The organism is Micromonospora sp. AP08, assembly GCF_008085935.1.
Taxonomy (GTDB): domain Bacteria; phylum Actinomycetota; class Actinomycetes; order Mycobacteriales; family Micromonosporaceae; genus Micromonospora; species Micromonospora chersina.
Genome location: NZ_VSEZ01000001.1, coordinates 343,474 through 399,166, shown reverse-complemented (window position 1 = coordinate 399,166; position 55,693 = coordinate 343,474). Strand labels below are relative to the sequence as shown.

Sequence of the window (55,693 nt, the reverse complement as noted above, 5' to 3'; positions counted from 1 at the left end):
ACCGCGAGGGCGAGCGCGCCACCGCTGCCGCCCTCGCCGGTGACCACCGCGACGACCGGCGTGGGCAGCACGCTCAACGCGAGGATGTTCTCCGCGATCGCGGCGGCCTGGCCCTGCTGCTCGGCGTCCACGCCCGGGTCGGCGCCCGGCGTGTCCACCAGGGTCACCACCGGCAGGTGGAGCCGGGCCGCGAGGCGCATCAGCCGCAGCGCCTTGCGGTGCCCGGCCGGGCTGGCCATGCCGAAGTTGCGGGCCACCAGCTCCGCCGTGGTGTGTCCCTTCTGGTGGCCGATCACCATGACGGGCCGGCCGTCCAGCCGGGCCACCCCGCCGACGATCGCCGGGCAGTCCGCGCCGAGCCGGTCGCCGTGCAGCTCCACGAAGCCGTCGAAGGCGGTCTCCAGGTAGTCGAGGGTGGTGGGCCGACCGGGGTGCCGGGCCGTGCGTACCGTCTCCCAGGCGTCGCGGGCCGGGCCGGTCACGGCGGGCGTGGCGGCCGGTCGCGGCGCCGGCTCCTGCCGGGGTACGGGCACCCGGCGGCCGGCCTCGGCGGCGGCGAGCAGCGCGGTCAGCCGGCCGCGCAGCGCGTGCCGGGGCACCACGAGGTCGACCTGGCCGTGCCGGAGCAGGAACTCCGCGGTCTGGAAGCCCTCCGGCAGCGTGGCGCCGGTGACCTGGCGGATCACCCGGGGGCCGGCGAAGCCCAGCCGGGCGCCGCTCTCGGCGAGCACCACGTCGGTGTTGGTGGCGAAGGACGCGGCCACCCCGCCGTACGTCGGGTCGGTGATGACGCTGACCGTGAGCAGTCCCGCCTCGCGCAGCCCGGCGACGGCCTGGCTGACCGTGGCCATCTGCATGAGCGACAGCGCGCCCTCCTGCATCCGCGCCCCGCCGGAGGCGGTGACCAGCACCAGCGGCACGGCGTCGGCCAGCGCCCGCTCGGCGGTCCGGGTGATGAGCTCGCCGACCGCGCAGCCGAGGCTGCCGCCGAGGAAGCGGAAGTCCATCACCGCCAGGGCGACCGGGTGGCCGCCGACCCGGGCGGTCCCGCAGACCACCGCCTCGTCCAGGCCGGTGCCCGTGCGGGCCGCGCCGAGCCGGTGCGGGTAGGGCAGCGCGTCGACGAACCCGATCGGGTCGACCCGTACCGCCTGCTCGGGCAGCGGGGTGAACGAGTCCGGGTCGACCAGCTGGGCCACCCGGTCCGGCGCGTCGAGACGGGCGTGGGACCCGCACTCCGGGCAGACGTCGAGGTTGCGCCGCAGGCGTTTGCGGTAGAGCAGCGAGGCGCACCCGTCGCAGCGGGCCCAGAGCTGCTCGTCCCGGGGCGCGGTGGTGGTCACGACCGCCGCCCGGTCGCGTCGTACGGGTGGGACTGCCGGCCCGGGGCGTCGTACCGGTAGAAGCAGTGGGCCATGGCGTCGCGGGGCGAGCGCCAGGTCGGCAGGTACGGCGAGATGTACGGGCGCAGCCGCTCGCTGACCCGGACGAACTCGGGATGGCCGCGCGCCTCCTCCACCGCGCCCTGAGCCGGCTCCTCGGTCTCCAGGAGATGGACGTAGAGATCGTGCAGCCGGTAGAGCGAGCGGTGCCGGACGCCGACCAGGCCGGGCAGTTCGGTGGCGTCGGACTCGGCGAAGATCTCGGCGACCCGATCCTCGGCGGTGGGCACCACCTTGGCGACGATGAGCGAGCGGTCCATTGCGCAGCCTCCCCTGAGTGCGTCCCGGTGCGTGACGACCGGTCTCGCCGGACGACTGGCGCCACGGTGCCGCCGGCACCGTCAACGCGGCGTCAACCGGACACCATCGGCCCGGGAAGTCCGTGACGCTGCGTTGACGCAAGCTGTGCGCCGGCTATGGGAAGATCAACCGCCCCGAACGGATGGCGACACTTTTTCGCAGTTCACAGGCGGTTCGTCTGACCATTACGGACGGTCAGCAAACCGACGCCTCATTGACGCAGAGTAACAAGTGTTGATATCCTCCGTACCGGTCAGCCCGGTCACAGCGGGCTTTCTCCGCCACGGCGGAGCCGTTCCGACACCGGCGTCGCGGCAGCCGAGCCGGGCACAGAGGACGGTCGGGACGAGGGTTCCGGTGCAGGGGGGTGCGCCCGTGTCCGGTGGATCGAGAATGCCCACGGCGGGAGACCCCGCCCCACGGGTGTCGCTGCACCTGCTCGGCGGGTTCCGGCTGCTCCACGACGACGTCCCGGTGGTGGTCCCCCGGGGCCTGCAACGCGTCATCGCCCTCATCGGGCTGCGCCCCGGCGCCACCCGCAGTCACCTGGCGGGACTGCTCTGGCCGGAGACCCCCGAGGACCGGGCGCTCTCCTCGCTGCGCACCGCGCTGTGGCGACTCCGGCAGGATCCCTGCTGCCCGCTGCGCACCGACGGCGACACCGTCCGCCTCGACCCCACCGTCCACCTCGACGTCGACGAGCTGGTCGCCACCGCGGCCCGCGTACGCGACGGCGAGGTGCCCCGCGGGGCCGCCGGCGCCGGCCGGCACGACCTGCTCCCCGGCTGGTACGACGACTGGGTGCTGCTGGAACGCGAACGGCTGCGCCAGCTCCGGCTGCACATGCTGGAGGAACTCGCGGGCAACCACCTCGCCGCCGACCGGCACGGCGAGGCGCTGGAGGCGGCGCTGGAGGCCATGGCCGCCGAACCGCTGCGCGAGACCCCGCACCGCCTGGTGGTCCGCATCCACCTCGCCGAGGGCAACGCCTTCGAAGCGGTGCACGCCTTCTACGTCTACCGTGACCTGCTGCTGCGCGAACTGCGCCTGGAACCGTCCCCGGCCATGTGCGCCCTGCTCGACGAGACCCTCGCCCCGATCCGGCGGGCCACCCGGCCGGCCCCCCAGCGGCGGCCGGACCGGAGCAACGGCCGCCCGGCCGGCTCCACGCCCCGCGGCCCGACCGCGCCCACCACACCGCACCCCCGCTGACCGTCACCACCGCCATCACTGTCCCCGCGCGGGCCGTGACGGCCACGTGACAGCCGCCTCGGCAGGGTGGGCCGCACGGTGACCGAACTCCTCGCCCGGGGTCGGGGCACCACGAGCGGCGAGAGGGGTCCCGATGAGTCGACTGTTGGTCGTCAGCCGGATCGTGCCGGGCGCGCAGGGCAGGGTGGCACAGATCTTCGCCGAGTCCGACGCCACCGAGCTGCCCCGCCTCACCGGCGTGCGGCACCGGTCGCTGTACTACCTCCACGACCTGTGCGTGCACCTCATGGAGACGGTCGCCGTCGACCCGGACCTGGCCGCCGAGGTCCGCGACAACCCGCTGTACCAGCAGGTCAACGAGCGGCTGTCGGCGCACACCTCGCCGTACCTGCCGACCTGGCGGTCCCCCCGCGACGCCGTGGCGGGTTGCTTCTACAGCTGGGACGCGGTCGACCTGCCCGCGCCCCGGCGGAGCTGCTGAGCGTCACCGCACCGAAGACCGGGGCGTCCCGGACCCTCGAACGGCACCAGGGTCCGGGGCGCCCCTTCGGCGACCCCGCGCGGCACACGCTCGGTCATCTCGCGGCCACCGGCCGGCACCGTCCGGTCCCACCAGCGACGGCAGCCGCCGACCTCTCTGTCGCCCCGCGCGTACGTGTGCGAAGCTGCCCCCTGTTTTCTCGCGATCGTCGTTCACGTACATAGGAGGAGGTTGGCATGCCGTCGAGCTTCGGGCAGTGGCTGGTTCTGATCCTGGCCCTGCTGGTGGGCCTGGGCATCGGGTGGGTGGTGAGCGGCCGCCGGAACGCGGCCGGCACCGGTACGCCCACGGTGGAGGGTGCCGCCGCCCCGGCGCCCGAGGTGACCGCCACGGTCGACCAGGAGCGGCCGGACGCCGTGGTCGACGAGGTACCCGCGCCCGCCGCGGTGACCGAGCAGCCGGCCCCGGTCGAGCAGGACGCCGCCCCGGCCGCCGCCACGCTGGCCGCCCAGGCCACCACCCTGCCGTCCGCCGAGCCGGTGTCCGCCGAGTCCGCGGCCGCCGAGCCGGTGGCCGTCGAGGAGCCGGGCCGGTCCGAGGACGAGCCGGCCCGCCCGGTCGAGCCGGTCGAGGTCGCGGCCGAGCCGGTCGAGGTCGCGGCCGAGCCGGTCGAGGTCGCGGCCGAGCCGGTCGCCGTCGCGCCGGCCGGCGTCGCGGAGACCGAGCCGATCCGGACCGCGCCGGAGCCGGTGGCCGCCGACGCGGAGCCGGCCGCGATCCCGACCGCCGAGACCGAGCCGGCCGCCGAGCCGGTGGCCGTCGAGGCCGAGCCGGTGGCCGTGCCGGCCGAGCCGGCCGCCGAGGCCGAGCCGGCGGCGCCGGTGGCGGTGCCCGCGCCGCGCGCCGCGGTCGAGGACGCCGCTGCGGTCCCCGTCGACGCCCCGGACGACTTCCGGCGGATCCAGGGCATCGGGCCGAAGGTGGCCGCCGCCCTCCAGGCCGCCGGCATCCGCACCTATCAGCAGCTCGCCGAGCTGGACGAGGCGGCGCTGCGGGAGACCGTCAAGGCCGCCGGCCTGCGCTCCGCCCCGGGCCTGGCGACCTGGTCGCAGCAGGCGAAGGTGCTGGCCGGCGCCCGTGCCGACGCGGAGCGGGTGCTCCCGGTCGGCGCCGGCGAGGACGCCTGATCCGACTCGCGGGCCGGTGGTGACCGAGGGTCGCCACCGGCCCGCGCCGTGTCCGGCGGCCGGCGAGCCGGACCGGGTTGGACCGGGCGGCGGGGACCGGTCGCGGCGTGGCGCCCCGGACGGGCGCGAATAAGGGAAACCCGGCACGGGTCCGCGCGGGCGTCGCTACGGTCGGTGCAGGGCCGGACGGCCCGCCGCGCCGATCCCGCCACCGCAGGAGCACCTCGTGCCCACCGCCACGCCGGAGCAGCCCGCCGAGCGGCGACCCCCGGTGCGCGATCCCGAGGCGCCACGCCGGGTGACCCTGCTGGAGCTGTTCTTCGACCTGGTGTACGTGGTCGCGCTCTCGCTCATCTCCCGCGGCCTGGTCACCGAGGTCGACTGGCAACGGGCCCTCCAGTCGCTGATCATGCTGATGGCCATGTGGTGGACCTGGGCGATCACCACCCTGGTCACCGACATGTACGACCCGCAACGTCCCGAGATCAAGCTGCTGATCATCGCGGTCATGTTCGGGGCGCTGCTCATGACCACCGCCATCCCCGATGCGTTCGGCGCCCGCGGGCTGGTCTTCGCCGGGACGTACGTGGCGATCCATCTCGGACGCGGGCTGTTCCTCATGCCGACGGTCCGGCGCCACCGGCAGACCCAGCGCCGGGCGGCCCGCATCTTCATCTGGTTCGCGGTCTCCGCCATCCCCTGGCTCGTCGGCGCCACGGTGAACGGGCACGCCCGCGAGACGCTCTGGCTGCTGGCCCTGGCCATCGACTACCTCGGGTTCCGGCTCGCGTACCCGGTGCCCGGCCTCGGTGTGGTGCCGGACGCCCAGCGCAACGTGACCGCCGAGCACCTGTCGGAGCGTTACCAGCAGTTCTTCATCATCGCGTTGGGCGACGCCATCCTGGTCACCGGCACCGTCTTCAGCCTGCACCACTCCGAGACGGAGAACATCGGCGCCTTCGCCGTCGCGTTCGCCACCACGCTGCTGCTCTGGCGGATCTACGTGCACAAGTCCGGCGAACTGCTGCCGCACGCCATCGCCATGGCGAAGCAGCCGAGCAAGTTCCTGAACTCCGCCCCGTACACCCACCTGCTCATGGTGGCCGGGGTGGTGACCAGCGCGGCGGGCTTCGACCTGGTGCTGCTCGAACCGACCGGGCGCACCCCGCCGGCCTGGCTGGCGATCCTCCTCGGCGGGCCGGCGCTGTTCCTGGTCGGCCGCGCCGCCTTCGAGTACGAGGTGTTCAGCCGGGTGTCGCTCTCCCGCCCCGGCGGCGTCCTGGCGCTGCTCACCATCGCGCCCGGCGCGCTGTTCCTGGCGCCCGTCTACGCCGCGCTCGGGGCGATGCTGGTGCTGGCCGGGGTGGCCGTCGCCGACCACCTGCGCAGCCGGGGCCGGCCGCCCGAGGACCCCTCGCCGCCGCACTGAGCCGTCGCGGCATGGTCGGAATCGGCCGCGCCGCAACCAGGGCGTCGTTTGACCGATCACCCGGTCTGGGTACATGGCCTCCACCTCGAATCCACCACAACCCCAGTGGAGGCAACCCATGCGCGGCACCTCGATAGTCGGCGTCCTGGTCGTCATCTGGCTCGTCATCGGCGCCATCGCCGCCGGCCAGCGCGGTTACTACGGCAACGACGACACCAACTGCGCCGAGGCCGGCACCATCCTCGTCACCATCGTGGCCGGCCCGCTGAACTACATCGGCGCGAACCCCAAGGTGGACTGCCAGCTCCCCGAGCCGTCCAAGTAGGCCGTACCCCCGCACCATCCCGGCCCGCGCCCCGCTCCCCCGCGGCGCGGGCCGTTCCGTGCCCGGCGCGTGCCACGTCACCACCGCTAGGCCGTCCTAGGAGGCTGGGTTCGTCGCCCACCGAGGGTACGGATGGTGCGGCGTTTGCCGGGTCGCGGGGCGGGAAGGGCAGCGGTCCAGCCACGCGGGGACGGGAGACCAGGGCGATGCAGATCGGCTACAAGCTGGCTTCGGAGGCCTTCGGCCCGCAGGAGCTCATCCGACAGGCCGTCCGCGCGGAGCAGGCCGGCTTCGACTTCGTGGAGATGAGCGACCACTACCACCCCTGGCTGGAGGTGCAGGGGCACTCCTGCTTCACCTGGAGCGCGCTCGCGGCCGTCGCCGCGAAGACCAGCACGCTCGGCCTGGCCACCGGGGTCACCTGCCCCTCGGTCCGGTACCACCCGGCCATCATCGCCCAGGCCGCGGCCACCATGGCCCTGATCTCCGACGGCCGGTTCACCCTGGGCGTGGGCGCCGGCGAGCGGCTCAACGAGCACGTGGTGGGGCAGGGCTTCCCGAGCGTCCGCGGCCGGCACGAACGGCTGCGCGAGGCCCTGGAGATCATCCGGCTGCTCTGGCGGGGCGGCTACCAGTCGTACGAGGGCCGGCACCTCCAACTCGAGGACGCCCGGGTCTGGGACCTGCCGGAGACCCCGCCGGTGATCGCCGTGGCCGCCAGCGGGCGGTCCTCCGCGGCGACGGCCGCCGAACTGGGCGACGGGCTCTTCGCCACCGAACCGAAGTCGTCGATCGTCGCGCACTACCGGGAGGCCGGTGGGCAGGGACCGCGCTACGCGGAGGTGCCGCTGGCCTGGGCGCCGGACGAGGAGCAGGCGGTCCAGGCGGCGAAGGAGACCAGCCGGTGGGCGGTCACCGGCTGGAAGGTGATGAGCGAGCTGCCCAACCCGGTGAACTTCGACGCGGCCACGGTCTGGGTCGAGGACCAGCACATCCGGCGGCAGTTCTCGGTCGGGCCGGCCCCCGAGCCGCACCTCGCCAAGGCGCGGGCGTACGTCGAGGCCGGCTACGACCACATCGTGCTCCAGAACGCCGGCCCGGACCCGGACGGCTTCCTGGACTTCTGCGCGGGCGGGTTCCTCGACCGGGTGCGCCAACTCGGCTGACCGGTAGCCGGGCGCAGCCCGGTCCCGGTGGCGGTGTGCGTACCCCTGGATGGTCGGACCGGGACGGGGCCGGCGGCCGGCGGCGGGGCTCAGCCGCCGACATGGATGCCGGGGCGGCGGCCGGAATCCGGCTCGGACTTGCGGATGATCTCCCGGACCACCGGCGGGGTGTCGCCGCGGCCGAGGATCAGGTAGCGCAGCAGGTGCGCGATCGGGTTGCCCTCGGACCACTCGAAGTGGCAGTGCGGGCGGATCCCGGTGGCGTCGCGCAGCGCCAGCAGGATGGCCGCGATGGCGTTGGGCGCGGCCGGGCTGCTGGCGCGCAGGATCCGGTATCCGCCGACCTCCACCCCGTGCACCCGCAGCACCTCGCTGAACCGCGAGGGGTCGCTGATGTCGATCTCCAGGAAGAGCACGTCGGCGGCGCCGGGCACCGGGTTCATGCCGCGCTGCGCGCGTTCCTTGAGCCGGTACTCCTTCAGCGAGCCGCTCTGCCGCTTGTTGGCGATCAGGTGCAGCCGGCCGTCGTGGGCGATCGAGTCGGCGACGAACCGCCGCGCGGCGTCGTCGAACTCGATCCGCTCGGCGCGCAGTTCGGTGGTGCGGGACACCCGGGAGATCAGCGAGACGGCGACGATGCCGGCGATGAACAGGCCGGAGATGGTGATGCCGTCCGGCTTCTCGATGACGTTCTCGGTGAGCGCGTAGAGCAGCACCGCGGTGAGCACGGCGAAGCCGACCGCGGCGAACCGGTGCCGCGCCCGGAACGCGGAGATGGTCACGGCGATCGCGCCGGAGACCATCATGGCCAGGATGCCGGTGGCGTACGCGCCGGCCTGGGCGTTGACGTCGGCCCGGAAGGCGACCGTGATGGCGATGCTGATCGCCGTGTAGACCAGCACCACGGGACGGACCGCCCGTCCCCACTCGGGCGCCATGCCGTAGGTGGGCAGGTAGCGGGGCACGATGTTGATCAGGCCGGCCATCGCCGAGGCGCCGGCGAACCAGAGGATGAGGATGCTGCTGATGTCGTAGACCGTGCCGAACGCCTCGCCCAGGTGCTCGTGGGCCAGGAAGGCCAGCGCCCGGCCGTTGGCCGGCCCGCCGGGCGCGAAGGCGTCCGCCGGGATCAGCACGGTGGTGACGAAGGTGGTGGCGATCAGGTAGACCGACATGATCAGCGCGGCGGTGGCGAGCAGCTTGCGGGTGTTGCGGATCCGCGCCGCCAGCCGCCGCTCGGCGTCGTCGCCGTCCCCCTTGACCAGCGGCATCATGCTCACCCCGGTCTCGAAGCCGGAGAGGCCCAGCACCAGCAGCGGAAACGCGAGCACGCTGGTGGCCAGCACGTCGCCCGCGCCGCCGACCCGGGTCAGCCGGTCGGTCCACCCGCTGAGCGTCCCCGGGTCGGCGGCGACCTCGGCCAGGCCGGCGACCACGATCACCGCGTTCAGCGCGAGGAAGACCCCGACCAGGGGGATGGCGACCTGCACGGCCTCGCTGAAGCCCAGCAGGAACACGCCGCCGAGGACGAGCAGCAGCACCACGGTGACCAGCACGGCCGCCGTGGTGCCGTGCGGGAAGGACTCGGGCAGGATCGGGTTCTCCAGCAGGTGCACGGTCGCGTCGGCGGCGGAGAGCGTGATCGTGATGATCCACGAGGTGGCCACGAAGCCGAGCAGCACCAGCACGAAGACCTTGCCGCGCCAGAACGGCAGCAGCCGTTCCAGCATGGCGACCGAGCCCTGCCCGTGCGGGCTCTCCCGGGCCACCCGCCGGTACATGGGCAGCATCCCGAACAGGGTCAGGGCCACGATCAGCAGGGTCGCGAGCGGGCTCAGCGCGCCGGCCGCCACCGCCGCGATCCCGGGCAGGTAGGACAGGGTCGAGAAGTAGTCGACGCCGGTCAGGCACATCACCTGCCACCAGGGGTGGGCCCGCGCCTGGTGCTCGCGGCTCTCCGGGCCGACCGGCTGCACCCGGTGCTGGAACAGCCAGCGGGTCAGCCGGCTCGCCGGTTCGGACGGCCGGACCGGGCTCTCCACGTACTCCGGCAGGGTCGCGGTCGGGCGGCCACGGTCGCCGTGCTCCGGATCGCGGGCCGCGCGCAGCGCCCGGTCCGCCGCGGTCGCCTGTGCCTGGGGGCGGCGCCCCCGCGTCCGCCGGGGCTGCGCCCCGTCCCGTCCCTCCGCCATCTGCACCCCTTCAGGCCCTGAATCCGACGGTAGGCGGTACCCCGGGCGCGGCCCGGCGGAACCGGGCGAGCGGGAAAAGATCAGGGCGCGCCGGTCAGGGCGTCGCGTAGCGCCTCCGGGTCGGTCACCGTCACCGTGACGGCCGGGTGGCGCGGCCAGGGGCCGGGGGCGAGCGCCGGCACCGGGGTGGCGAGGCGGAGACAGACCCCGGCGGCCACGCTGGTGCCGAAGGTGACCCCGCCGTCGGCCAGGGACAGGTGCGGGCCGACGGCCCGCCACCAGCGGTACGGGCCGCCCAGCTCGACCCCCGCGACGTTGTCCCGGGCGGTGCGCAGCCGCCAGGGGCCGAACCGCACGGTCAGCTCGTCCGGGCCCAGTTCGACGCGGGCGGTCTCCGGCCGCACCCCGAGCAGGGCCAGCGGCAGCCGGAACGCCGGGTCGAACCGGAAGGCGAAGCGGCGGACCGGTCCGGTGTGCGGCATGGCGGGCGGGTACCCGGCACGACCGGACCGACACCCCGTCGTGAGCGCCGGGATGGTGGTCGAGCCCGGGCCCGACGGCGCGCTGCGGCTCACCCCGCTGCCCCGGCCCGGCCCGGGCGGGCCGTTCGCCGCCCTGGTCACCGGGGCGCTCGCCCGGGCCGCGACGGCCGGCGGGGCGGAACGGTTCGGGGTCTGCGCGGCCGACGGGTGTGACGCGCCCTACCTGGACCGGACCCGCGCCGGTCGGCAGCGCTACTGCTGCGAGCCGTGCAACAACCGGGCCGCGGCGGCCGCGTACCGGGGACGGTCCCGGCGCGCCTGACCGGTCCGTCGGCCACCCCCCACGGACGGCGTCCCCGCGTCCACGCCCGGACGGCGGGACGCGGGGACCCCCCGTCCCGGCTACTGGAGGAACGCCCCCAGGGGCGAGAGCAGCAGCCGGCCGAGCAGCGCGGCGTTGTCGTCCAACCGCATCCGCTCACACTCGCGGGCGTCCGGGTCGTGCCGGCAGCGCCAGATCTTCTGCGCGTTGCGCCAGGCCACGTTCCGGGTGTACTCGACCAGTTCGCCCTGGTACCAGTCGTCGATGTCGCCGTTCACCATGTCGATCATCAGCTGCCAGTGGTCCAGGTAGCCGCGGCGCAGCTCCGGGATCCGCTCGGCGAAGATCTTGTTGATCTCCAGGTAGTCGCGGTGCTGGTCGCTGCCGTCGACCGGCTCGGAATCCAGGCTGTCGAAGGTGGTCACCAGCGCGAACGGCAGGTCGTAGTTGATGTGGGCGTTCACCCCGGCGGCGGCCGACGGCAACGGTCGGGCGTCCGGGCCGCGCATCCGCTGGAACAGGCACGACCAGGCCTTCGGGGTGCTCGGGTGGGAGTCGGTCCAGAACCGCATCGCGTCGAAGTAGCGGGCGGCGAACTCCACGTCCAGCCGGGCCAGGAAGGCCGGGTCGGTGAAGCGGTCGTCGTACAGGCCGTCGAGCACCGTCGACGTGATGACCAGGTAGAGCTTGTTGAAGTCGGCCAGCGGGCAGCTCTCCTCCAGCGGAGGCAGCCGGACCAGCAGGTCCTGGAGCTTGGTGAGATGGTCGACGACCGCCGGCACGTCGGCGGGGTGGTCGGCGAGCAGCCCGACGATGTCCTGGTGCACAGGACCCCATACCGGTTCGGTCATCTCTCCTCCACAGTGGTCGGCGCCCCCCACGACGCCACCCGGTGACGCGGGACAGCCTTCCAGCCGGCGTACGCCGGCCGGATCAGTAGAACGACGTATTGCCGACGGACGGCTACTCGGGGCGGTTGCGCAGGAAGATCGCGCTGGCCTGCACCCGGGTGCGGACCTGGAGCTTGTCGAAGATGTGCGACACGTGCACGCCGATGGTCCGCTCGCTGATGAACAGCCGCTGGCCGATCTCCCGGTTGGTCAGCCCCTCGGCCACCGCGGCGAGCACCTCCCGCTCCCGGGCGGTGAGCACCTCCAGCTCGTCCACCGCGAGCGCGGCCGGCGCCGCAGCCCGGGGCCGGGGCGCGGGACGGGCGGCGGCCGGCGCCTCCTCCAGGGGCACCCGGGCCCGCCCGGCCAGGGTGCGGATCTCCTCGCTCAGCGGCACCGCGCCGAGCGCCTGCGCCGTCTCGTGGGCCTGCCGCAACAGCTTGCCGGCGGTGGCCACCCGGCTGCGCCGGGCCAGCAGCGCCTCGGCCTGCCGCAGCCGGGAGTAGGCCGCCGGGTAGGGGTGGTTGCGCCGGTCCCACTCGGTGGCCGCGCGGGCCCACAGCTCCGGGTCGCCCCGGCCGTCGTCCAGCCGGCTCAGCTCGGCGGCGCACAGGGCCAGGAAGGCGTCCGCGACGTAGCGCACCGGGGCGCCCGCCTTCCCGCTCTTGCGGGTCACCCGCTCGACCACCTCGCGCAGCCGGCGGACCGCGTTCGGGTCCACCTCGACCGTGCGGCTGACGGACGCCTCCGCCTCCGCGCGCAGCCCGTGCCACGCCAGGGTGGCCAGCACGATGACGTCGTCGGAGCGGCTCTCGGTCAGGCCGCGCTGCACCGCCTGCCGGGCCAGGTCGTGCCGGCCCTGCCACATGGCCAGCCCGGCCCGCAGGATCAGCATCGGCAGCACGTGCCGGGCCCCGCCGCCGGCCAGCACGGTGGCCACCGCCTCCAGGTCGCGGTCGGAGGCCTCGACGTCGCCGTAGCCGACCGACAGCCGGCACCGGGCGAGCAGCAGCTCGACCGCGTCGGCGCCGGACGGGCGGTGCCGCAGCGCGGCCGCCACGACCTTCTCCGCCTCGGCCCACTGCCCCACCCGGAACAGCCCGTTGGTGGCGATGGCCAGCAGCCGGGTCTCCCAGGTGCGGCCCAGCCCCAGCTCGGCGACCCGCTCGGCGCCCCGGCGGGCGACCACCACACCCTCCTCGAGGATGTTCAGCGGCCCGGTGAGCAGCTCGGCCAGGTGCAGGTACGCGCAGGCCACGTCCTCCGGCCGGCCGGAGCGCTCGGCGGTGTCCAGCGCCCGGCGCATGACGGCCAGCCCGGCGTCCGGATCCTCCAGATAGGCCTCGCTGAACCCCAGCGCGGCGCTGGCCAGCACCACCTCCGAGGCGGCGCCCTCGACCTCGGCGGCGAGCCGGAGCGCCTCCCGCGCCTGGTCGCCGGCCTCGGCGTAGCGGCCCAGGTGCAGCAGCAGCTCGGCCAGGTGTGCGGCGGCGGTGGCCCGTTCCCGCGGCGTGCAGTCGGCCGACGCCAGCACCTGCCGGTACTCGGCCTCGGCCGGCGCCGATCGCCCGGCGGCGGCCAGGTAGCGGGCCCGCCGGATGTGAAGGGCGCAGGTGGGCGGGCCGGCCGGGTCGGCGGCCAACTCCTCCAGCAGGGCCAGGGCGCGGGCGTGCTCGCCGCAGTGGTGCGCCGACTCGGCCGCGTGGGTCAGCAGCTCGGCCCGGTCCACCTCGACCGGTTCGGGTCGGCCGCCGTCGGGCAGCACGGCGGGTGGGGTGTCGGCCAGGCTCAGCGCGGCCGACCAGTGGCGGTGCGCCTCGGCGTAGCCGTGCAACCGCTCGGCCTCCCGGGCGGCGGCCATGGCGGCCGGCAGGGCCCGGGCCGGCTCGCCGGCCAGCCGCCAGTGGTGGGCCAGCCGGGCCTGGTGCAGCTCGGCGGTGGCCGAGGTGAGCGTCTCGGCGTAGCGGCGGTGCAGCGCGGCCCGCTCGGCGGGGAGCAGCTCGTGCGCCAGCACCTCGGCGACCAGGCGGTGCCGCAGCCGGTAGCCGTCGTCGGCGCCGACCAGCAGCCGGTGTGCCACGGCCTCCCGGACCGCCTCGATGAGCTGGTCCTCCGGAAGCCGGACGACCTGGGCCAGCAGCCAGTGCTCGACCGGCTCGACCCCGGCGGCGACCGCGTGCACCACGGCGTGCGCGGGCTGCGGGAGCGCGTCGACCCGGGCCAGGAAGACCTCGCGCAGCGTGTCGGAGAGCCCGTCGTGGCCGTCGCGCAGGTCGCGGGCCAGTTCCTCCACCACGAAGGGGTTGCCGCCGCTGCGCTGCCACAGCTGGTCGGCGGCCTCGGGGGGCAGCGGCGTGCCGACGATCGCGGCGGCCAGCTCGTCGGTGCCGGCCCGGTCCAGCGGCGCCAGGTCCACCACCCGGACCGAGCGCAGCCGGCGCAGCTCGGTGAGCACGCGGCGCAGCGGGTGCGCGCCCTGCAACGACTCGGCGCGGATCGCGGCCAGCACCGACAGCTGGAGGTCGCCGAGGCCGGCGAGCAGGTAGAGCAGGAGCTGGCGGGTGCTCCGGTCCACCCACTGGAGGTCGTCGAGCACGAGCACCAGCGGCCGCCCGGCGGCGACCAGGTGCAGGCCGCGCGAGACCCGTTCCAGCAGCGCGCCCGCGCCGTCCGGACCGGGGGTCTCCTCGTCGAAGACCTGGAGCAGGCCGCGGACGGCCGAGGAGGTGCGTGCCTCGGTCAGGTCGGCGTCGAGGCGGCGCAGCGCCTGGCGGACCGGGTGCAGCGGGGAGGCGTCGCCGATGTCGAGGCAGGCGCCGGTGAGGACCAGTGCTCCCCCGGCCCGCAGCCGCTCGCCCACCTCGGCCAGCAGCCGGGTCTTGCCCACGCCGCTCTCGCCGGTGAGGAACACCGCCGCGGTCTGCCCGGGGGCGACGTCGTCGAGCAGCGCCGACCGGAGCGCCGCCACCGTGTCGGCACGGCCGACGAGCGGCGCGGTGTCCACATCGCTGGCCATGCCACGCAGCCTAGTCACAGGTTCCCGCACCGTTCTACGGGCTCAGTGCCCTTGTGGTACTCCTCGCGTCGACATTGCGACTAATGGTTGCGGGTGGTCGACATACGTCGTCCTACCGATCCCCCGAGGACCCGGTGGTGAAAGTGTCCGGAGGTCGTCAGGGCACCGGACCGGGGAGAGGGTGGGGGCGATGTTGATCACCACGCCCGTGGGGAGTCGGGAAGCCGTGACCGCCGCGCTTTGGCCGGTGCCGGAGGAGCGGCGCACGGTCACCGTGCTCTTCGCCGACATCGTCGGGTCGACCGGGCTGGTCGAGCGGCTCGACCCCGAGGACGTCCGGGCGCTGCAACAGGCGTACTTCGGCACAGTGGCCGCAGTGCTGCGCCGGTGGCACGGCGTGGTGGAGAAGTACGTCGGCGACGCGGTGATGGCGCTGTTCGGGGCGCACGGGTCCGACGGGTTCGACGCGTACCGGGGGGTGCGCGCCGGGCTGGAGATCCAGGCCGCGCTGGACCGGCGGCTGCCGGCCGGCACGCGGCTGCGGGTCCGGGTCGGCGTGGCCACCGGCGAGGTGCTGGTCGACCTGGCCGGCACCCGCGACGGCGGGCACGGCGCGGCCAGCGGCGCGGTCATCACCACGGCGGCCCGGCTCCAGGAGTACGCCCCGCCCGGCGGGGTGGTGGTCTGCGCGGCCACCCGGCGGGCCGTCGCCGGCCTGGTCGAGCAGCGCCCGCTGGCCACCATGGCGGTGGCCGGCAAGGCGCAGCCGCTGGACGTCTGGCGGGTGACCGGAGTGGCCCGCCACCGGCCGGCCCGCCACCACGGCCCGCTGGTCGGCCGCCGCCGCGAACTGGCCACGGCCGGCGAGGAGATCACCCGGGCGGTACGGGAGCGACGTCCACGCTGGATCTCGCTGGTCGGCCCGGCCGGCAGCGGGCGCAGCCGGATGCTGCACGAGCTGGTCCGGGCGGTGTCGACGGTGGACGGCGCCCCGGTGCGGTGGTGCGTGGCGCACTGCCCGCCGTTCCCGGACGGGGAGCTGGCGCCGCTGGCGGACATGGTCCGCGCCGTCGCCGGGGTCCGGGACACCCACCCGCCCGAGACCGTACGCCGGCGGGTGGGCACCGCCCTGGACGGGCTGCTGCCGCCGGCGCGGCGGGGTGCCGCGGCGCACGCGCTGGCCGAGTTCCTGGCCGCGCCGCGCGACGCCGGTGCGGCCGCCCGCGGCGCCGAGGTGTGGCGGGAGGCCCTGCTCGGCCTGGCCGCCGCGCAGCCCGTGGTGGTGGCGGTGGACGACCTGGACCGGGCCGCGCCGGCGCTGAACCGGTTCCTGCACCGGCTCTTCGCCGCCGCGAGCGAGCGGGGGCTGCCGCTCGCGGTGGTGGCGACCCATGGCCCGGGCTGGGCCGACCTGCTGCCCGGCGCGGCCGGCCGCCGGCGCCGGGTGCCGCTGCCCGCGCTGGGCACCGTCGACACGGGACGGTTGCTGCGGCACCTGCTCGACCGGGCCGGCCGGCCCGCCGCGCGGGCCGCGGCGCTGCTCCCGCTGGTGGGCGGCAGCCCGGCCGCCGCGGCGGCGTACGCCGCGACGCCGGACGCCGACGGCGAGCCGGGCGGGGTGCCGGAGCCGGTCCGCCGCCTGGTCGACGCCCGGCTGGACCGGCTGGACGGCGAGCGGCGGGCGGTGCTGATGGCTGCCGCGGCCCGGGGCGCGGAGGTCCCGGCCGCCACGGTGGACCGGATGCTCGGCTGGCCGGCCGGGCGCGCCGAGCCCGCCCTGCGCGCGCTTGTCGACGCCGGCCTGCTACGCCGCACGGCCACCGGCGGCTACGCGGTCGCCGAGCCGGCGGTGGCCCGGGTGGCCGCGCACCGACTGCCGCGCGCGGTCCGGGCGGAGTTCACCCGCCGGCTGGGGGACGCCGGGACGGCCGTGGCGATCCGTCCGGCCGGGGCGGTCACGGACGGCGTCGGGGGCCGGGCAGCCTGCCCGGCGGGGGCGGTACGCCGGTCGGGTGGAGGGGCCCGACCGGCGCCGGTCCCGGCGGCGGCCGGCCGGACGCGGGGCGGACCGGCCGCGGGCACCGACGGGGCCGTCAGTTCGCCGGTCGACGGCGGGGCGGGGCGGGCCGGCGCCGCGGCGGGCCGACCGGTGGGGGTGTCGGGGGGCGCCCCCGCCGGGCGGGCTCGTGACACGGCCCGCACCGGGGGGAACCGGGCCGGACGGCCGGCGCGGGGGCGCCTCGGGCTGTTCCCGGGGCTCGTCGACGCGTTACCGGGCGGCCCGGCGACCGGGTCGGTGGGCCGGGTCGGACCGGTGGGCGGGCGGCCGCCGACCGTCGGGCCGCCGCATCCGCCGCACGGCGGCCGGAAGCGGCTCGACGCCGGGCCCGATTCGGGCCGACCACGCCGGGCCGGCGCGGCCGCCGCCTGAGACGCGACGTCCGGGCCGGAGCGGGCACGGGGCCACTCCGACCCGGACGTCGTCCGGGCCACCGCATCCTGGGCGTCCATGGCCACGAGCGCGGCCGGGAGACGGCGCCGTGGCGAGGTGCGCGGCCGGTCGGTCGGCGGTCAGCGGTCGGCGAGGAACGCCAGGACGCGGTCCCAGGTGAGCGCGGCGGCCGGCGCCTCGTGGTCGGGCGTGCCGGGATCGGTGAAGAGATGCCCGGCACCCGGATAACGGTGCACGGTCAGCTCCGCGCCGGCCGCCGTCATCGCCCGCTGCCAGTCGTCCACCTCGTCCTGCGGCTCGTACTCGTCCGGGTCGGCGAGGTGCAGCTGCACGGGCAGGCCGGGGCGTACCGAGCCGGGGTCGCCGCCGGTGCCGTGCAGCAGGATCAGCGCCGCCGCCTCCGGCCGCTCGGCGAGCAGCGCCCCGGCGACGCCGGCGCCCATCGAGAAGCCGGCCAGCACGGTCTCGGCGGGCAGGTCGGCAGCCGCCGCGCGGGCCCGGTCGAGGACCGTGTCCCGGCCGATCTTGTCCAACAGCGCGAAGCCGGCGTCGACGGTGTCCGCGGCCGGCACCTCGTACAGGTCGGGGGTCGTCACCCGGTGCCCGGCGGCGCGGAGCCGGTCGGCGGCGGCCAGCACGGCGGGCCGCAGCCCGTACACGGAGTGCAGGAGCAGGATGTGTGCCATTGGCTCATCCTGGCGCGCGCCCCACTGGGCAGCGGGAGCGGCGCGCCGGTCAGTCCCGGGCGATCGTGCGGCTGCGGCCGCGGAACTCGGCGACCACCTCGCCGTCCCGCCACACGGTGACGTCGTAGATGCCGCTGCGGCCGTAGCGGACCCGCTCGGCGGCCCGGGCCACCAGCAGGTCGCCCTCGCGGACCGGGCGGAGGAAGCTGATCTCGCCGCCGGCGGCCACAGTGGCGGGGCCGTGGCTGTTGCAGGCCAGCGCGAACGCGGTGTCGGCGAGCAGGAAGACGAAGCCGCCGTGGCCGATGGCGTGGCCGTTGAGCATGGTCGCGGTGACCCGCATCCGGGCCACCGCCGCGCCGTCGCCGGCCGAGACCAGCTCGATGCCGAGCCCCTTGGACGCCACGTCGGCGTCGAACATGTCGTGGGCCGCGGTGCGGCCGTCGTCACCCGCCACGTCAGCGCCCCTGCCGCTGGTCGACGATCCGGCGCATCTTGCCCATCGAGCGCTCCACCCCGTCCGGCTCGATGACCTGCACCGCCACGCTCACCCCGATGGTGTTCTTGACCTGCTCGACCAGGGCCTTCCCGGCCCGCTCGGCCTCGTCGGCGGCCACCCCGGCCCGCCGCTCCACCTTGACGGTGAGGGAGTCCATCCGGCCCTGCCGGTCCAGCACGCACTGGAAGTGCGGCGAGAGCGCGGGCGTACGCAGGATCAGCTCCTCGATCTGGGTCGGGAAGACGTTGACCCCGCGGACGATCATCATGTCGTCGGTCCGGCCGGTGATCTTCTCGATCCGACGCATGGTGCGGGCGGTGCCGGGCAGCAGCCGGGTGAGGTCCCGGGTGCGGTAGCGGACCACCGGCATGGCCTCCTTGGTGAGCGAGGTGAGCACCAGCTCGCCCCGCTCGCCGTCGGGCAGCACCTCGCCGGTCACCGGGTCGATGATCTCCGGGTAGAAGTGGTCCTCCCAGAGGTGCAGGCCGTCCTTGGTCTCCACGCACTCGACGGCCACCCCGGGGCCCATCACCTCGGAGAGGCCGTAGATGTCGACGGCGTGCATGTCGAGGCGCTGCTCCATCTCCCGGCGCATGTCCCCGGTCCACGGCTCGGCGCCGAAGATGCCCACCTGGAGCGAGGTGGACTTCGGGTCGACTCCCTGGCGCTCCATCTCGTCGACGATGGCCAGCATGTAGCTGGGCGTGACCATGATGATCTCCGGCGCGAAGTCGCGGATCAGCATGACCTGCCGCTCGGTCATGCCACCGGAGACCGGGATGACCGTGCAGCCCAACTCCTCGGCGCCGTAGTGCGCGCCGAGCCCGCCGGTGAAGAGCCCGTAGCCGTACGCCACGTGCACGCGGTCGCCGGGACGGCCGCCGGAGGCCCGGATGGAGCGGGCCATGAGCTTCGCCCAGGTGTCCAGGTCGGCGCGGGTGTAGCCGACGACGGTGGGGCGGCCCGTGGTGCCCGACGAGGCGTGCAGCCGGGCGACGCGCTCGCGGGGCACGGCGAACATGCCGAACGGGTAGTTCTCCCGCAGCTCGGCCTTGCCGGTGAACGGGAAGCGGGCCAGGTCGGCCAGGTCGCGCAGGTCGTCGGGGTGCACCCCGGCCGCCTCGAAGGCCCGCCGGTAGTGCGGCACGTTCTCGTACGCGTGCCGCAGCGACCAGCGCAGCCGGTCCAGTTGCAGCGCCCGCAACTCGTCGACGCCGGCCCGCTCGACGGGTTCCAGCTCGTCCGGACGAGGGGCGCGGTCCTGCACGGTGACCTCCTGGGCGACGGGTCCGCCGGCACCGCGTCGCGCCGGGCGGGTGCCGATCACCGTACGCCCGTACGGCCCGTCCTGCCAGGTCAGGGGTTGTCCGGGTCGAGTCCGCGCTCGGGCATCAGCGCGTTCAGTGGGCGGCGGGGAGCCGGTGCAGCGCGTCGACCAGCGGCGCCAGTTCGGGGGTGCGCTCACCCTCGGCGAGCGCGTCGGCGAGCACCCGGTCGTGGGTGGGACGGGCCCGGCCGAGCAGGTCCGAGCCGGCCGGGGTCAGCTCGGTGTAGATGCCGCGCCGGTCGTCCGCGCAGAGGACCCGGGTGAGCAGGCCGCGCTCCTCCAGCCGGGTGACCAGGCGGGTGGTGGCGCTGCCGGAGAGCGCCGCGGCGCGGGCGAGCTGCCGCATCCGCATGTGCCAGCCGTGCTGCCGGGAGAGCGCGTCGAGCACCGTGTACTCGACGACGGAGAGGTCGTGCTCGGCCTGGAGCGCGCGTTCCAGGGCGGTCTCGATCAGGCCGTGCAGCGCGGCGAGCGTACGCCAGCCCTGCGCGCGGATCTCGACCGCGTCGTCGGCGATCCCCATGGCGCCCCCTCCGGTGTGACGTGGACGTCGCCCAGGTTACCACCCTTGCGCCGGTATAAAGCGCGTGCAACTATTTCGTTGTCGGCGCGGGTAGTTGCACGCGCTTTCTGTTTTCCGACACATGGATTGGGTACGGCATGGCACAGCGCACCTCGGCCCTCCCCGGCGGCCTGATCGCCCTGGCGATCGGGGCGTTCGGCATCGGGCTGACCGAGTTCGTGATCATGGGGCTGCTCCCCCAGGTCGCCGCCGACTTCGGGGTCAGCGAGTCGGTCGCCGGCTGGTTGATCTCCGGGTACGCCCTCAGCGTCGCCGTGGGCGGCGTGGCGCTCACCGCCGCCGTCACCCGGCTGCGCCGCAAGCCGGTGCTGCTCGGGCTCATGGTGCTCTTCATCGCCGGCAACCTGCTCTCCGCCCTGGCCGGCGACTACGCGACCATGCTGGCCGGCCGGATCGTCGCGGCGCTGTGCCACGGCGCGTTCTTCGGCATCGGCGCGGTGGTGGCGACCGGCCTGGTCCCGGCGGCCCGGCGGGCGGGCGCGGTCGCCCTCATGTTCACCGGCCTGACCGCCGCCAACGTCCTCGGCGTGCCCTTCGGCACCCTCCTCGGCCAGCACCTCGGCTGGCGGGCCACGTTCTGGGCGATCACCGGCATCGGGCTGGTCGCCCTGGTCGGCCTCGCCCTCCTGGTGCCCGGGCGCGGTCCGGCGAGCGACGCCGCGCCGACCGGCGGCCTGCGTGGCGAACTGCGGGCGTTCACCCACGCCCAGGTCTGGTTCTCGCTGGTGGTCACCGTGCTCGGCTTCGGCGGCATGTTCGGCGCGTTCACCTACATCGCCTACACGCTCACGGAGGTGAGCGGCTTCGCCACCGGGACCGTGCCGTGGCTGCTGGTGCTCTTCGGCGTCGGACTCTTCGCCGGCAACCTGGCCGGCGGCCGGGCCGCGGACGTGTCGCTCTCCCGGACGCTGGTCACCGTCCTCGCGGTGCTCACCCTGGTGCTGGTCGGTTTCGCGCTGACCGCCGGGAGCCCGGTGCTGACCGTGGGCTCGTTGCTGCTGATGGGCGCGTTCGGCTTCGCCACCGTGCCCCCGCTGCAGATGCGGATCATGAAGTACGCCCGCCGGGCGCCGACACTGGCCTCCGGGGCGAACATCGCCGCGTTCAACGTCGGCAACGCGCTCGGTGCCTGGCTCGGCGGGCTCACCATCGACGCCGGCCTCGGCTTCACCGCCCCGATCTGGGCCGGCGCCGGGCTCACCCTGCTCGGCCTCGCGGTGCTGCTGGTGGCCGAGCGGCAGGCCCGCCGTACCCCGGTGGACGCGGCGGCCCGCGAGCTGGCCGACGTGGCGGCCTGACGCGCGGGTGCCGCCGGTCCCGCCGTCAGTGGGCCCGGCCGGACCGGCCGGCGGCGGGCTCGGCCGGGGGCCGCCAGGCCCGGCAGGACCCGGCCGGGCGGCGTTATGCTCGGCGCGGCGGTGGGGCCCGCCGTCCCGGAACGTGCCGGGAGAACCGCGACACGCTCGCCAACGGTCCCTGCCAGTGATGCCCGTCCTGGTGGGAGGCACCGTGACCGGACCGTCCGAGTTCCGCGTCGACCCCGATGTCGACCTGCACGTCCCCGCCGACCGGCGGGAGCTGGCCGCGCACCCGGCGGCCGTGCTCGGCGTCATCGCGGCCGGCGGGGTGCTCGGCGCGCTGGCCCGGGCCGGGCTCCAGGCCGCGTTCCCGCACCCGCCCACCGGTTTCCCGTGGGCCACCTTCGGCATCAACCTCGGCGGCTGCCTGCTGATCGGCGCGCTCATGGCGGTGCTCACCGCCCGCCCGCCCGGCCCGCTGGTCCGGCCGTTCCTCGGCGTCGGCGTGCTCGGCGGCTTCACCACCTTCTCCACCTACGCGGTGGACGCCCAGCGGGCGATCGCCGCCGGGGCGCCCGGCACGGCGCTGGCGTACCTGGCGGCGACCCTCGCCGGGGCGCTGCTGGCGGTCTGGGCCGGGGACGCCGTGGCCGGCCGGCTGCTGGCCCGGGCCGAGGTCGGGGCGGCGCGGTGACCGTCCTGCTGATCGCGCTCGGGGCGGCGCTGGGCGCGCCGCTGCGTTACCTGACCGACCGGGCCGTGCAGGCCCGCCACGACTCCCCCTTCCCCTGGGGCACCCTGACCGTCAACGTCGCCGGGTCGCTGCTGCTCGGCGCGGTGGCCGCGGTGCCCGCCTCCCCCGCGGTGACCGCGCTGGTCGGCACCGGCTTCTGCGGCGCGCTGACCACCTGGTCCACGCTCAGCTACGAGACGCTGTGGCTGCACCGCGAGGGCGCCCGCGGGCACGCCCTGGCCAACGTGCTGGGCAGCCTCGCCGCCGGCCTCGCCGCGGCCACCGTCGGCTACGCCCTGGCCCGCGCCGTCACCGGCTGATCCGCCACGTTCACCCGCGCACCGGGACCGCCGCGGACCCCGGCTCCGGCGTGGCGTCGGCCGCCACCGGCACGAGGTCGGGCGTCGCGGACACCGGGCCGGCCGTCGCGGGCCTGGAGTCGGCGGCGAGGGCCGGAGCGGGGTCGGCGGCGAGCGCGACCACCGGACCGACCACGAAGACCGCCGGTGGCCGGACCTCCTCGCGTTCCGCGAGCGCGCCGACCTCGTCCAGCCGGCACCGGGCCGTCCACTGGTCGGGGTGGCCGGCGTCCCGGACGACCAGCACCGGCGTCTCGGCCGCCCGCCCGTGGGCGAGCAGTTCGGCGGCGATCCGCCCCACCGTGTCCACCGCCATGAGCAGCACCAGCGTGCCCCGGGCCCGGGCCAGCGCGGCCCAGTCCACGAGGGAGTCGGGGTGCCCGGGCGGCAGGTGCCCGGAGACCACGGTGACCTCGTGCGCCACGCCCCGGTGGGTCACCGGCACGCCGGCCAGGGCGGGCGCGGCCACCGCGCTGCTCACCCCGGGTACCAGCACCGTCTCCACGCCGGCCGCCGCGCAGGCGAGGACCTCCTCGTGGCCGCGACCGAAGACGTACGGGTCGCCGCCCTTGAGCCGGACCACCCGTTTGCCGGCGCGGGCGTGCGCCACGAGCGTGTCGTTGATGGTCTCCTGGGCCATCGACGGGCCCCGGGGCACCTTGGCGGCGTCCACCACGAGCACGCCGGGGCGGAGGCCGCGCAGCAGCCCGGCGGGAGCGAGCCGGTCGGCCACCACCACGTCGGCGGCGTCGAGCAGCGCCCTGCCGCGTACCGTGATCAGGTCGTCCGGGCCGGGCCCGCCGCCCACCACGGCGACCTGGCCGGGGCGCAACGCCGGCTCGTGGTGGTGGTCGGCGTGGTGATGATGGTGGTCGTGGCCGTGGGCCGGGTCGTCGGGGTGGTGGTGCGGGGTCTGCGGCCGCCCCACCTTGTCGGCGAACCCGGGCAGCGCCACCCGGTACGCGCAGGTGTCGCAGTTCATCCGGATGTCCCCGCGCAGCGCCTCGGCGTGCCGTTCGAGGACCAGGTCGGCGAGAGCGTCGCAGTCCCCGATCACCTCGGCCACCCGCACGTCCAGGTCGGGACGGCCGGCGGCGAACTCGCGGCTCTGCGCCACGATCCGGTCGGGCAGCACGCCGGCGAAGAGGAAGTAGGGGGCGACCACGATCCGCCGGGCGCCGAGCCGGCGCAGCCGCTCCAGCACGGCCGGCACGGACGGCTCCGCGAGGGAGACGAAGCCGGGTTCCACGCCGGCGTAGCCGCGCCCCTCCCAGAGCAGCCGGGCCACCTTGGTCACCTCGGCGTTGGCGTCCGGGTCGGTGGAGCCCCGCCCGATCAGAGCGACCCAGGTGCCGGCCCGGTCGGCGCCGTCGAGCGCCGCGTCGATGCGCTCCGCCAGCACGTCCTGGAGCAGCGGGTGCGGGCCGAGGGGCCGGCCGTAGGCGTACCGCAGGCCGGGGTGGCGCCGCTTCTCCCGGGCCAGCGCGGCGGGGATGTCACCCTTGCCGTGCCCGGCGGCGGCCAGCACCAGCGGCAGCGCCACCAGGCGGCGGTGGCCCCGGGCGGCGAGGGCGCCGACCGCGTCGGTCAGTGGCGGGCGGGACAGCTCGATGAAGCCGCCCTCGACGTCGGCGACGGCGTTTCGGCGGCGGATCCGCTCGACGAGCGCGGCGAACTGGCCGACGCCGGCGGCGCTGCGGGTGCCGTGCCCGACGATCAGCAGCGGGGTCCGGTCGTTCACTTGTCCTCCAGGTACAGCAGTGCGTTGAGGGCGGCGGCGGCCACCGCGGAGCCGCCCTTCTCCCCCACGTTGGACACGGCGGGCAGGCCGCTGGCCCGCAGCGCCGCCTTGGACTCGGCCGCGCCGACGAAGCCGACCGGCAGGCCGACCACCAGCGCCGGGGCCGCGTCGAGGCCGATCAGCTCGACCAGCGCGGTGGGGGCGCAGCCGACCACCCAGACCGCGCCCGGGCCGACCCGGTCGTACGCGATCCGCACCGCCGCCGCCGAGCGGGTGATGCCGGCGGCGCGGCCCAGGTCGGCGGCGGCCGGCTCGGCGACCGGGCAGACGATCTCCCGTCCGGGCCGGGTGATGCCGGCGGCGACCATCCACACGTCGGTGACGACCGGCGCGCCGGCCCGCAGCGCGGCCAGCCCGGCGGCCAGGGCGGCCTCGTCGCAGACCAGGTCGGTGACGTAGTCGAGGTCGGCGCTGGCGTGCACCACCCGCTCGGTGACCGCCCGGGTCAGCGGCGGCAGGTGCGACAGGTCGACCCGGTCGCGCAGGATGCGGTACGACTCCGCCTCGATCGGGTGCACGGTCCGGGTCATGAGCCGGCCTGCCCGTAGCGGCGGTCGTGTCCCCGCAGCCGCCAGAGCAGCACGGCGCCGCCCCAGGCGAGCGCGAACAGGCCCACCACGGCGTAGCCGAGCTGCTCGAAGTGGTCGGCGATCGAGGCGTACCCGGCCAGGGCCGTGACGCCGAGGCGGTCGGCGAGCAGCCCGGCCAGGTAGACACTGGCGACCAGGCCGCCGACCAGCACGGTCATGCTCGTGGTGGCCAGGTTGTACCAGAGCCGCCGGGCCGGCTGCCGGTACGCCCACGAGTAGGCACGGCTCATCAGCAGGCTGTCGGCGGTGTCCATGGCGGACATCCCGGCGGCGAAGAGCAGCGGCAGGGTGAGCAGCGCCAGCACCGGCAGCCCACCGGCGGCGGCGGTGCTCGCCGAGAGCGCCAGCAGGGTCACCTCGCTCGCCGTCTCCAGGCCCAGCCCGAACAGGAAGCCGACCGGGGCCATGTGCCAGGAGGAGCGGACCAGGGTGCGGGCCCGGGCCCCGAGAATCCGGTGCATGAGGCCCCGGTTGAGCAGCAGGAGGTCCAGCTCCGTCTCGTCCAGCCCGCCGGCGCGCAGCCGCCGCCAGAGCCGGGCCAGCCCGGCCAGCACCGCCGCGTTGAGGGCCGCCACCAGCAGCAGGAAGCCGGTGGCGGTGACCGCCGCGACGGTGGCGCCGACCGCACGGAAGCCGTCCATCCGGGCGCCGGACAGCCGGCTGGAGGCGAGCCCGATCACCAGGGCGAGCAGCAGCACCACGGCGCTGTGCCCGAGCGCGAAGAAGAAGCCGACGCCGACCGGCCGCCGGCCGCGCAGCAGCATGAGCCGGGTGGTGTCGTCGATGGCGGCGATGTGGTCGGCGTCGAAGGCGTGCCGCACCCCCAGCACGTACGCCAGGGTGCCCGCGCCGGCCAGCCCGCCGGCCGCCACCGGCTGGTGGTTCCAGTACAGGTACAGGGTGACGCCGGCGACGTGCAACGCGGCGACCGCGCAGACGATGCCGCCGAGGCGGGCCCGCTCCGCGCGGGTCCAGCGGCCGACGGGCGGGGCGGCGGTCGGGGTCGAGGTCATCGCTTCCCTCCGGGTTCGGGGTCGACGTGGATGGCGTCCACGGGGCAGATCTCCAGGCATTCGAGGCAGCCGGTGCAGCGGTCGGTGACCCGCAGACCGGCAGGGGTGGGGCGGATGGCGTGCACCGGGCAGGTGAGCAGGCAGGCGCCGCAGCCCTGGCAGGGGCCGATGGTCACGACCGCCACCGGTACCCCCGGGGCGTGACCATCCGGCCGGCGACCACCCGGGTCTGCGAGCTGCCGACCACCACGACGCTGTACATGTCGACAAGCGCCGGGTCGAGGGTCGCGAGCGTGGCCAGGTGCACCCGCTGCCCGGGTCGGCTGGCGTTGCGCACCACGCCGACCGGGGTGTCCGGCGGCCGGTGCGCCGCGAAGGTCTCCAGGGCGGCGCCGAGCTGCCAGTCCCGGGTACGGCTGCGCGGGTTGTAGAGCAGCGCCACCAGGTCGCCCTCGGCGGCCGCGGCCACCCGCCGGGCGATCACCTCCCACGGGGTGTGCAGGTCGGACAGGCTCAGGTAGACGTGGTCGTGTCCGAGCGGCGCGCCGAGCAGGGCGGACGCGGCGAGGCCGGCGGTCACCCCGGGCACACCGACCACGTCGATCCGGTCGTCGGCGTACTCCAGGGCGGGGCTCGCCATCGCGTACACCCCGGCGTCGCCGGAACCGACCAGGGCGACGGCGTGGCCGGCGGCGGCCTCGGCGACGGCGGCCCGGGCCCGCGCCTCCTCCGCGCCGAGCCCGCTGGCCAGCACCCGGGTGCCGGGGCGGAGCAGGTCGCGGACCTGGTCGAGGTACTGGTCCAGGCCCACCACCACGGCGGCCCGGCGAAGCTCGGCCACCGCGCGCGGGGTGCGCAGGTCGGCCGCGCCGGGTCCGAGGCCGACCAGTGCGAGCCGGCCGCGCGGGGCCTGCCGGGCCACCGCGACGGTGGCCATCGCCGAGGCGGTCTTCGGCACCAGCAGCGCGCCGCCGTGGCGCAGCGCCGCGGCCTCCGCGACGCTCGGGGTGCCGACCGCGGCGCGGACCACCTCGCTGGGGTGCGGCACGTCGACCGCCGCCAGCTCCGCCGCCGGCCAGGTCTCCAGGGGTACGCCGTACGCGTCGGCGGTCGCCCGGATCCCCGCCTCGTCGGCCTTCAGGTCCACGCTGGCCAGGCAGCGCAGGCTGGCCGGGCTCAGGCCGGCGTCGGCGAGCGCCCGGCGCAGCAGGCCGGTCACCTCGGCGGCGGGCACGCCCCGGCTGGAGCCGATCCCGGCGACCAGGGACGGCGGGCGGAGCACCACGGTCCGCCCGTCGAGCGGCACGACCCGGTCGGTGACCAGGATCCGCCAGCCCTCCGCGCTCTCGTCGTGCTCGGCGGTGGCCGGGTCCGTCGGTGGGGGTGCGATCTCGACGCGGACGTGGTCCGGCAGGGCGGGCAGCGGCCAGGTGGCGTCGGCGACCAGCCGGACCGGCTCGCCGTCGAGGATCGCCCGGGACACCGCGGCCACCGCGCCCTCCACGGGCCAGCCGAGGGTGTCCAGCCCGGGCAGGCCGACCGCGTCGGTGGCGGTGGTGACCACCGGCCGGGCGTCGAGGAGCGCGCCGACCTCGGCGGCGAGGGCGTTGGCGCCGCCGGCGTGCCCGCCGAGCAGGGCCACCGCGTGCCGGGCCGCCTCGTCGACCACCACCACGGCCGGGTCGGTGTGCTTGTCGCCCAGCAGTGGGGCCAGGATGCGGACCACCGCGCCGGTGGCCAGGAACGCGACGACGGCGTCGCACTCCCGCCAGGCCGCCCGCAGCGCGTCGGCGACGCTCTCCGCCTCCACGAGCCGGGCGTGCGGCCAGGCCGCCGCGAGGCGGCGCGCATGTCCCCGCCCGGCGGCGGTCGCCGCCACGAGTCCGACATTCCTGCCGGCTGCGGTGGCGAGGGGGTCCCGGGTCGACGGGTCCGAGGGTGTGGTCACGGCTTCCTCCGGGTGGGCGGTCACGGGAGCTCCCCGGTGAGCAGGACGACCGGGTTGGTGGCGGCCAGGCGCAGGGAGCCGCCGGGCAGGTCGGCGAGGCGGGCGGCGGCGAGCTGGCAGCCGTCGACCGCGTAGCCGGCGGCGCGCAGCAGGTGCACGGCCGGCGCGACCCGGTCGAGGGCGGCCAGGGTGACCACCACGCGGGGCGGGCGGCGGTCGGCCACCGCGGCGAGCACGTCCAGGCCGCCCCCGCCGACGAAGACGGCGTCCGGGTCGGGCAGCCCGGCCAGTGCCGCCGGGGCCGCCCCGGTCACCACCCGGACGTCGACGCCGTGCCGGGCGGCGTTGGCCCGGATCGGCGCGTCCGGGTCGCGTTCGACGGCGAGCACCGCCGCGCCGAGCAGCGCGCACTCGATGCCGACCGAACCGCTGCCGGCGCCGACGTCCCAGACCAGCCGGCCCAGCCGGGGCCGCAACCGGGCCACCGCAAGAGCCCGCACCTCAGCCTTGGTGATCATCGAACCCCGATGGACGTAAGCGGACTCCGGCAGAGCCCAACCCCCGACAGGCGCCGCAGCAGGCTGGTCATCGGCGCGCATCCCGCCGACACCCCCCGCGATCTTGCAGTTGGTGCCCGGGCTGAACGCCCGAACCGGACGCGGACCGGGCCGTAAGTGCAAGATCGGCGCGGCCGGGTCCTCGGGCGGGGCGATCTCCGGGGCGAGGCTGAGCATCACGTGCGGGTCGGACCAGGTCGTTGCGGCGGCCTCGGCGGGAGTGGTCCAGGTGACCCGTTCGTCGGGGGTGCCGAGGTGCTCGGCGACGACCAGGCGGCGGTCCCAGCCGGCCAGGCCGGCGCCCAGTTCGGCCGCGCCCGCGCCGGGGGCGGTGAGCACCGCGACGGCGGGCAGCGCGCGGCAGGCGTTGAGCGCCGGGCGAGGGTCCCGGCCGTGCGCGGTGACCACGGCCGCGCCGTCCCAGGGCAGCCCGGCGCGGGCGAACGCGGCGGCGACGCTGGAGACGGCGGGCAGCACCCGCACCGGCAGGCCGGCCGCCCGGAGCCGGCGGACGATCCCGAAGAAGCCGGGGTCGCCGCTGGCCAGGACCACCGCGGGCGTGCCGGCGGCGACGGCGGCGGCGAGCCGGTCCAGGGCGGGGGCGAGCGGACCGAGCACGACGGTGGCGCAGCCTGGCGGCACCGGCACGGCGGCCAGGTGCCGGGCCGCGCCGACGACCAGCCCGGCGCCGGCCAGCGCCTCCGCGAGCGCGGGGTGCGCCGGCCGGCCGGCCGCGTCGATCCCCGCCACGAGCACGGTCGGGGTCACGCGGCCCACCGCCGGGAGAAGGCGCGCAGCCGGGGCGGGGTCACGCGGACCACCGCCCGGAGGAGGCGACCACCCGGGCGCCCGCGAAGTCCACCATGGCCACGTCGACGGTGACCGCGTGGCCGGCGAAGCGGCGCAGGACCTGCCGCACCCGCCGGCAGAGCAGATCCCCGGCCGGGCCGAGCAGGCCGGCGGCCGCCCACAGCTCGTACGCGTGCCGGCCGGTGTTGGCCGCCGCGACCGCGGCTACCAGGTCCGGGTCGCCGCCGGCCTCGGCGGTGACCGCGCCGAGCAGCGAAAGGTCCACCTTGGACCGGGTGTAGTGGGTCATGAGGATGCCGGCGGCGAGCTTGGCCAGCTTGCCGGCCATGCCGACGAAGACGACCCCGGTCATCCCGTCGCCGACGGCGGCGGTGACCGCCGCGCCGGTGAAGTCCCCGACCTCGACGAAGCACACCTCGGGCAGGTCCGGCAGGAGCGCCCGGGCGGCCCGCTCGGTACGCCCACCCGTGCAGAGCACCACGGTCCGCTCGCCCTGGGCGGCCATCACGTGCACGGCCTGCACCACGCTGGCCCGCCAGGAGGCGGTGGAGAACGGCCGGACGATCCCGGTGGTGCCCAGGATGGAGATGCCGCCGAGGATGCCGAGCCGCCGGTTGGTGGTCTTGCGGGCCATGATCTCGCCGCGGGGCACGCTGATCACCACGCGTACCCCGGTCTCGCCGAGGTCGATCACCTCGGCGACGGCCTGGCCGATCATGCGGCGCGGGGTCTCGTTGATGGCCGGGCCGCCCACCGCCAGGCCGAGCCCCGGCCGGGTGACCGTGCCGACGCCCGGCCCGCCGTCGAGGCGCAGCCCGGGCTCGTCCCGCCAGGTGACGGTGGCGGTCAGCTCGGCGCCGTGGGTGACGTCCGGGTCGTCGCCGGCGTCCTTGACCACCACGGCCTCCGCTCGGCGGGACGGGTCGAGGTCGCAGCGGGCCACCGCGAAGGTGACCCGCCGGCCGGCCGGCAGGCCGATCTCCACCCGGTGCTGCGGCTCGCCCGTGACCAGCGCGGTCAGCGCCGCCTTGGTCGCCGCGGTGGCGCACGCGCCGGTGGTCCAGCCGGTCCGCAGCGCGGTGGGCCGGACCTTGGCCGTACGCGGCAGGTCCGGCTCACGCAGCGGCGGCTCGGCGTACGTCACCGGGCATCCCCGGCGGCGTCTCCCGACCGGTCGGCGCGGGCGCGGCGGAGTGCGGCGCGGGCGGCCGGCTCGGCCCGGCGGTGGGTGTGGAAGTGGCCGGGGTGGTAGAGGTGCGAGCGGGTGCCGGTGGCGGCGAGCGCCGGTCCGACCAGGAACAGCGTGTGCTTCCACAGCTTGTGCGCCTTGACGGTGGCCTCCAGCTCGCCCAGCGTGCACCGGACCACCAGCTCGTCCGGCCAGGTCGCCTGGTAGGCCACCACCACCGGGGTCTCCGGCGGGTAGCCGCCGGCCAGCAGTTCCGCCTGCGCCTGCCCGGAGCGGGCGGCGGAGAGGAACAGCGCCATGGTGGTGCCGTGCCGGGCGAACTCGCGGACGCGCTCGCCGGGCGGCATCGGCGTCTTGCCGCCTTCGAGGCGGGTGAGGATCACCGACTGGGCGACCTCGGGGATGGTCAGTTCCCGGCCGACCAGCGCGGCGACCGCGGTGAACGAGGACACCCCGGGCACCACCTCCACGGCCAGGCCGAGGGCGCGGCACAGGTCGAGCTGCTCCTGCACGGCGCCCCACAGGGCCGGGTCGCCGGAGTGGATCCGGGCCACGGTGAGCCCGTCGGCGGCGGCCCGCTCGTAGAGCGGGCGGACCCCCTCGATGGGCAGCTGGGAGGAGTCGACGATCTCGGCGCCCGGCCGCGCGTGGGCGAGCACGTCGGCGTGCACGAGGCTCGCGGCCCAGATCACCACGTCGGCCTCGGCGATGACCCGGGCGGCGCGCAGGGTGAGCAGGTCGGCGGCGCCGGGGCCGGCCCCGACGAACCAGACCTTGCCGGTGGTGGTCACAGTTTTCCTCCCCGGCCGTCCCGGCGGGCCGGGACCAGCAGCGTCGACAGGTAGGGCAGGTCGGTGGCGGCGTCGTCCACCGGTCCGATGCGCTCGCCGGGCAGGCCGACCGCCCGGCCCAGCACGGCGTCGTCGAGCCGGCCCTGCCGGCGCAGCTCGTCGACCAGGTCGGGGTGGCGGCGCCAGCCCTTGTAGACGACGACGGTGCCGGGGCCGGCGAGCGCGTCGGCGACCGGCGTGAGCCCGGCGGTGGCGGGCAGCAGGGTGAGCGGTTCGCGGCCCTCGCAGAGCGGCACGCCGGCCCGGGCGGCCAGCTCCTGCATGGCGGTGATGCCGGGCACGGTGCGCACCTCGACTTCGGGCCGCCGGGCCCGGACGCCGTCGGCCAGGTAGCCGAAGGTGGAGTAGACGTTGGGGTCGCCGATGGTGGCGAAGGCGACCGACCGGGCGCCCGCGTCGACGGCGGCCACCACCGCCGCCGCCGCGGCGTCCCAGGCGCGCTCCCGGCGGGCGGTCACCCCGCCCCGGTCGTCGAGGGCGAACGGCAGCCGGCGCAGCCGGTCCGTGGGCACGTGCGCCCGCACGGTGGTCTCGGCCCGGCCGGGGGGCGCGTCCGGGTCCGCGGCGTGCCGGTCCAGCACGGGTACGAACACGAGATCGGCCTCGCCCAGCAGCCGCACCGCCTTGAGCGTCAGCAGTTCGGGATCGCCGGGTCCGACCCCGACCCCGGTCAGCACCGCGCCGGGCGGGGTCACCGGCTCGCCGCCTCGACGAGCCGGCGGGCCGCGGCCGGGTGCCCGGCCCAGTGGGTGTGCAGGTAGGACGCGTGCACCCGCCCGGCCACGAAGCCGTGCGCGGCGCCGTCCCAGTGCCAGGCGGGGCGGTCGCCGTGCCCGGGGTCGGTGACGGTGCGGTGGAACTCGTGTCCGCGTACCGGGTCGCCGGCCCGGTGCGCCGGGGAGTCGGCGGCGGCCACCGCGTCGCGGTAGCCGAGGGTGAGCCGGCCGGTCATCCGCGCGGTGTGGGCGAGCCGCCCGCACATGGGCACCCCGTCGAGGGCGCGGCCGAGGTAGAGCAGGCCGGCGCACTCGGCGACCACCGGACCGTCGAAGCCGGCCAGCTCGGCCCGGAGCGCGGTGTTGCCGGCCAGGGCGTCGGCGTGGACCTCGGGGAAGCCACCGCCGATCACCACGGCCCGGGTGCCGGGCGGCAGGGCCTCGTCGCGCAGCGGGTCGAGGGTCACCACCTCCGCGCCGGCCGCGGTGAGCAGTTCGGCGGTCTCCGCGTACGAGAAGGTGAAGGCCGCCCCGCCGGCCACCGCGACGACCGGGCGGGCGGTGCCGGCGGGGCCGCCGACGGCGACGGCCGGGTCCCAGGCCGGTGCGGTCAGCGGCGGTGCGGTGCGGGCCAGCGCCAGCACGGCGTCGAGGTCCACGGTGGACTCCACCAGGTCGGCGAGCGCGGCCACCACGGCGACCGACTCGGGCGCGCGTTCGGCGACCGGCACCAGCCCGAGGTGGCGGGACGGGGCGGCCACCTCGGCCGCCCGGGTCACCGCGCCGAGCACCGGCACGTCCACCTCGGCGAGCGCGTCGCGCAGCAGGGTCTCGTGCCGCGGCGAGCCGACCCGGTTGAGGATCACCCCGCCGATGCGCACCGCCGGGTCGAACGCGCGCATGCCGAGCACCAGCGCGGCGGCGGAGCGGCCCTGCGCCGTGGTGTCGAGGACCAGCAGCACGGGCGCCTCGACGAGGCGGGCGACGTGGGCCGTGGAGGCGTACCCGCCGCGCCCGACCGCGCCGTCGTGCAGCCCCATCACCCCCTCCACCACGGCCACGTCGGCCGGGGTGGGCACGGTGGCGCCGTGCCGCAGCAGCGGAGCGATCCGCTCGGGCCCGACCAGCCAGGGGTCGAGGTTGCGGCCGGGGCGGCCGGCGGCGAGCGCGTGGTAGCCGGGGTCGATGTAGTCGGGGCCGACCTTGTGCGGGCTGACCGTCAGGCCGCGGCGGCGCAGCGCGGCGAGCAGGCCGGTGGCCACGGTGGTCTTGCCGTGCCCGCTGGCCGGGGCGGCGACGACCAGCCGCGGCAGGGCCCAGGGCGTCACCATTCGATGCCCTTCTGGCCCTTCTGGCCGGCGTCCATCGGGTGCTTGACCTTGGTCAGCTCGGCGACCAGGTCGGCGGCCTCGACCAGCCGCGGGTCGGCGTCCCGGCCGGTGATCACCACGTGCTGGAAGCCGGGGCGGTCGCGCAGCGTGGCGACCACCTCGTCGACGTCGATCCAGCCCCACTTCATCGGGTACGTGAACTCGTCGAGCACGTAGAGCCCGTAGCGCTCGGCGGCCAGGTCCCGCTGGATCTGCCGCCACCCCTCCCGGGCGTCCTCGGCGTGGTCGGCGTCGCCGCGGCGCTGGATCCAGGACCAGCCCTCGCCCATCTTGTGCCAGCTCACCGGGGCGCCCTGCCCGGTGCGCTCGTGCACCTCGCCGAGGGCCCGGAAGGCGTTCTCCTCCCCCACACGCCACTTGGCGCTCTTGACGAACTGGAACACGCCGATCGGCAGCCCGGCGGTCCACGCCCGCAGCGCCAGCCCGAAGGCGGCCGTCGACTTCCCCTTCATCTGTCCGGTGTGCACGATGACCAGCGGTCGGTGACGCCGCTGCCGGGTGGTCAACCCGTCGACGGGCACATAGCTCGGCTTTCCCTGCGGCATCAGGCAGCGCTCCTCGTGGTGAGGCCGACGAGCGGGTCACTGGTCACGTCGGCGAGGTGGTGGTGCGGGGCGTGGAGGTGGGTGGCCAGGCGGCGGGCCAGGTTGAGGCGGATCGGGCCGGACTCGCAGTCGACGACGACGCAGGGTGCGCCCGTGGCGGCGAGCACGGCCGCCGCCCGGTCGGCCCGGTCGAGGGGGCGGGGGCCGGCGGTGGCCCGGCCGTCGGTGACCACCAGCACGAGGGGGCGCCGCTTCGGGTCGCGCAGCCGCTCCACGCGGAGCAGGTCGGCCGCCGCCAGCAGTCCCTCGGCGAGCGGCGTACGCCCGCCGGTGGGCAGCTCGGCCAGCCGGGTCGAGGCGGCCAGCACGGACGAGGTGGCCGGGAGGAGGGTCTGTGCGCCCGTACCCCGGAAGGCGACCACGGCCACCTTGTCCCGCCGCTGGTACGCGTCGGTGAGCAGCGCCAGCACCGCGCCCTTCACGGCGGACATCCGCTCCCGGGCGCCCATCGACCCGCTGGCGTCCACCACGAACAGGACGAGGTTGCCCTCACGCCCCTCGCGGACCGCCTCGCGCACGTCGGACGGGCGCAGCCGCAGCGGCCCGCCGGCCCGTCCCCGCACGGCCTGGTGCGGGGCGGCGGCCCGGACCGTGGCCGGCAGGTGCAGCGCCCCGGCGCGGCCGGCCGGCACCCGGGCGCCGGTGGTGCGGCCCCGCCCGGTCCGGGCCCGGGAGCGCCGGCCGGGCACGCCCTCGCCGATGCCGGGCGCGGTGAGCAGCCGGGCCCGCAGCCCCCGGTCGGGAACGGCGACGGTCCCGGGCCGTCCCTCGGCACTGCCCGGGTCCCCCGGTCGCCCGCCGGCGCCGGGCAGGCGGTCGTCGCTGGACTCGTCGCCCATCTCGTCGCCGGTCTGGCCGTTGGCCGGCCAGCGACCGTCCCGGCCGGTCCCGCGTCCGTGGTCCGGTGACCCGGGGCGCCCCGCGTCGTCGGACGTCCCGGAGCGGTCCCGGCCGTCGGCGCCGCCCTTCCCGCGGGCCGACCGATCGGGACCGTCGGGGTCCACCCCGCCGCCGCCCGGCCCGCCCGCCGAGCCCTCGGGACCGTCGCCCGCCCCGGCCCCGCCGCAGCCTCCACCGGGTCCACCGCCCGGCCCGGGACCGCCGTCCGGGCCGGGAGTGCCGTCGGGCCCACCGTCCGGGTCGTCGTCGGGATGCTGCTCGCGGGCCCGGCGCAGCGCCTCGTCCAGGCGCTGCTCGTCCAGCCCGGGGGTGTCGAACGGGTCCCGACGGCGGCGGTGCGGCAGGGCCAGCCGGGCGGCGACCCGGACGTCGTCGGCGGTCACCCGCTCCCGGCCCTGCCAGGCGGCGTGCGCCACGGCGGTGCGGGCGGTGACGATGTCGGCGCGCATGCCGTCCACGTCGAACGCGGCGCAGACCTCGGCGATCTGCCGCAGCGCCGCGTCGGGCAGCGCCACCCGGGGCAGCCGGCGCCGGGCGGCGGCGACCCGGCGGGCCACCTCGGCGTCCGCCTCGGCCCAGCCGGCGGCGAAGCCGGCCGGGTCGGTGTCGGCGGCGAGCCGCCGGCGGACCACCTCGGCGCGTACGGCGGGGTCGCGGCTGGCGGCCACCTCGACGGTGAGCCCGAACCGGTCGAGCAGCTGCGGGCGCAGCTCCCCCTCCTCCGGGTTCATGGTGCCGACCAGCAGGAACCGGGCGGCGTGGCTGACCGAGACGCCCTCCCGCTCGACGTGGCAGCGGCCCATGGCGGCGGCGTCCAGGAGCAGGTCGACCAGGTGGTCGTGCAGGAGGTTCACCTCGTCGACGTAGAGGACGCCGCGGTGGGCGGCGGCGAGCAGGCCGGGCTCGTAGGCGCGTACCCCCTCGGCGAGGGCCTTCTCGAGGTCGAGCGAGCCGACCACCCGGTCCTCGGCGGCGCCGACCGGCAGCTCGACCAGGCGGGCCGGGCGGCGCTCGGCCGCCGACCCGGCCGGGTGCGGCCCGTCCGGGCAGCCCGGGTCGGGTGCGGCCGGGTCGCAGGCGAAGCGGCAGGCCGCGACCCTGTCGACCGGGGGCAGCAGCCCGGCGAGGGCGCGGACGGCGGTGGACTTTGCGGTGCCCTTCTCGCCCCGGACCAGCACCCCGCCGACGGCCGGGCTGACCGCGTTGAGCAGCAGGGCGAGGCGCATCTCGTCCATCCCGAGGACCGCGCTGAACGGGTATCCACTCATTGCCGGTCCTCCAGGTCGCCCTCGCTGGCCAGGTACGTCTCGTGCAGGCGGTCGAGGGTGGCCGGCTCGGGCGCGGCCCACAGTCCGCGGTCGGCGGCCTCCAGCAGCCGTTCGGCGATGCCGCGCAGCGCCCACGGGTTGGACCGCTCCAGGAACTCCCGGGTCTCCGGGTCGAAGAGGTACGCCTCGGCGAGCCGCTCGTACATCCAGTCGTCGACGACCCCGGCGGTGGCGTCGTAGCCGAACAGGTAGTCCACGGTGGCGGCCAGCTCGAAGGCGCCCTTGTAGCCGTGCCGGCGCATGGCGGCGATCCAGCGCGGGTTGACCACCCGGGCGCGGAACACCCGTCGGGTCTCCTCGCCGAGGGTGCGGGTGCGCACGTCGTGCGGCAGGGCCGAGTCGCCCACGTACGCGGCCGGGGCGCCGCCGGTGAGGTGGCGGACCATGGCCACCATCCCGCCGTGGTACTGGAAGTAGTCGTCGGAGTCGACGATGTCGTGCTCGCGGGTGTCCTGGTTCTTCACGGCGACGGCGATGCGGGCGAAGGAACGTTCCATGTCGGCGCGCGCCTCCCGCCCGTCCAGCCCCGGCCCGTAGGCGTAGCCGCCCCAGACGGCGTACACCTCGGCCAGGTCGGCGTCGGTGCGCCAGGTCCGGGCGTCGATGAGCGGCAGGAGCCCGGCCCCGTACGCCCCGGGTTTGGAGCCGAAGATCCGGGCGGTGGCCCGGCGCGGGTCGCCGTGCTCGGCGACGTCCGCGTCGACGTGCGCCTTCACGTAGTTCTCGGCGGCCGGCTCGTCGAGCGCGGCGACCTGCCGGACGGCGTCGTCGATGAGGGCGACGACGTGCGGGAAGGCGTCCCGGAAGAAGCCGGAGATGCGCACCGTGACGTCGATGCGGGGGCGGCCCAGCTCGGCCAGGGGCAGCACCGCGACGCCGGTGACCCGGCGGGACCGGTCGTCCCAGGTGGGACGGACGCCGAGCAGCGCCAACACCTCGGCGATGTCGTCGCCCTGGGTGCGCATGGCGCTGGTGCCCCAGACGGTGAGCCCGACCGAGCGCGGGTACGCCCCGGTGTCGGCGAGGTGCCGGGCCAGCAGCGAGTCGGCGAGGGCCACCCCCACGTCCCAGGCGTTGCGGCTGGGGATGGCCTTCGGGTCGACGGAGTAGAAGTTGCGCCCGGTGGGGAGCACGTTGACCAGCCCGCGGGTGGGCGAGCCGGACGGGCCGGGCGGCACGAAGCGGCCGGCGAGCGCGCCGAGCACCCGGTCGATCTCGTCGGTGGTGCGGTCCAGCCGGGGCACCACCTCGCGGGCGGCGAAGCGGAGCACCTCGGTGGCGTCGGGCACCGGAGCGCCGACCACCTCCTCGACCACCGCGGCGGCCTTGGTGTCGTCCCAGCCGAGGGTCTCCATGCCGAGCACGAGCCGGCGGGCCAGGGCCTCGACGAGGTCGACGGCGTCGGCGGCGGTGGCGGCCGGCCCGTCGACGGCCTCGGTGAGCGCCGCCGGCACGGGGATCCGCGCGCCGGGCTCGGCGAGCAGCGCCGCCTCGTCGAGGCCGGCGTGGGCGGCGAGGGCCTGGCGCAGCCCGGGCAGCACCCGGACCCCACCCCAGACCTGCGGGGCGCGCAGCACGGCGAGCACGAGGTTGACCCGGGCCTCCCCGGCGGGCGCCTCGGCGAGCACGTGCAGGCCGTCGCGGATCTGCACGTCCTTGACCTCGCAGAGGTAGCCGTCGAGGTGCAGCACGAAGTCGTCGAAGTCGTCCACGCCGGGCATCTCGGCCTGATGCAGGTCGTGGTGCAGTTCGGCGGCGCGGACGAGGTCCCAGATCTGCCGTTGCACGGTGGGCGCCTTGGCCGGGTCGAGGGCCTGCACGGTGGCGTACTCGTCGAGGAGCTGTTCGAGCTTCGCCAGGTCGCCGTAGGTCTCGGCGCGGGCCATCGGCGGCACCAGGTGGTCGACGACGACGGCGTGCGCGCGGCGCTTGGCCTGGGTGCCCTCGCCGGGGTCGTTGACGATGAACGGGTAGACCAGCGGCAGGTCGCCGAGGACCGCGTCGGGGGCGCAGTCGGCGGCGAGGCCGAGGCCCTTGCCGGGCAGCCATTCCAGGGTGCCGTGCTTGCCGAGGTGGACCACGGCGTCGGCGCCGAAGCCGCCGTCGGCGACCGGTGCGGCCAGCCAGCGGTACGCGGCCAGGTAGTGGTGGCTGGGCGGCAGGTCCGGGTCGTGGTAGATGGCCACGGGGTTCTCGCCGAAACCGCGGGGCGGTTGGATGAGCAGCGCCACGTTGCCGAAGCGCAGGCCGGCGAGGACGAGGTCGCCGCCGTCGGTGTAGAGCCGGCCGGGCGGCTCGCCCCAGTGCTCCCGCATCCGCTCGCGCAGCGGGGCGGGCACCGCCTCGAACCAGCGCCGGTAGGTCTCCCCCGGCACCCGGGCCTCGGCGGCGGCGAGCTGCTCGGGGGTGAGCCACTCGACGTCGTGCCCGCCGGCCGCGATCAGGGCGTGGATCAGCGCGTCCCCGTCGTCCGGCACGGAAGCGTCGCCCAGGTCGTAGCCGGCCTCGGCGAGGGCGGCGAGCAGCCGGACCGCGGAGGCCGGGGTGTCCAGGCCGACCGCGTTGCCGACCCGGGAGTGCTTCGTCGGGTAGGAGCTGAGCACGACGGCGAGGCGCTTGTCGGCGTTCGACACGTGCCGCAGCCGGGCCTGCCGGACGGCGATGCCGGCGACCCGGGCGGCCCGCTCCGGGTCGGGCTCGTAGACGGAGAGCCCGTCGGCGTCGATCCGCTTGAACGAGAACGGCACGGTGACGATGCGGCCGTCGAACTCGGGGATGGCCACCTGCATGGCGGCGTCCAGGGGGGACAGTCCGGCGTCGCTGGCCGCCCACCGGTCGCGGTCGCTCGTGAGGCAGAGCGCCTGGACGATCGGCACGTCCAGGCCGGCGAGCGCGCCGACGTCCCAGGCGTCTTCGTCGCCGCCGCCGGAGGCGTTCGCGGCGACCGCCCCGCCGGCCGCGAGCACCGTCACCACGAGGGCGTCGCACCGCGCGAACAGCTCGAGTGGGCCCGCGCCCGGGGTGAGCCCGCGCAGCGAGCCGCAGAACACCGGCAGCGGCTGCCCGCCGGCCGCGGTGACCGCGTCGGCCAGGGCCTCGACGAAGGCGGTGTTCCCGGCCAGGGCGTGCGCCCGGTAGAAGACGATGCCGACCACGGGCCGGCCGTCGGGCGCCGGGTCGGGGCCGAGGATCCCGTGCGGCGGGGTGGGCGCGGGCGGGGCGAAGCCCTCGCCGGTGAGCAGCACGGTGTCGGAGAGGAACCGGGCCAGCTCGGCGAGGTTCTCCGGGCCGCCCTCGACCAGGTAGGCGAGCGCCTCGGCGGCCACCCCGGCGGCCACCGTGGACGCCGCCATCAGCTCCGCGTCGGGCACCGCCTCGCCGCCGAGCACGACCGTGGGCACGCCGGAGTCGAGCACCGCGGCGAGGCCGTCCGGCCACGCCTGCCGGCCGCCGAGCAGGCGTACGACGGCCAGGTCGACGCCGTCGAGAAGCGCGGGCACGCCGTCGGCGGCGACCCGGGCGGGGTTGGCCAGCCGGTAGTCGGCGCCGCTGGCGCGGGCGGCGAGCAGGTCGGTGTCGGCGGTGGAGAGCAGCAGGATGCGCACGGACGGCTCCGGAGCGTGACGCCCGGCGGCGCGGCGGGGCCGGCGGCGGGCGGGGCGGGTGCGGGTTGCGCGGGTACGCGGGTCCGGCGGACGGCTCACCGACGACAGGTCGGCAGGGGTGCCCGGCCGGGTGCGGAACCCGGCGGGAGGATCAGCGGCGGACGGCGCGGGCCCGCCGGGCGCGCGGCGCGACGGCCTGCGGGGCGGCGGGGTGTGCGGTCAACGGCGCGTCGGTGCGCGCCGGCCGGATACGACGATCGTCGTCGATGGCGGAAAGGCCGTGCATCGGGTCCTCCTCGGGTGTCCACGCCCTGGGGTTCTCCGACGGCCGAAGTATCCTGGCTCCCGGATCGACGCTCACCCCCGGCCTTCCAACCGCGCACGCACGGTCGTGACTCACGAGGGGGGATCGCTCCCCGGTGACAGTGGCGGGACCGCGCCGGAATCGCACCGGCTTCCTTCACTGCCGTCAGGCCGCGAATGCTGCCACAGCCGCCCGGCACGGGTCAACGCCGGGTCCCCCGCCCTCCGCACGGCCGATAGCATCGCGGTCGAGTGTGGATCACGTGCCACGGAGCGGGGAGGAATTGCCGGTGACGCTGCGCCACCTGGCCGGTCGGGTCTGGTTGTTCCCCGGCGATCCCGACCCGTTCGCGGTCCGCCCGACGGTGGCGGTGGTCGCCGACGACCGCGGAAGTGTGATCATCGACGCGGGCCAGAGCCCCGCCCATGCCCGGGAGGTCCAGGCCGCGCTGGCGGTGGCCGGGCTGCCGGAGCCGCGCTGGCTGGTCTACACCCACCACCACTGGGACCACGTCTGGGGCGCCTGCGCCTGGCCGGGCGTGGAGATCGTGGGGCACGAGTCGGGGGTGGCCCTGCTGCGCGCCGAGGCGGCCCGGCCGTGGAGCCACCGCTACCTGCGCGAACAGGTCGGCGAGAACCCCCGGCTCGGGCACAGCTTCCGGGCCCGGGCCCTGGCGGTCGACTCCTGGGACGGCTTCGCGGTGCTGCCGCCGACGCGCACCTTCGCCGACGAGCTGACCCTGCCCACCGGAGTGGACGGCCCCGACCTGGCGCTCGCGGCCGGCCTGCTCGACGACGACGTCGCCTGGTACGTCTCGGCCCACGACGAGCCGCTGCGGCTGGCCGAGGCGCGCGCCGCGCTGGCCGGCGGCGGGGACTAACCCTCGGCCCAGCCGGCCCGGACGTCCTCGGCCACGTCGCGCAGCAGCCGGCGGAACGCGCCGACCAGCGGGGTGAGGCCGGGGTCGGCGAGGGTGGCCGCGTAGAGCCGGCGGTGCGGCCCGTGCGGGACGAGCGGGCGGTGGGTGGTGCCCGGAGTGTGGGTGAGCGCGAGCCGGGAGACCAGGGCGACGCCGATACCGGTGCCGACCAGCGCCTGGGCCACGTCGTAGGACGCGGTCTGGAAGCGCACCTTCGGGATGAAGCCGGCGGTGGCAGCGGCCCGGTCGAACTGGGCCCGCGCCGCGTGCCCGGCCAGGATCGTCACCCACGCCTCGTCGCCGAGCTGGTCGAGCCGGAGCGCCTCGCCCGGCGGGTGGGCCAGCGCGAGCGGGTGGTCGTCGGGCAGCACGACGACCATCGGATCGGTGAGCAGCGGGTGGGCCCGGACGTGCTCCGGTGGGACGGGCGGCTCGTCCCAGGCGGCGATCACGGCCAGGTCGAGGTCGCCGGCGGCGACCAGCGGCATGCCCCGCTCGGAGGTGATGTCCACCACCGACAGGTCGGCGTCGGGGTGGCGGTGGCGTAGCGCGGTGAGCGCCGGGGGCAGCAGGTGCAGCGCGGCGGCCTGGAACGCCCCGATGCGCAGCCGCAGCGACAGCCGGCCGAGCAGCGCCGCGAGGTCGTCGGCGGCCTGGCGGGTGTGCCGGTCGATGGCAGCCCCGTGCCCGGCCACCACCGCGCCGGCCGCGGTGAGCGAGGCGCCGCGCGGCCCGCGACGGACCAGGGCGGCGCCGCAGTCGCGCTCGGCCCGGGCCAGCTGCTGGGTCACCGCGGCCGGGGTGACGCCGAGCGCCGCGGCGGCGGCCGACAGCGACCGGTGGCGCTCGATGAGCGCCAGCAGGCGCACCTGGGCGGGCTCCAGCGGCATTAAGCGAGCTTACAACTGACCGCCATGACCTTTACTTCTCTGCATGCCGGCGGCTCGGCAGCCTGGGAGGCGATCCCCGACCAACGCACCGAAGGTGGCCGCAAGATGCCCACTCACCTGCCCCTGTTCCTCGGCACGACCTGGCTGCTGGCCATGCTGCCCGGCGCCGGGCAGGCGCTCATGCTGCGGCAGACCCTGGCCGGCGGGCGACGTGCCGCGCGGGCCGGCGTCGCCGGCACCTGCACCGGGCTGCTGATCTGGAGCACGGCCGCCGCGGCCGGTCTCTCCGCCGTGCTGCTGGCCGACCCGCACGCGTACACGGTGGTCCGGATCGCCGGCGGCGTGCTGCTGGCCGGCCTCGGGCTGGGCACCCTGCGGTCCCTGCGCCGGCCCGCCGCGACCGCCGCCGGACCCGAACCCGGCGTGCCGGTGGGCCGGCGGCGGGCGTACGCCGCGGGGCTGGCGACCAACCTGGGCAACCCGAAGGCCGGGGTGTTCGCCGTCTCGCTGCTGCCGCAGTTCGTCACCGCCGACGGCCCGGTGCTGCTGTCCAGCGTCGCGCTCGGTGCGCTCTGGGCGGCCGTCACCGGCGCCTGGTACCTGCTGTTCACCTGGGCGGTGGACCGGGGCCGGGCGCTGGTGTCCAGCCCGGCCGTCTACCGGCGGCTCCAGGTGGCCACCGGCTGCGTGCTGCTCTGCCTCGGCGCCGGGGTGGCGGCCGGGATCTGAACCGGGCCGCCCCGGGGTCAGCGGGCGCGCCGCTCTGGGTGGGCGCGGTTCCAGGCCCGCATCCGCTCCGGGTAGCCGGTGCGGGCGGCCTCGTAGAGCGGGACCGCGTGCTTCTGGGCGATCTTCCCGGCGGCCCGGGGCGAGCCGGTGCGGCGGCGGATCCACTCCCCGTCGTGGGCGACGGCCACCACGGTGGTGTCGGTGGCGGTGGTCTCCGGTTCCAGGTAGAACTCCACCCCGCGCCGGCTGGTCACGAAGGCCTCCAGCGCGGCCAGGTCCTCCCGGGTGGCCTCCCGGTCGAGCTTCGTCGGGGTCGTCGGGTCGGCGGCCCGTCGGCTGAACCAGCCCATGCCCGCCTCCTCTCCTCGGCGTCCGGCCCAGTGCAGCACCCGCACCTGACAACCGGCTGGGAGCCGGGTGGGAGTCCACTGGCGGCCGACGGGCCGCCCGGTCAGCGGGCCGCCCGGTCAGCGGGCCCGCGGGCGCAGCACCGGGACCAGGGCGAGGGTGGGCAGCAGCAGGAGCGGCACCACGCCGAGGGCGTGGAGGATGCCCAGGTGGTCACCGAGGAAGCCGAGCAGCGGCGGGCCGGCCAGGAAGGCCGTGTAGCCGATCATGGCGACCACGCTGACCCGGGTCGGCGCCCGGTCCTCGTCATCGGCGGCGGCGCTCATCCCGACCGGGAAGCCGAGCGACGCGCCGACGCCCCACAGCGCCACGCCGACCACGGCGAGCGGCCCGGAGCCGGCCAGCACGGCGCACGTGGCGCCGGTGACGGCCAGCGCGATGGTGCCGAACAGCACGGGCACCCGGCCCCACCGGTCGATGGCCACGGTGCCGGCGGTCCGGCCGAGGGTCATGCCGACCACGAAGACCCCGAAGACGGCGGCGCCGGCCGCCTCGCTGACCCCGTACCCGTCGACGAACGCCACCGCCAGCCAGTCGTTCGCGCTGCCCTCGGTGAACGCCATCACCAGCACGAACAGGCCGATGAGCAGGGTGCGCGGCTCCCGCCAGGTGGCCAGGAGCGCACGCCGGTGGCGGGCCGAGTCGGTCGAGGCGGCCGTCTCGGCCGGCGCGGGCAGGAAGGCGCGGACGCCGAGCAGCGTGCCGGCCAGGACCACCACCGCGATCACGGGCAGGTGCCAGCCGACCGGCACGCCGAGCCGGGCCGCACCCGCGCCAAGCCCGGCCCCGGCGACCGAGCCGAGGCTCCAGGCGGCGTGGAACCGGGGCATGATCGTCCGGCCGAGCCGCTTCTCCACGGCCGCGCCCTCGACGTTCATCGCCACGTCGCAGGTGCCGGAGCCGTAGCCCACGGCGAACAGCCCGACCACGACGCCGACCAGCGAGCCGCCCAGGCTGGCCGACAGGCCGGCGGTCGTCAGGCCCAGCGCGACCAGGACGGTCGAGCCCGCCACGGTGCGGGCCGGGCCGAGCCGCAGGGTGACCAGTCCGGCGGTGGACATGGCCACCAGCGCGCCCGCCGACATGGCCAGCAGCAGCAGGCCGAGCCGCCCGGCACTGAGCCCGAGCGCCTCGCGGATGGCGGGCACCCGGGAGAACCAGGTCGCCACGGCCAGCCCGTTGAGGGCGAACACGGCCGCCACGCCGTTGCGGGCGGCCAGGACCGCCCGCGGGGTCACGGCGCGGGCGTCGGCCGGCGCGTCGATGGTGCTGCTCACCGTGGTGTGGTCCTCTCCGCGAAGTCGTCCGAGGACCATCGCACACCTGAGAGCGCTACCACCACAAACGCTCCCACCCCTTACCCCGGCCGGCCCTGACCGGGCATGATGCGGACAGAACGGCCATCACGGGGAGGACCAGACATGGAGACGCCGACCAGCCGCCCGGCCACCCTCGACGACGTCGCGCGGGCGGCCGGCGTCTCCCGGGCCACCGCGTCCCGGGTGCTCGGCGGCTACGGGTTCGCCTCCGTGGACGCCCGCGAGCGGGTGGGCGCCGCCGCCGACCGGCTCGGCTACGTGCCGAACGTCACGGCCCGCGCGCTGGTCCGGGGCGCCGGGGTACGCCTCGTCGTGGCGGTCTCCGGCACCGACGCCGGCGTGCTGGACGACCCGTACGTGGACCGGCTGGTGAGCGCGGCGGCCCGGGTGTGCGCCCCGCACGGGGTCGGGGTGGCCCTGGAGTGGCTGCCGTTGGACGCCCCGGCCGGGCTGCGCCGGCTCGGCGACGACCGGAGCGTCTGCGGGGTGCTGCTGGTCAACACCACGGCGCGGGTGCTCGACGCGGTGCCCGCCGGGCTGCGCGGGCGGGTCGTCTCGATCGGCACCGGCTCGCCGGCCGTGCCCTCCTTCGACGTCGACAACGCCGGCGGCGCCGACGCGGTGCTGCGCCACCTGCACGCCGGGGGCCGCCGCCGGATCGCCATGGTCACGGGCCCGCGCTGGCTGAGCTGCGCGGAGCGGTCGGTGACCGCGTACGAGGGGTTGATGCGGGCGGCCGGGCTGCCGGTGCGGCTGGTGACCGGCGACTTCACGGCCGCGCGGGGCGGCCGGGCGGCGCTGGAGGCGATGACCCGCTGGCCGGACACCGACGCGATCTACGCGGCCAGCGACGCCACCGCGCTGGGCGTGATCGCGGCGCTGCGCGGGCGCGGGATCGGGGTGCCGCACGACGTGGCGGTGGGCGGCTTCGACGACATCCCGTACGCGGCGGTGAGCAGCCCGGCGCTGACCACGGCCACCCACCCGGTGGCCCGGATCGCCACCGCGGCGGCCACGGCGGTGCTGGACGGCCGTCCGCTGCCGCCGGTGACCGCGTTCCCCTCGACGCTGGTGGCGCGCGAGAGCGCCTGACCCGCGCGGCCGGGCGGTTGAGCGGCCCGCAGCCGGGTATCCGCCGCCCGACCCGACCGACGACAGGGGGGCGAGGTGACCGAGCCCGCGCCGCCGCACCGGCAGCCCGAGGAGGGGTACCGGCACGGCCGGCTGACCGCCCGCCCCACCGCCGTGGCCGCGCCCGGTCCGGCCGGGCCGGCCGAGGTGCCCGATCCGGCGGGCGGGCCGCCCGCGCTGCGCCACGTGCCGGTCGGCGGCACGGGACCGTACCGGCTGGTGCTGCTGCTGCACGGCGCGGGCGGCTCGGCCCGGCAGGGCCTCGACCTGCTGCTGCCGCTGGCCGACGCGCACCGGCTGCTGCTGCTCGCCCCGCAGGCCCTGGCGAGCACCTGGGACCTGATCGCCGAGGGGTACGGCCCGGACGTGGCCCGGATCGACGCGCTGCTGGCCGGGACGCTCGGCGCGTACCCGGTGGCCGGGGTGACGGTCGGCGGCTTCTCCGACGGGGCCTCGTACGCCCTCTCCCTGGGCCTGACCAACGGCGACCTGGTCGACGCGGTGCTGGCCTTCTCCCCCGGTTTCGCCGCGCCGCTGGTCACCCACGGCCGGCCCCGGGTGTTCGTCTCGCACGGCACCGACGACCGGGTGCTGCCGGTCGACGTGTGCAGCCGCCGGCTCGTGCCCCGCCTGCACACCCTCGGCTACCCGGCCGAGTACGCCGAGTTCGCCGGCGGGCACGAGGTGCCGGCGGAGATCCGGCGGCGGGCGGTCGACTGGCTGGTGGGCTGAGCCGGGTCAGTCCCCGGGGGCGGCGACCGCCGCGTCGACCCGGGTGAGCACCGTCGCGTCGTCGTCGCCCCGCACGCCGCGCAGCAGGTCGATGGCGGTGGCCCGGACCTGCCCGATGATCATGGCGAGCGGCAGGGTCTGCCCGGGGGTGAAGAGCCGGCCGGCCACCCGGACCGCGGCCAGCGCGGCGACGTCGGCCCGCTCCGCGTGCGCGTCGGCGACGGCGTCCTGCCCGGCCAGGTCGGCGGCGAGCGCGTCGCCGGCCGAGCGCACCGCCTCGGCGAGGGTCCGCACGACGCCGCCCAGCTCGGCGGGGACCGGCGCGGGGCCCCGGGTCAGCGTGACCGCCGCGCGGGCGAGCACCCGGACGTTGCGGACCGCGTAGTCGATCTGCCGGACGGAGCCCTCCACCGAGCGCAGCCGGCCCAGGTGCCGTCGGCGGCGTACGTTGAGCCGCAGCGCCTCGCCGGCTGCCTGCACCGCGCCGCGCAGCCGCTCCACCCCGGCGTCGGCGTGCCGGGCCCGTTCGAGGGCGGCCAGCGCCGCCCCGTCGTCGGCCCGGTCGAGCGCCTCGGCGATCTCGCCGAGCACCCCGGCCAGTTCCTCGAAGGTGTGCCGGAACTCGTCGACCAGCGGGGCGAGCGGCCGGCGGGCATCGACGAGCTGGCTGGCCACCACGGCCACCGCGCCGCCGATCAGCGCGTCGACGAACCGGAACGGGACCAGCGACTCGGTCGGCGGGGAGACCACCACCAGGTAGAGCGCCGACACGGCGGCCTGCACCACGGTCACCGAGCTGGCGCCGATCGCCACGGCCAGCGCGACGGTGAGCAGGATGACGGTGAGCACCGTCCAGGTGGTCCGCGGGCCGAGCGCCTGCACCACCAGGTCGGCCACCAGCACGCCGGCCGCGACGCCGAGCACCACCTCGACGGCCCGACGCATCCGCTGGCCGCGGGCCTGGCCGAGCACGATCAGCGCGGCGGCCGGGGCGAAGAAAGGCTCCGGGTGGCCGACCAGCCGGGCGGCGAGGATCCAGGCGACGGTGGCGGCCAGGGTGGCCTCCACCACCGGCAGCCAGCCGCGCCGCAGCCGCCCGGCCGCCTCCCCTACCGTGCTCCACCAGGCCATCGCCCCGCCTCCCCTGATCCCGCCGTCCTCATCCTCCGGCCCGGCACGCGGATCGGCAGCGACGGGCGCCACGATCCCACCGGTGGCGGTGGTCACGGCCGGTCATGCCCCGGTGAACGCCCGCAGCAGCGTACGCAACCCGGCCCGGAGGTCCTCCCGGCTGGCCGGCGTGCCGGGTGGCGGCGCGCTGAGCGCCCCGGCGCGCGCCAGCAGGTCCCGGGCCTGGACGCGGAGCGCGGTGCCGTGGTCCAGGATCCGGCGCACCTGACCGCCGCCTTCGCCACCGACGCCGACGCGGAAAAGTCGATCATCGCGTTCCACAACGGACTGGTCGTCTTCTCCGCCGATCTCGGCATCAACCAACCGCCCGCGGGGTAACCGCAGGCGATGAGCGCCTCGCCGCCCCAGCTCGCGCAGGTGACCCCATGATCCTCGGCATCATCAGCGCCGCCGTCCACATCGTCCTCGGCGCCGTGCTGGGCGGGGCCTCCGGCGGCACCATCGGCCTGCTCGTGGGCGCGGTCGTCGGGCTGCTCGTCGGCGCCCCGTTCGGCTGGGCGGTCGCGTCCACCGGCACGTACGGCCGCGACCCGAAGGGCATCTTCCTCTTCGTGGTCGACCACACCTGGAGCCTGCTCAACACCGTCGCGGGCGCGCTCTACCTGGCCCTGCACCTGGTCTTCGGGCACCAGCCCGACCGGGTGGTCTCCCAGGGCAGCGGGCGGGTCAACGTGGTCGAGGGCGTCTCGCCCCGCTACGCCACCACCATCGGCACCGTCTGCGCCGGGTCCAGCCCCGGCATCCAGCGGCACGAGGACGTGCACATCCTCCAGGCACGCCTGCTCGGCCCGCTCTACCTGCCGCTGGTCGCGCTCAACTACGTGCTGTTCACCATCGCCCCGGTGTGGCTGATCTGGCACGACCACAGCAATGCGCCGATCAACCGGTTCACCCGCTACTTCGAGATCGGCGTCTACCCGCACGTCTGGCACGAGGCCATCGCGTACCGGATCCAGGGGACCCCGCCGCGATGACGCCGGCGACGACCTCCCGCCCCACCGCCCGCTCCGGGTGAACGCCGTTCCCACCGATCAGGCAAGGGCTTTCCCGGCGGCGCTGCGGTAGCCTCTCGGCCACCGGGTGTGCGAGGGGGTGCGCATGGCGACGCTGGCCGACGTCGCCCGTCGGGCGGGCGTCTCCCCCGCGACCGCGTCGCGGGTCATCAACGGCAGCAGCAAGCCGGTCGCCGACGAGCTCCGCGAGCGGGTGCTGAAGGCCGTGGCCGAGCTGCGGTACGTGCCGAACGCGCACGCCCAGCTGCTGGCCCGACCGCACCGCAGCGTGGTCGGCGTGCTGGTGCACGACGTCTCCGACCCGTACTTCGCCGAGGTGACCCGGGGGCTGCAACGGGTCGCCACCGAGCGGGGCCGGCTGGTCATCATCTGCAACAGCTACCGCGACCCGGAGCGGGAGGTGGAGTATGTCGACCTGCTCCGCGCCCAGCAGGTCGCCGCCATCGTGCTGGCCGGCTCCGGCTACCACGACCCCACGGTCAACGCCCTGCTCGACGAGCGGCTCGCCGCGTACGCGGCCACCGGCGGGCGGGTGGCGGTGATCGGCCGACACCGGCACCGGGGCGACGCCGTGCTGCCGGCCAACGAGGAGGGCGGTCGCCTGCTCGGCGCGGAGCTGCGCCGGCTCGGGCACCGGGCGGTCGGCGTGCTCGCCGGCCCGCGCTCCCTCACGACCACGAGCGACCGGATCGCCGGGCTCGGCGCCGGCCTGGGCGAGCCGCTGCCGGAGGCGTGGGTCCGGTACGCGGACTTCACCCGCGACGGCGGCTCCCGGGCCGCGGCGGAACTGCTGGACGCCGCGCCGGGGCTGACCGCGATCGTGGCGCTGAACGACTCGATGGCCGTCGGCGCCCTGAACCTGCTCCGCGCCCGCGGGGTGCGGGTGCCGGCGGAGGTCTCCGTGGTCGGTTTCGATGACATGCCGATCGCCGCCGACGTGACCCCGGCGCTGACCACGGTCCGGCTGCCGCTGGCGGAACTCGGCGCGCGGGCCATGACCCTGGCGCTGGAGCCGGCCGACGGGCGGGACCGGGTGGAGACCCTCCCCGCCGAACTGGTCCGCCGGGACAGCCTCGGCCCCGCCCCGACCTGACCGGCTCAGCCCCGGCCCCGATCAACTCGGCGCTCGTTCGCGACGGGCGGCCCGCCGGGCCCGGACCACCCGCACGATCACCACGAGCACCACGACGGCGAGCAGCGCCTCGCCGCCCCAGCCGAGCCGCCGCTCCAGCAGCCGGAACGACGCACCGGCCAGGTAGCCGAGCAGTGCCACGGTCACCGCCCACAGCGCGCCCCCGGACAGGTTCGCCAGGGTGAACGCGCGGTGCGTGACGCCGCTCATCCCGGCCAGCCCGGGCACCAGCGCGCGCAGCGCGGCCGCCCACCGGCCGAGCACCACCGCGGCGGCGCCCCGGCGGCGGACCAGGTCCAGCGCCCGCGACACCTCCCCGGAGCGGACGAACCGGCAGGGCGTGCGGGCCAGCAGCCGCCGCCCGTACCGGCGGCCCACCAGATAGCCGACCTGGTCCCCGAGGGCCGCGCCGAGGACCGCCGCGAGGATCACCGCCCAGAGCGGCAGCCGCCCCTCGTGCGCCAGCACGCCGCCCACCAGCACCGCGATCTCGCCCGGCACGAGCAGCCCGAGAAAGGTGGACGCCTCCAGCGCCGGCAGCAGGAACACCAGGGCCAGCACCAGCGCGGGCGGCAGCGCCACCAGCAGGTCCAGCACCCGGTCCACCCGCCGATTGTGACCCGCCACCCGGCGGCGCCGCGCCCGCCCGGCGGGATCGGACATCCGGTCGGAACCAACCGCCGGGTCGAGGAATAAGGCCGGCCCCGACCGGGGACAATGACCGACAGGACGGGACGGTGACGGCAAGCGCCCAGGCCCGGGACGTACGCGGGACGGGGGACCGGACGTGGAGGGTGGGACAGCCGCCGGGCTGGTGCCGGGCGACGACCCGGCCGGGACGGCCCCGGTCTTCACCGTCGACCTGCCCGCCGACCCCGCGCGCCTGGCGCCCACCCGGGAGCGGCTGCGGAGCTGGCTGCGCGCGCACGGGGTGAGCGAGTGGGACGTCGAGACCGTGCTGATCGCCACCGGTGAGGCGTGCGCCAACGCCATCGAGCACGGCTACCGGTTCGCCCCCGAGGGGACCACCACGCTCCGCGCCGAGTTGCGCGACGACCACCTGGTGGTCGAGGTGCGCGACCGCGGGGGCTGGCGGGCGGACGACGACGGCGAGACCGGCGACCGGGGCCGGGGGCGGATGATCATGACCCGGGTGATGGACGAGGTGAGCGTCGCCGGCACTCCGGAGGGCACCACCGTCCGCCTGGTCAAGCGACTGACCGGGAGCTGACGCGGGCCGGCCGTTCCTGGCGAAGATCGGCTATAAGGGACGCATGGAGTTCCCGGCGTACCTGGCGACCATGCCGATGCACGCGATCACCGAGATCCACGGCGAGCCGGGTCTGCTGGCCCGCTTCCGGCTGGAGGTCGAGGCGTTCGACGAGCCCGCCCGGGAGCGGCTCATCGCCGCCCTCGACCTCGCCGCCGACCTGCACCGGGAGGACCGGCGGGTGCGCGAGCCGTACCTCAACCACCTGCTCCGGGTGGCGATCCGGATGATGCACCACTACCAGGTGCGGGACGTGGACGTGATCGTGGCCGGCCTGCTGCACGACGCCGTGGAGGACCACCCCGCCGAACTGGCCGGCCCGGACTTTCGACAACTCCAGCTCGGCGCGTCTGACGCCGCGCAGCGACCTGGAGCCGTCGCCGGCGATCCCACGCCGGCGGCGCTGGCCGCGCTGGCCGGGCGGTTCGGTCCGCGGGTCGCCCGGCTGGTCGACGCGGTCACCAACCCGGCGTACGACCCGGGGCGCGACCGGCACGTCCAGTACCGGGAACACGTGGCGGCCAGCCTCGACCGCGAACCCTGGGCGCGGGTGATCAAGGTGTCGGACTTCACCGACAACGGGGTGGGCGTGATCCACACGGTCGGGCCGAAGGTGGCCCGCTCGGCGGCCAAGTACCGGCCGCTGGTGCCCGTCTTCCGCGACCTCATCGCCCGGCCGGACACGCCGCTGTCGGCGCCCGTGAAGCGGCACATCTTCGCCCAGCTCGACCTGGCCGAGGAACGGTTCAGCGCGATCCTCGACCAGCCGAACTGACCGGCGGCTCGGTTCCGCCGGCGTCCGCGGGTGGGCGCCGAGGCGGTGGTCCGGTCAGCCGGCGTCCGGGGGTGGGGCGCCGACGCGGCCGCCCAGTGCGGCGGTGATCCGGGCCCGCAGCGCGGGCAGCCGGTCGGGGTGGTCGCGCAGCACCACGCGCAGCGAGCGGTGGCCGCCGGCGGCGACCCCGCCGAGCACGTCGAGCAGGGTGCCGAGCTGGGCGGGCGGCTCGTCGGCGAGCAGGTCCGCCGCGTCCCGCACGACGAGGGTCAGCGGGCCGGCGTCGAGCCGGTCGGCCAGCACGTCGGCGAGGGCGTCCCAGTTGCGCCCGAACCAGGCGGGCAGGGGCAGGGCCGCGGCCAGCGCCTCGTACAGGCCGGCCCGGGTCCGGGCGGCCGGCGCGGCCACCGGCACCCCGGCCGGTTCGGGCTCCGGCCCGGCGTCGAGGACGAGCCAGGCCGGCGGGTGCGGGGAGGCTGCGCCCATCGGTCGATCCTTTCCGGTCGGCGCGGGTCGGGCGCGCCGGCCCGACCCGCCCCGACGCCTGTCAGAGCCGGTAGAAGTTGGCGTAGTGGTCGGGCGAGAACCAGGTCGCCCCGGTGCTCTTGTTGACCACGATCCGGTACGCGTCCCGGGCGGCGCCGCAGGCGCGCGGGTAGACGTCGTACTCGTAGTAGGTGGCGTTGGTGGGGAGCTGCCCCTCGTAGTTGTAGAACCGGCCGCCGGCGAAGTTGCACAGGCCGCCGCTCCAGGAGTACCAGCCGCGGCTGGTCGGGAAGCTCTTGGCGGACCAGCCCGAGCGCGCGGTGCGGGCGTCGGCGCAGCGGGTCATCGTGCAGGAGCTGTAGACGGCGGCCTGTGCCGGCTCGGCGAGCCGGGTGGAGACCGCGGGCGGGCCGACGAGCGCGGCGGCGACCATGGCGGTGAGCAGGGCGCAGGCGCCGAGGGCCCGGCGTACGCGGGCGCCGGTGGAGCGGAGCGGGGTCGCGAGCGTGGTCAAGGGATCCTCCCCGAACTGGGCGACGGCATCGACCGGTGTCGTTGTCCGGTCGCGCCCAGTCTGGCGGTGATCCTTCCCGGCGTACAGACCCGCGCGGCGACCGCGCCCCGAATGCCGGGTGAACGCTCGATGATCGACCGATGCCTGGCAAGGGGTGCGGGCGGGCGGCACCCGCCCGCACCCCGTCGCCTACTGCGCGAACGCCTGGAACTCGGCGATCCGCACGTTCTGCGCCTGCGGGCTGGCGGTGGCGCAGTCGGTGGCCGCCCGCGGGTCGGCGTCCTGCTCACCGGCGTAGTCCGGCGTGCCGGTGCACTGGTTGGTCACGACCTCTATCCGCAGGTGGGTCGCCTGGATCCGCGGGATGTCGAAGGACCGGACGATCAGCTCCGGGGCCCGCGGCCGCGGCGCCACCGACGGGAAGGCGTCCGCCGGGCTGGTGTAGACGGCCCGGTAGTCCGCCGCGTCGGCACAGCTCACCCCGTCCCCCGCCGTGCAGGCGAGGACCCGGAACTGACGCAGCGCGGAGAACCGGTTCTGCGTGCCGGCGTCCGCGTCGCCCGCCACCGGCGGGCGCAGCATGGCGCTGACCTGCACCCGGCGGACCTGCTGCGTACCCCCGGCAAGGTCGACGGTGACCTGCCGGCCGGCGACCGGCGCGCCCAGCGAGGCCCAGTTGGTGGCCTCGTCGTCGTCGGCGATCCGCGCCAGGTTGATCCCGTCCCCGCCGACCGTCGCGCCGGCGGCCGTCGAGGCGAGGTTGCGGCGCAGCTTGACCGGCAGGTCGCGCACCTGGCCGGCCTTCACGGTCACCGGGCCGACCCGCACGTGCCCGTAGCCCGGCGCCCGGACCACGAACTCGTACGTGCCGGGGACGAGGCGTACCTCGTCGGTCAGCGGGGTCGCCGCGTCGGTGTCCGCGACCGGCACGGCCCGCGCCTGGTAGCGGCCCACGAACAGCTGCGCCCCGGGCACCACCGCGTCGTCGTCGACCGGCCGGAAGGTCAGGGTCGCCTCGTTCGCGTGCGGGGAGGTGAAGCCGGGCGTCGGGTTGACGTCGGCGTTGCCGGCGCTGGCCGCGGTCTCACCGAGGCCCCGGGCGGCGAACGCGTTCCAGAGCAGGTCCTGGTTGGCCCCGCCGAAGCGGATCCGGTCGGCGGCGAGCATCGCGTCCCGGGCGTCGACCATGCTGACCTGGCTGACCGCCATCAGCAGGAACGAGTCGAACACCAGCTGGATCCAGCGCCGGTTGCCCGGGCAGGCGGTCACCGGCGTCGCCCCGTCGGCGCAGGACTTCTGCAGGGCGGCGTCGCCCGCGCCGTACCGGGTCATCATGGCGGCCCGGATGTCGGCGTTGGTGGCAGACCACACCTCACCGGAGGCGTGCACCTGGAGGCCGACGAAGTCGTAGTCGATCGCGCTGTAGTTAAGCGGGCTGTCGCTCATGTTGTAGTTGCGGATGCCCGCGTCCGGGTCACCGGTGGTGTACTCGCCGATGGTGAAGCCCTTCCGGCCCGGCGCCGCGTACCCGTGCTCGTAGAGGTATTCCATGGCGAGCTGGTCCGACCAGCTCTCGCTCATCCCCTGCGGCGAGCTCACCCCGCCGTTCGGGCCGGCGATCATGCGGTTGCTGATCGCGTGGCCGTACTCGTGGGCGATGACCGACATGTCGAAGTCACCGTCCACGCAGGGCGCGTAGAAGGAGCCGGCGATCGGCTGCCACAGGTACATGTTGGTGGTCGGGGCGATGCCGTCCGGCGGGGTGATCTGGTTGGCGTTGTCCCGGGCGGCGAAGTTCGGCGGGCCGCCGCTGACACCGCCGGCCTGCGCGTTGCCCTGCTCCGGGTCGTTGCCCAGCCCGCTGCGGCCGAGGTTGTCCCGCTGGAGGTTCCAGGTCGCCTCGGTGAAGCCCAGGTGGTAGGACCAGTCGTGCATCCGGTTGTGCATGGCGAACAGGTTCGCCCGGGCCGCGTGGATGTCGTTGGCCTGCGGCGAGGTGAAGGTGTCCGGGCTGCACTTCTGCTCGTACCACTGGTTGGTCCAGGGGTAGGCGTAGTTGCGGTCGGGGCGCGGCGTGGCCGTCTCGGTGCCCACGCTGAACGGGTCGTTGCTGAACCAGTTCTGCACGGCGAACGCGTTGTTGCCCCTCGTCGTGGTGGTGGACGTCCCGGTGGCCGGGTCCACGTCCCACGCGGGGTGCCCGGGCACGCCGACCACCTCGGTGCAGCCTGCCGCCGGCTGCGCGCACCAGCGCACCCGGGTGTCGGTGGAGGACTTGTCCACCGAGGGTGAGTTCGGGAAGACCTCCCACGACGGGTTGTCGACGTCGTGGTCGACCAGGTCCTCGCGGACCAGCACGCTGCCGTCGCGGGCGTCCACGTAGGTGGCGAAGGCCGCCGGGTCCGCACCGGTGACGTCCGCGCCGAGGACCACCTCGTACGCCGCACGCGGCCCCCGGTCCGCGGTCGGCACCGCGACCAGCGAGGTACGTACGACGGTCGGGTCGGTCAGGCCGGCGTCGGCCGCCGCGGCCCGCCGTGCCTCGTCGGCGCTGATCGTGGCCGGGGCGGGCGTCCCCCCGTCGCGGGCCAGCGACGAGCTGACGTGCCAGACCACCCCGTCGCGGACGCCGACGGCCAGCATGCCGTCGACCGCGGCGGGCAGGCCACCGAAGCGCTGCCGGAACAGCACGGTCGCGCCGTCCCCCATCGGCGCGACGGTCAGCTGCTCCAGGGCGGCGGCGCCCTCGGCGGTCAGCCCCAGCACGTCCCGGTTCGCGGCCACGTACGCCCGCGCGGCGGCGGCCGGGTCGGCGGGCAGCCCGGTGGCCAGCGGACGGCCGGTGGCGGTGAGCACGGCGGGCGTACCGAAGTCGGTCCAGCGGACCCGGGCGGCGAGCGCCGCGGCCCGGTCCTGCTGGCGGTCGGTCGGCGCGGTCCGCCCCTTCCGGTTGTCCTTCGTCTTGCTGTCGTGGCTGTCACCCGGCAGGTGGCCGGGCTGCGCCTGGGTCGGAATCTCGTCCCGGGGTGCCGCCTGGCCGCCAGCTCCCGCGGTCAGGACCAGCCCGGCCGCGAGTAGCAGCGCGGTGGCCCCCGTCGTCGCACGCGATGGTGTGCGCACGGTCCCTCCTGTCCTCGAACGGCGATGTTCGTCCCGCCATCCGACCAGCTCAACAGGACAGCCGACACCGGCCGA

The 55,693-nt window shown here is 76.4% G+C and carries 51 protein-coding genes, 2 pseudogenes and 1 riboswitch (1 of these 54 cut by a window edge); of the genes and pseudogenes, 20 read left to right on the top strand and 33 right to left on the bottom strand.

Annotated elements, in window-relative coordinates:
• Both FXF50_RS01790 and FXF50_RS01785 read right to left on the bottom strand, forming a co-directional pair.
• Positions 1–1,343, bottom strand: the 5' portion of a protein-coding gene (locus FXF50_RS01790) for an acetyl-CoA carboxylase carboxyltransferase subunit alpha (RefSeq protein WP_148425423.1). Its footprint begins 388 nt before the window's first position; 1,343 of the gene's 1,731 nt are visible here — the first part of the coding sequence; its start codon is at positions 1,341–1,343; its stop codon lies off the left edge, out of view.
• The gene (locus tag FXF50_RS01785; protein WP_148425422.1) at positions 1,340–1,702 is read right to left on the bottom strand and encodes a TcmI family type II polyketide cyclase; all 363 of its coding nucleotides are present in this window, start codon (positions 1,700–1,702) and stop codon (positions 1,340–1,342) included. The genes FXF50_RS01790 and FXF50_RS01785 overlap by 4 nt, the downstream gene beginning before the upstream one ends.
• Positions 1,703–2,135: 433 nt before the next feature.
• On the opposite strand from FXF50_RS01785, the gene FXF50_RS01780 reads away from it, so the two are divergent.
• From FXF50_RS01780 to FXF50_RS01755, 6 genes are all read left to right on the top strand, one after another.
• Positions 2,136–2,954, top strand: coding sequence for a BTAD domain-containing putative transcriptional regulator (locus FXF50_RS01780; RefSeq protein WP_370464068.1), 819 nt, complete (start codon positions 2,136–2,138; stop codon positions 2,952–2,954).
• Positions 2,955–3,087: 133 nt separating this feature from the next.
• The gene (locus tag FXF50_RS01775; RefSeq protein ID WP_148425421.1) at positions 3,088–3,435 is read left to right on the top strand and encodes a TcmI family type II polyketide cyclase; all 348 of its coding nucleotides are present in this window, start codon (positions 3,088–3,090) and stop codon (positions 3,433–3,435) included.
• 236 nt (positions 3,436–3,671) lie between these two features.
• On the top strand, positions 3,672–4,622 hold the full coding sequence (locus FXF50_RS01770) for a helix-hairpin-helix domain-containing protein (RefSeq protein ID WP_148425420.1): 951 nt from the start codon (positions 3,672–3,674) through the stop codon (positions 4,620–4,622).
• Positions 4,623–4,848: 226 nt separating this feature from the next.
• The gene (locus tag FXF50_RS01765) at positions 4,849–6,051 is read left to right on the top strand and encodes a low temperature requirement protein A (RefSeq protein ID WP_148425419.1); all 1,203 of its coding nucleotides are present in this window, start codon (positions 4,849–4,851) and stop codon (positions 6,049–6,051) included.
• Between the two features lie 118 nt (positions 6,052–6,169).
• On the top strand, positions 6,170–6,376 hold the full coding sequence (locus tag FXF50_RS01760) for a hypothetical protein (protein WP_148425418.1): 207 nt from the start codon (positions 6,170–6,172) through the stop codon (positions 6,374–6,376).
• A gap of 206 nt (positions 6,377–6,582) precedes the next feature.
• Positions 6,583–7,542, top strand: coding sequence for a TIGR03557 family F420-dependent LLM class oxidoreductase (locus FXF50_RS01755; protein ID WP_148425417.1), 960 nt, complete (start codon positions 6,583–6,585; stop codon positions 7,540–7,542).
• 89 nt (positions 7,543–7,631) lie between these two features.
• Here the strand turns inward: FXF50_RS01755 and FXF50_RS01750 are convergent, their stop codons facing one another.
• Together FXF50_RS01750 and FXF50_RS01745 are read right to left on the bottom strand one after the other, a co-directional pair.
• On the bottom strand, positions 7,632–9,734 hold the full coding sequence (locus FXF50_RS01750) for an amino acid transporter (RefSeq protein WP_187399471.1): 2,103 nt from the start codon (positions 9,732–9,734) through the stop codon (positions 7,632–7,634).
• Positions 9,735–9,814: 80 nt separating this feature from the next.
• Positions 9,815–10,216 (bottom strand): hypothetical protein, encoded by a 402-nt coding sequence (locus FXF50_RS01745; RefSeq protein ID WP_148425416.1) that lies wholly within the window; start codon positions 10,214–10,216, stop codon positions 9,815–9,817.
• A 40-nt stretch (positions 10,217–10,256) separates the two neighbouring features.
• On the opposite strand from FXF50_RS01745, the gene FXF50_RS01740 reads away from it, so the two are divergent.
• Positions 10,257–10,538 carry a CGNR zinc finger domain-containing protein gene (locus FXF50_RS01740; protein WP_222865964.1) on the top strand — a complete coding sequence of 94 codons (282 nt, stop codon included), beginning with the start codon at positions 10,257–10,259 and terminating at the stop codon, positions 10,536–10,538.
• An 80-nt stretch (positions 10,539–10,618) separates the two neighbouring features.
• Here FXF50_RS01740 and FXF50_RS01735 read toward each other — a convergent pair whose 3' ends face one another.
• Both FXF50_RS01735 and FXF50_RS01730 read right to left on the bottom strand, forming a co-directional pair.
• Positions 10,619–11,389 (bottom strand): DUF5995 family protein, encoded by a 771-nt coding sequence (locus tag FXF50_RS01735; RefSeq protein WP_148425414.1) that lies wholly within the window; start codon positions 11,387–11,389, stop codon positions 10,619–10,621.
• Positions 11,390–11,501: 112 nt separating this feature from the next.
• The gene (locus FXF50_RS01730) at positions 11,502–14,444 is read right to left on the bottom strand and encodes a helix-turn-helix transcriptional regulator (RefSeq protein WP_148425413.1); all 2,943 of its coding nucleotides are present in this window, start codon (positions 14,442–14,444) and stop codon (positions 11,502–11,504) included.
• Between the two features lie 226 nt (positions 14,445–14,670).
• On the opposite strand from FXF50_RS01730, the gene FXF50_RS01725 reads away from it, so the two are divergent.
• A complete protein-coding gene (locus FXF50_RS01725) occupies positions 14,671–16,875 on the top strand; it encodes an adenylate/guanylate cyclase domain-containing protein (protein ID WP_255509835.1) in 2,205 nt (734 codons plus the stop codon).
• 140 nt (positions 16,876–17,015) lie between these two features.
• Here the strand turns inward: FXF50_RS01725 and FXF50_RS01720 are convergent, their stop codons facing one another.
• The 4 genes from FXF50_RS01720 to FXF50_RS01705 all read right to left on the bottom strand — a co-directional run bounded on the left by FXF50_RS01720 (position 17,016) and on the right by FXF50_RS01705 (position 19,931).
• Positions 17,016–17,582, bottom strand: a complete 567-nt coding sequence (locus tag FXF50_RS01720; protein WP_148425411.1) for a dienelactone hydrolase family protein — start codon at positions 17,580–17,582, stop codon at positions 17,016–17,018.
• Between the two features lie 49 nt (positions 17,583–17,631).
• Positions 17,632–18,003 carry a hydroxyphenylacetyl-CoA thioesterase PaaI gene (gene paaI / locus FXF50_RS01715; RefSeq protein WP_255509864.1) on the bottom strand — a complete coding sequence of 124 codons (372 nt, stop codon included), beginning with the start codon at positions 18,001–18,003 and terminating at the stop codon, positions 17,632–17,634.
• Positions 18,004–18,040: 37 nt separating this feature from the next.
• Positions 18,041–19,348: a phenylacetate--CoA ligase PaaK gene (gene paaK, locus FXF50_RS01710; protein ID WP_148425409.1), complete on the bottom strand. Its 1,308-nt coding sequence runs from the start codon at positions 19,346–19,348 to the stop codon at positions 18,041–18,043.
• Positions 19,349–19,481: 133 nt separating this feature from the next.
• On the bottom strand, positions 19,482–19,931 hold the full coding sequence (locus FXF50_RS01705) for a MarR family winged helix-turn-helix transcriptional regulator (RefSeq protein ID WP_148425408.1): 450 nt from the start codon (positions 19,929–19,931) through the stop codon (positions 19,482–19,484).
• A 137-nt stretch (positions 19,932–20,068) separates the two neighbouring features.
• On the opposite strand from FXF50_RS01705, the gene FXF50_RS01700 reads away from it, so the two are divergent.
• The 3 genes from FXF50_RS01700 (at position 20,069) to crcB (ending at position 22,342) form a co-directional block, all read left to right on the top strand.
• Entirely contained in the window at positions 20,069–21,289 is a 1,221-nt protein-coding gene (locus FXF50_RS01700; protein ID WP_148425407.1) for an MFS transporter, read from the top strand.
• Positions 21,290–21,488: 199 nt separating this feature from the next.
• A complete protein-coding gene (locus FXF50_RS01695) occupies positions 21,489–21,983 on the top strand; it encodes a CrcB family protein (RefSeq protein ID WP_187399487.1) in 495 nt (164 codons plus the stop codon).
• Entirely contained in the window at positions 21,980–22,342 is a 363-nt protein-coding gene (crcB, locus tag FXF50_RS01690) for a fluoride efflux transporter CrcB (protein ID WP_148425405.1), read from the top strand. Before FXF50_RS01695 ends, crcB begins: the two co-directional genes overlap by 4 nt.
• Before the next feature lie 133 nt (positions 22,343–22,475).
• On the opposite strand, the pseudogene cobA reads toward crcB, so the two are convergent.
• The 14 genes and pseudogenes from cobA to FXF50_RS29640 form a co-directional block, all read right to left on the bottom strand.
• Positions 22,476–24,122 (bottom strand): annotated as a pseudogene (gene cobA / locus FXF50_RS01685) (uroporphyrinogen-III C-methyltransferase); the annotation flags it as partial.
• Entirely contained in the window at positions 24,119–24,712 is a 594-nt protein-coding gene (locus FXF50_RS01680) for a precorrin-8X methylmutase (protein WP_148425404.1), read from the bottom strand. The gene FXF50_RS01680 and the pseudogene cobA, both read right to left, overlap by 4 nt.
• A complete protein-coding gene (locus FXF50_RS01675) occupies positions 24,709–25,785 on the bottom strand; it encodes a HoxN/HupN/NixA family nickel/cobalt transporter (RefSeq protein ID WP_255509834.1) in 1,077 nt (358 codons plus the stop codon). The genes FXF50_RS01680 and FXF50_RS01675 overlap by 4 nt, the downstream gene beginning before the upstream one ends.
• A 29-nt stretch (positions 25,786–25,814) precedes the next feature.
• A pseudogene (locus tag FXF50_RS01670) lies at positions 25,815–25,970 on the bottom strand (4Fe-4S binding protein); the annotation flags it as partial.
• A complete protein-coding gene (gene cobJ / locus FXF50_RS01665) occupies positions 25,958–27,733 on the bottom strand; it encodes a precorrin-3B C(17)-methyltransferase (RefSeq protein ID WP_148425401.1) in 1,776 nt (591 codons plus the stop codon). The pseudogene FXF50_RS01670 and the gene cobJ, both read right to left, overlap by 13 nt.
• Positions 27,734–27,753: 20 nt before the next feature.
• Entirely contained in the window at positions 27,754–29,067 is a 1,314-nt protein-coding gene (gene cbiE / locus FXF50_RS01660) for a precorrin-6y C5,15-methyltransferase (decarboxylating) subunit CbiE (RefSeq protein ID WP_148425400.1), read from the bottom strand.
• A 31-nt stretch (positions 29,068–29,098) separates the two neighbouring features.
• Positions 29,099–30,244 (bottom strand): cobalt-precorrin-5B (C(1))-methyltransferase, encoded by a 1,146-nt coding sequence (locus tag FXF50_RS01655; protein ID WP_148425399.1) that lies wholly within the window; start codon positions 30,242–30,244, stop codon positions 29,099–29,101.
• Positions 30,241–31,080 (bottom strand): precorrin-4 C(11)-methyltransferase, encoded by an 840-nt coding sequence (cobM, locus tag FXF50_RS01650; protein WP_148425398.1) that lies wholly within the window; start codon positions 31,078–31,080, stop codon positions 30,241–30,243. The genes FXF50_RS01655 and cobM overlap by 4 nt, the downstream gene beginning before the upstream one ends.
• Positions 31,077–31,835 carry a precorrin-2 C(20)-methyltransferase gene (gene cobI, locus FXF50_RS01645; protein ID WP_148425397.1) on the bottom strand — a complete coding sequence of 253 codons (759 nt, stop codon included), beginning with the start codon at positions 31,833–31,835 and terminating at the stop codon, positions 31,077–31,079. The genes cobM and cobI overlap by 4 nt, the downstream gene beginning before the upstream one ends.
• On the bottom strand, positions 31,832–33,187 hold the full coding sequence (locus tag FXF50_RS01640) for a cobyrinate a,c-diamide synthase (RefSeq protein ID WP_148425396.1): 1,356 nt from the start codon (positions 33,185–33,187) through the stop codon (positions 31,832–31,834). The genes cobI and FXF50_RS01640 overlap by 4 nt, the downstream gene beginning before the upstream one ends.
• Entirely contained in the window at positions 33,181–33,792 is a 612-nt protein-coding gene (cobO, locus tag FXF50_RS01635) for a cob(I)yrinic acid a,c-diamide adenosyltransferase (RefSeq protein ID WP_148425395.1), read from the bottom strand. The genes FXF50_RS01640 and cobO overlap by 7 nt, the downstream gene beginning before the upstream one ends.
• Positions 33,792–36,020 (bottom strand): VWA domain-containing protein, encoded by a 2,229-nt coding sequence (locus FXF50_RS01630; protein WP_148425394.1) that lies wholly within the window; start codon positions 36,018–36,020, stop codon positions 33,792–33,794. Before FXF50_RS01630 ends, cobO begins: the two co-directional genes overlap by 1 nt.
• On the bottom strand, positions 36,017–39,685 hold the full coding sequence (cobN, locus tag FXF50_RS01625) for a cobaltochelatase subunit CobN (RefSeq protein ID WP_148425393.1): 3,669 nt from the start codon (positions 39,683–39,685) through the stop codon (positions 36,017–36,019). Before cobN ends, FXF50_RS01630 begins: the two co-directional genes overlap by 4 nt.
• A gap of 151 nt (positions 39,686–39,836) precedes the next feature.
• A complete protein-coding gene (locus FXF50_RS29640) occupies positions 39,837–39,971 on the bottom strand; it encodes a hypothetical protein (protein WP_255509833.1) in 135 nt (44 codons plus the stop codon).
• Positions 39,972–40,016: 45 nt separating this feature from the next.
• Positions 40,017–40,146: riboswitch (cobalamin riboswitch) on the bottom strand.
• 132 nt (positions 40,147–40,278) lie between these two features.
• Between FXF50_RS29640 and FXF50_RS01620 the strand changes: the two genes are divergently transcribed.
• Positions 40,279–40,869, top strand: coding sequence for an MBL fold metallo-hydrolase (locus FXF50_RS01620; RefSeq protein WP_255509832.1), 591 nt, complete (start codon positions 40,279–40,281; stop codon positions 40,867–40,869).
• Here FXF50_RS01620 and FXF50_RS01615 read toward each other — a convergent pair.
• The gene (locus FXF50_RS01615) at positions 40,866–41,798 is read right to left on the bottom strand and encodes a LysR family transcriptional regulator (protein WP_148425392.1); all 933 of its coding nucleotides are present in this window, start codon (positions 41,796–41,798) and stop codon (positions 40,866–40,868) included. The genes FXF50_RS01620 and FXF50_RS01615 overlap by 4 nt on opposite strands.
• 105 nt (positions 41,799–41,903) lie before the next feature.
• Here FXF50_RS01615 and FXF50_RS01610 point away from each other — a divergent pair, with 105 nt between their 5' ends.
• Complete coding sequence (locus FXF50_RS01610; protein WP_187399469.1) at positions 41,904–42,527, top strand: LysE family translocator; 624 nt, start codon at positions 41,904–41,906, stop codon at positions 42,525–42,527.
• A 17-nt stretch (positions 42,528–42,544) separates the two neighbouring features.
• Here the strand turns inward: FXF50_RS01610 and FXF50_RS01605 are convergent, their stop codons facing one another.
• Together FXF50_RS01605 and FXF50_RS01600 are read right to left on the bottom strand one after the other, a co-directional pair.
• A complete protein-coding gene (locus FXF50_RS01605; protein WP_148425390.1) occupies positions 42,545–42,877 on the bottom strand; it encodes a hypothetical protein in 333 nt (110 codons plus the stop codon).
• A gap of 117 nt (positions 42,878–42,994) precedes the next feature.
• A complete protein-coding gene (locus FXF50_RS01600; protein WP_148425389.1) occupies positions 42,995–44,212 on the bottom strand; it encodes an MFS transporter in 1,218 nt (405 codons plus the stop codon).
• A gap of 144 nt (positions 44,213–44,356) precedes the next feature.
• On the opposite strand from FXF50_RS01600, the gene FXF50_RS01595 reads away from it, so the two are divergent.
• A complete protein-coding gene (locus FXF50_RS01595; protein ID WP_148425388.1) occupies positions 44,357–45,346 on the top strand; it encodes a LacI family DNA-binding transcriptional regulator in 990 nt (329 codons plus the stop codon).
• A 75-nt stretch (positions 45,347–45,421) separates the two neighbouring features.
• Entirely contained in the window at positions 45,422–46,117 is a 696-nt protein-coding gene (locus FXF50_RS01590) for an alpha/beta hydrolase (protein ID WP_187399468.1), read from the top strand.
• 6 nt (positions 46,118–46,123) lie between these two features.
• On the opposite strand, the gene FXF50_RS01585 is transcribed toward FXF50_RS01590, so the two are convergent.
• Both FXF50_RS01585 and FXF50_RS01580 read right to left on the bottom strand, forming a co-directional pair.
• Positions 46,124–47,248, bottom strand: a complete 1,125-nt coding sequence (locus tag FXF50_RS01585) for an aromatic acid exporter family protein (RefSeq protein WP_148425387.1) — start codon at positions 47,246–47,248, stop codon at positions 46,124–46,126.
• Positions 47,249–47,350: 102 nt separating this feature from the next.
• Positions 47,351–47,512: a hypothetical protein gene (locus FXF50_RS01580; protein WP_187399467.1), complete on the bottom strand. Its 162-nt coding sequence runs from the start codon at positions 47,510–47,512 to the stop codon at positions 47,351–47,353.
• On the opposite strand from FXF50_RS01580, the gene FXF50_RS29635 reads away from it, so the two are divergent.
• The 3 genes from FXF50_RS29635 (at position 47,492) to FXF50_RS01570 (ending at position 49,414) form a co-directional block, all read left to right on the top strand.
• Positions 47,492–47,626: a hypothetical protein gene (locus FXF50_RS29635; protein ID WP_255509831.1), complete on the top strand. Its 135-nt coding sequence runs from the start codon at positions 47,492–47,494 to the stop codon at positions 47,624–47,626. The two genes, FXF50_RS01580 and FXF50_RS29635, sit on opposite strands and share 21 nt — an antisense overlap.
• Positions 47,627–47,673: 47 nt before the next feature.
• Entirely contained in the window at positions 47,674–48,282 is a 609-nt protein-coding gene (locus FXF50_RS01575) for a glycine zipper family protein (RefSeq protein WP_148425386.1), read from the top strand.
• Positions 48,283–48,406: 124 nt separating this feature from the next.
• Positions 48,407–49,414 (top strand): LacI family DNA-binding transcriptional regulator, encoded by a 1,008-nt coding sequence (locus FXF50_RS01570; RefSeq protein ID WP_148425385.1) that lies wholly within the window; start codon positions 48,407–48,409, stop codon positions 49,412–49,414.
• Between the two features lie 21 nt (positions 49,415–49,435).
• Here FXF50_RS01570 and FXF50_RS01565 read toward each other — a convergent pair whose 3' ends face one another.
• The gene (locus FXF50_RS01565) at positions 49,436–50,059 is read right to left on the bottom strand and encodes a DedA family protein (RefSeq protein ID WP_222865963.1); all 624 of its coding nucleotides are present in this window, start codon (positions 50,057–50,059) and stop codon (positions 49,436–49,438) included.
• A gap of 181 nt (positions 50,060–50,240) precedes the next feature.
• On the opposite strand from FXF50_RS01565, the gene FXF50_RS01560 reads away from it, so the two are divergent.
• Together FXF50_RS01560 and FXF50_RS01555 are read left to right on the top strand one after the other, a co-directional pair.
• Positions 50,241–50,684: an ATP-binding protein gene (locus tag FXF50_RS01560; RefSeq protein WP_255509830.1), complete on the top strand. Its 444-nt coding sequence runs from the start codon at positions 50,241–50,243 to the stop codon at positions 50,682–50,684.
• Positions 50,685–50,727: 43 nt separating this feature from the next.
• Complete coding sequence (locus FXF50_RS01555; protein ID WP_148425383.1) at positions 50,728–51,498, top strand: HD domain-containing protein; 771 nt, start codon at positions 50,728–50,730, stop codon at positions 51,496–51,498.
• 54 nt (positions 51,499–51,552) lie between these two features.
• Here FXF50_RS01555 and FXF50_RS01550 read toward each other — a convergent pair whose 3' ends face one another.
• The 3 genes from FXF50_RS01550 to FXF50_RS01540 all read right to left on the bottom strand — a co-directional run bounded on the left by FXF50_RS01550 (position 51,553) and on the right by FXF50_RS01540 (position 55,618).
• Positions 51,553–51,984, bottom strand: a complete 432-nt coding sequence (locus FXF50_RS01550) for a barstar family protein (protein ID WP_148425382.1) — start codon at positions 51,982–51,984, stop codon at positions 51,553–51,555.
• 61 nt (positions 51,985–52,045) lie between these two features.
• Positions 52,046–52,417, bottom strand: a complete 372-nt coding sequence (locus FXF50_RS01545) for a ribonuclease domain-containing protein (protein WP_370464071.1) — start codon at positions 52,415–52,417, stop codon at positions 52,046–52,048.
• A gap of 270 nt (positions 52,418–52,687) precedes the next feature.
• The gene (locus tag FXF50_RS01540) at positions 52,688–55,618 is read right to left on the bottom strand and encodes a M36 family metallopeptidase (protein WP_148425380.1); all 2,931 of its coding nucleotides are present in this window, start codon (positions 55,616–55,618) and stop codon (positions 52,688–52,690) included.
• Positions 55,619–55,693 lie beyond the last annotated feature (75 nt).

What these genes read in the sequence shown, in the direction of transcription:
- FXF50_RS01785 (WP_148425422.1), bottom strand. Translation starts at nt 1,702, where the DNA reads ATGGACCGCTCGCTCATCGTCGCCAAGGTGGTGCCCACCGCCGAGGAT.
- FXF50_RS01780 (WP_370464068.1), top strand. Translation starts at nt 2,136, where the DNA reads ATGCCCACGGCGGGAGACCCCGCCCCACGGGTGTCGCTGCACCTGCTC.
- FXF50_RS01775 (WP_148425421.1), top strand. Translation starts at nt 3,088, where the DNA reads ATGAGTCGACTGTTGGTCGTCAGCCGGATCGTGCCGGGCGCGCAGGGC.
- FXF50_RS01770 (WP_148425420.1), top strand. Translation starts at nt 3,672, where the DNA reads ATGCCGTCGAGCTTCGGGCAGTGGCTGGTTCTGATCCTGGCCCTGCTG.
- FXF50_RS01760 (WP_148425418.1), top strand. Translation starts at nt 6,170, where the DNA reads ATGCGCGGCACCTCGATAGTCGGCGTCCTGGTCGTCATCTGGCTCGTC.
- FXF50_RS01755 (WP_148425417.1), top strand. Translation starts at nt 6,583, where the DNA reads ATGCAGATCGGCTACAAGCTGGCTTCGGAGGCCTTCGGCCCGCAGGAG.
- FXF50_RS01750 (WP_187399471.1), bottom strand. Translation starts at nt 9,734, where the DNA reads ATGGCGGAGGGACGGGACGGGGCGCAGCCCCGGCGGACGCGGGGGCGC.
- FXF50_RS01745 (WP_148425416.1), bottom strand. Translation starts at nt 10,216, where the DNA reads ATGCCGCACACCGGACCGGTCCGCCGCTTCGCCTTCCGGTTCGACCCG.
- FXF50_RS01735 (WP_148425414.1), bottom strand. Translation starts at nt 11,389, where the DNA reads ATGACCGAACCGGTATGGGGTCCTGTGCACCAGGACATCGTCGGGCTG.
- FXF50_RS01730 (WP_148425413.1), bottom strand. Translation starts at nt 14,444, where the DNA reads ATGGCCAGCGATGTGGACACCGCGCCGCTCGTCGGCCGTGCCGACACG.
- FXF50_RS01720 (WP_148425411.1), bottom strand. Translation starts at nt 17,582, where the DNA reads ATGGCACACATCCTGCTCCTGCACTCCGTGTACGGGCTGCGGCCCGCC.
- paaI (WP_255509864.1), bottom strand. Translation starts at nt 18,003, where the DNA reads ATGTTCGACGCCGACGTGGCGTCCAAGGGGCTCGGCATCGAGCTGGTC.
- FXF50_RS01705 (WP_148425408.1), bottom strand. Translation starts at nt 19,931, where the DNA reads ATGGGGATCGCCGACGACGCGGTCGAGATCCGCGCGCAGGGCTGGCGT.
- FXF50_RS01700 (WP_148425407.1), top strand. Translation starts at nt 20,069, where the DNA reads ATGGCACAGCGCACCTCGGCCCTCCCCGGCGGCCTGATCGCCCTGGCG.
- FXF50_RS01680 (WP_148425404.1), bottom strand. Translation starts at nt 24,712, where the DNA reads ATGACCCGGACCGTGCACCCGATCGAGGCGGAGTCGTACCGCATCCTG.
- FXF50_RS01675 (WP_255509834.1), bottom strand. Translation starts at nt 25,785, where the DNA reads ATGACCTCGACCCCGACCGCCGCCCCGCCCGTCGGCCGCTGGACCCGC.
- FXF50_RS01640 (WP_148425396.1), bottom strand. Translation starts at nt 33,187, where the DNA reads ATGGTGACGCCCTGGGCCCTGCCGCGGCTGGTCGTCGCCGCCCCGGCC.
- cobO (WP_148425395.1), bottom strand. Translation starts at nt 33,792, where the DNA reads ATGCCGCAGGGAAAGCCGAGCTATGTGCCCGTCGACGGGTTGACCACC.
- FXF50_RS01630 (WP_148425394.1), bottom strand. Translation starts at nt 36,020, where the DNA reads ATGAGTGGATACCCGTTCAGCGCGGTCCTCGGGATGGACGAGATGCGC.
- FXF50_RS29640 (WP_255509833.1), bottom strand. Translation starts at nt 39,971, where the DNA reads ATGCACGGCCTTTCCGCCATCGACGACGATCGTCGTATCCGGCCGGCG.
- FXF50_RS01615 (WP_148425392.1), bottom strand. Translation starts at nt 41,798, where the DNA reads ATGCCGCTGGAGCCCGCCCAGGTGCGCCTGCTGGCGCTCATCGAGCGC.
- FXF50_RS01610 (WP_187399469.1), top strand. Translation starts at nt 41,904, where the DNA reads ATGCCCACTCACCTGCCCCTGTTCCTCGGCACGACCTGGCTGCTGGCC.
- FXF50_RS01605 (WP_148425390.1), bottom strand. Translation starts at nt 42,877, where the DNA reads ATGGGCTGGTTCAGCCGACGGGCCGCCGACCCGACGACCCCGACGAAG.
- FXF50_RS01595 (WP_148425388.1), top strand. Translation starts at nt 44,357, where the DNA reads ATGGAGACGCCGACCAGCCGCCCGGCCACCCTCGACGACGTCGCGCGG.
- FXF50_RS01585 (WP_148425387.1), bottom strand. Translation starts at nt 47,248, where the DNA reads ATGGCCTGGTGGAGCACGGTAGGGGAGGCGGCCGGGCGGCTGCGGCGC.
- FXF50_RS01575 (WP_148425386.1), top strand. Translation starts at nt 47,674, where the DNA reads ATGATCCTCGGCATCATCAGCGCCGCCGTCCACATCGTCCTCGGCGCC.
- FXF50_RS01570 (WP_148425385.1), top strand. Translation starts at nt 48,407, where the DNA reads ATGGCGACGCTGGCCGACGTCGCCCGTCGGGCGGGCGTCTCCCCCGCG.
- FXF50_RS01555 (WP_148425383.1), top strand. Translation starts at nt 50,728, where the DNA reads ATGGAGTTCCCGGCGTACCTGGCGACCATGCCGATGCACGCGATCACC.
- FXF50_RS01550 (WP_148425382.1), bottom strand. Translation starts at nt 51,984, where the DNA reads ATGGGCGCAGCCTCCCCGCACCCGCCGGCCTGGCTCGTCCTCGACGCC.
- FXF50_RS01545 (WP_370464071.1), bottom strand. Translation starts at nt 52,417, where the DNA reads ATGGTCGCCGCCGCGCTCGTCGGCCCGCCCGCGGTCTCCACCCGGCTC.